The sequence below is a fragment of the Nodularia chucula CCY0103 genome, from assembly GCF_963923915.1.
Lineage (GTDB): Bacteria > Cyanobacteriota > Cyanobacteriia > Cyanobacteriales > Nostocaceae > Nodularia > Nodularia chucula.
This window is the reverse complement of the sequence record NZ_CAWUOL010000007.1, coordinates 57672-106810: the sequence shown is the minus strand read 5'-3', so window position 1 is coordinate 106810 and position 49139 is coordinate 57672. Positions and strand designations below refer to the sequence as shown.

The following is a 49139-nucleotide window of genomic DNA, read 5'->3' as shown; positions in this document are numbered from 1 at the left end:
AACTGGTTTGCTAATTGCTGCTACTGTACCTCATAACAGCCGGAAACGCTGTATCGCCTTGATTATTTTTCATCTGTTTTTCACAAACCGAGAGGATAACTTCTCCCTGATTAGTAAACTTAATGGCATTATTCAGTAGATTAATCAAAACTTGGCGTAAACGAGTCAAATCACCAATAATATATGCAGGAACTTCCGGCTGAATGATATAAGCTAATTCAATATTCTTTTCAGCAGCTGTTGGGATTAAAAAATCGATAACTTTTTCTATACAAACTTTTAAATCAAAAGTTTGCTGTTCTATTTGTAATTTTCCCGATTCAATTTTCGAGAAATCCAAAATATCATTAATTATAGTTAATAAAGCATCTCCACTACTGCGAATCGTCTCCACAAAATCTTGCTGTTGGGGAGTCAGATCAGTATTTAGCAATAGCCCTGTCATCCCAATTACACCATTCATCGGGGTACGAATTTCATGGCTCATCATCGCCAAAAACTCACTTTTTGCTCTGTTTGCAGCCTCTGCTTGCACTTTAGCCTGTTCCAAAGCACAATTTTTCACAATCAATTCTTGACGTTGGCGGGTTTCTTGTTCCAGCAAGTTAGCCTGGGTTAATGCAATCCCTAGTTGCGCCGCCACAGCCTCTAGTAATTCCACCTCGTCAGAAGTCCATTGGCGAAAATCGCTGCACTGATATAAACAGATGGCTCCATTTGGTTCTCCTTGATAAGAAGTCCGCACTATTAGCATAGATTTAATCTGCATTTGGCGGGAGATATGTTGAATTTTGACGAGTAAAGGATCAAGGTAGACATTCTCAGAGGCGATCGCCTGATCCTGACTGATCATTTTTTGTGCATGAGGATTACCAATAATCGGAATTTTAGTATCCAGCATCGACGGATAATCCACAACCACATACTCTGCAACTAACGGAATTTGCGGTATCGGATCTTGAGTATAGGAATGAATTAAACAACGATGCACACCAAAAGCCTTACCAATTTGGATAGCAGCCGTCTCAAATATGCTTTGGCTATGAATACTTTCACGAATTTTCTGGGTAATTTGTCCTAATAATAACGTGCGATTAAATTGGCGTTTTAAAGCTTCTTGTGCCTGCACACTGTCAGTAATATCTTTAGTCGAGCCAACCATGCGTACAGGATGACTTTGTGCATCCCATTGAGCCTGAGCGTGTACCAGCACCCATTTATAGTTACCATCATCGCAGCGCAGACGATAGGAAATCACATAATTGGGAATCTGTTGATTGAGATACTCTTGTTGAGTAGTTATCACCCGGTGATAATCATCAGGATGAATACGACTTTTCCACTCATCTTTAGAACTAATAACTTGTTCTTTATTTCTACCTAAAAGTTCCGCCCACCTAGCAGAAAAGAAAATTTCATTTGTGATTATATTCCAATCCCAAATCGCATCTTGGTTAGCTTCAATTACCAATTGCCAACGCTCTTCTTTTTCGCGGAGAGCAGCTTCTACCTTTTGGCGTTTAGTAATATCATTTTGAATCCCCACAAAGTGAGTTAATTCACCCAGATTATTATAAATAGGTGAAATACTCAACTCATTCCAAAAAATGGTGCCATCTTTTCGGTAGTTACGCAGCACAACTTTACAACTTCTACCAGATTGGATAGATTTTCTTACTTGTTCCATCCCAGTTTGTTCAGTATCTTCTCCCTGTAAAAATCTACAGTTCTGCCCCATTACTTCTGTATAACTGTAGCCCGTGATTTTCTCAAAAGCTGGATTAACATAAATTACCGGATTATTCGCCAGTCTAGCATCAGCAATAATAATTCCATTACTAGTAGCCGCTAGCGCTCGTTCTCTCAATCTCAAAGTTTCTTCAACCAGTTTCAGATCAGTAATATCAAACATGAACCCCCGCAACATCCGAGGCGACCCAGATTCTTGCATGACATTCACAATTTCTCGCAGCCAAACAATTCGTCCATCAGCTGCTATCATCCGATATTCAAATTCATAATTATCAAATTTTTTCACTGACTCAGTACAAAAAAGTACAGTTTTTTCTCGATCTTCTGGATGTATATGGTTGATCCAAAAATCTGGCTCATACCATTGGTAAATGGGATAATTTAGTAAAGCTTTCGCCTGTGGACCCACATAGGTAAATTGCCAAGTTTTCAAGTCCAGTTCCCACGGGATAACCTTGACAGTTTCTAATAGCTGGCGGAGATTATTTTCTCTCTCTGCGAGAGCAATTTCTGTTTGTCTCTGTTGATAAATTCTTAAAGCCAGTTCTTGATTTTTTGCGGCTATCTGACAAGTCTGCATTTTAGCACATTGAGCTAAATAAGTAGAAACTGCTAGCATTACAGCCAGTAATAAACCTGCAAAGAGTACGATAATTTGGATGTGTGAACACAATTCTTTTAATAACTTTGGAGTTGGGTAAACTTGCAATTGCCAATTGATACCGCCAGCATATAAATTTATATTTACTTCTTGCTGCCAAGGTGAATCTGTTAATAAGTCTGCATTATTATGGTAAATTAAATTATGATTTTCCCAGAGCTTGATCTTATATCCTTCTTGTATGTTCAAAACTGTATCCACTAGGGATTGAATGGAAAAAACCCCTACTATAAATCCATCAAATTTATTTTCGATAAATAGGGGTATAGATACTAAAAAACCTTTACCCCCCTCCACCAGACTTACTGTATCGCTGATGTCGATAGAAAGACAAAAACTATTCTGTGTTGTTTCTAGTGCAGTCAATCGCTGTAATTCTTGCCTAAGCTCAAAATTTTTTGCTATTTGATTTCCCGATTCCCCGACCATCCAACGTACCTGAAATGATGAATCAATCCATTGGATAGAATCATACCCGCCAAAGTCTCGGATATGGTTAGCCACATCTGCTTCCCATTCTGCACGAGGAATACCACCGCGTAATTCCCAGCGTTGTTTCATCCGTTTCAGCGTCATCAAGCGAGTGTTGAGTTCGCCAGTTAATTCAGTTTTTAATGCGATCGCTTGCTGTGCTAAAATTCCAGTAACCTGGTTATACTCTTGAATTACTAATTCTTGCCATAATAGACCCACTGTCATGGCTACCATAATTCCCGCTAATAAGGGTAAGCAAGCTCTTCGAGTGAAAGATTTCACAGATTTGAAATTTCTATCTACATCACACTTATCCACAACATTTTCCTCAGAGTTTTTGGCATTAATGCTCCCATATAGCAGTTCCCATGCTCGTGAGGTACAAAGTTTTTTAATTTTAGAGAACAGGGAACAGGGAATAAATTGGTGTGTACTTCATTAGACTGGGAAAGGCTATAAAAAAGAATTAGTTCCACTTTTAGGGACTATAGTAATCCCCTTTGATTCTTAAACTTATTTACCTGGTTGGGTAGTAGGAGTGGGAAATAGCCTTTTGAGTTGTCAGCGCAAAGGGCAGACTACACCAACAGAAATAAAATAGGATTACTATATATTTACCCCTTCTTTTTCGTGAAAAATATAGCTAGGCCACCTCAGCTACTGACATTGAATTGTTTTGAGTAAATCATTAAAAGGTTGCCAATTATCTTCTTGGGCGATAGGTTCCCAAACAGATTCAATCATTGGTCTTAATAACGTTGTTTGGGGATTATGCGTCAACAGAGTTTGAGCAATTATATCCATCTGTTCTACTTCAAAATAATTGAGAGTTTTATGATAAAGTTCACACCAATTCTCAAAAATATTGGCAGTTTCTGATGTGGGGATAATATGGGAACCCTTTAATACCAAACCTGGCTCTTCTCGCCATTTAATCGTAAAAGTTCGGGCTATTTCCCAGAAAAACTCATGATAACCCACTTGGCTATCTTGTAAAAATTGAATAGTTACATTTAATAACTCATTTCCTACTGGTAATTCTAATTGTGCAAAACCCAACTTTTTCCACATTAATAAGTGGTATTCAGCTTGATAATAGCTATTGAATTTTCTTAATGCTGACTCCATTTCGGCTTTGTCAATGATTGCCTTCAATGGTTCCTGAAGCAGTTCTAAATTTAACTGACAAATACTTGCTTGATGACTATAACAGTAGCGTTTATAGTAGTCGAAGTAGGCAGATGTAAAATATGGGTCATAAGTAGGAATGAAAGCATAAGGACCATAGTCAAAACTTTCCCCTGTAATTGACATATTATCAGTATTCAAGACTCCATGACAAAACCCAGCTGCCATCCACTGGGCTACCAGTTCTGCTACCCGTTTGACTAGTTCTGCATAAAATAAAACATATTGATTTTTTTCCGCAATTAAATGAGGATAGTAATACTCAATTACGTGGTCTAAGAGTTTTTGAGTTAAATCTGGACGTTGCAAATAATGTAGGCGTTCAAAAGTGCCAAAGCGTATATGGGAACTGTTGACTCTAACCATTACAGATGAGCGCGTTGGGGAAGGTTCATCACCCCGCCACAAAGATAAACCAGTTTCAATCATTGTTAAACAGCGAGAGGTACGCACACCTAATCGGTGTAATGCTTCTGCTGCTAAAACTTCTCGCATTCCCCCTTTAAGTGTCAGCATTCCATCACCACCCCGAGAATAGGGCGTTTTACCGGAACCTTTAGTACCAAAGTCATATAAGTTACCGTCTTTGGCGCGGACTTGTCCGTAAAGAAATCCTCTACCATCACCCAAGTCAGGATTATATGTGCCGAATTGATAGCCGTGATAACGTAATGCTAATAATGGTTTGCGTCCCTGGAATTGACCAAAGGCGGTGATAAAATCTTTATCTGTTACGGCTAGGGGATCTAGTCCTAAATTCGGTAATATAGCATCGTTGCGCCAGCGTAAAATATGTTGGGGAAAATTGGCGGCTATTACTGCGTCGTAGTAATCATCACCCAAAGATTCTAATGCAGGTTCATAATTGAGGGTGAGAAATGGATTGTGAGAATTTTCGGTGTTGGGAGTTTCAGCCAGATTCATTAGGAGAAATGCTAATTGATTCTACCTTTTATCCTACCGCAGTCAATGTGAACTGTATTACCATCAATATGGTTGTATTTTTAGCTGAAATTTATCTGAATAAGTAACTACGAATCAAAAATAAAAGTCAGAAAATAGGATTTCTATATATAGCCATCCTATTTGATGAGGACTTACGCAAGAACTCTCTAAAACCCTCTTTACTTCTCCTAAGCTAACGTGTTTTTTGTGGTGTGCGCTTCGCCTTAAGCAGAAGCTATGCCGAAGGCTGGTTTAAATTCGATCACTTGTGTGTACACGGCAGCTTGACCAACAGGAGGCAAAAAACAGTAGTATGAGTTGAATACACTTTTGCAATTTACAAAAGAATCTCTGCCAATGCATCCAACTAAATCTGTCACCATACCCACTCGCGTTATCGGTTTAATTAGCGGCACTTCTGTAGATGGTATAGATGCTGCTTTGGTAGAGATTTGTGGTGGAGACTTAGATTTGAAGATTTCTTTGCTAGCAGGGGAAACGTACCCCTATACACCCTCATTGAGAACGAAAATTTTAGGGGTTGGTGCAGGGGATGCTATGTCTATGGCAGAATTAGCAGAATTAGATGATGCGATCGCTGTGGCTTTTGCCCAAGCTACTGAAAATATCCAAATAGGTCATCAGCCAGCTAGTTTAATTGGTTCCCACGGTCAAACTGTCTACCATCGACCACCAGTAATTCAGGGAATAGGAAAAAAGATCCAGTTAGGTTACAGCTTGCAATTAGGTCGCGGTGCGATGATTGCTCATTTGACGGGGATTCCCACTGTGAGTAATTTCCGCTTGGCTGATATTAATGTCGGTGGTCATGGTGCGCCCCTTGTGCCGAGAGTTGATGCTTTTTTACTCAGTAATTCCACTGGGGGGCGTTGTATTCAAAATATCGGTGGGATTGGTAATGTGACTTACATTCCGCCTCGTGGTCATGACTGGTTAGCTAAAATTCGGGCTTGGGATACTGGCCCTGGTAATAGTTTATTAGATTTGGCAGTACAACATTTAACTGATGGTGCTAGGTCTTATGACGAAAAGGGTAATTGGGCTGCTAGTGGTGTTCCTTGCTATTCTTTAGTAGAACAATGGCTCCAGCAGGATTATTTTCATCTCCCTCCGCCTAAATCTACAGGAAGGGAGTTATTTGGTGTGGCTTATTTACATCAGTGTTTAAAAGATGCGGAACCTTACCAATTAAATCCGGCTGACTTACTGGCGACACTTACAGAGCTGACTGTTGCTTCTATTGCTCACAGTTATCAGACTTTTTTACCCCAAATGCCCCAGCAAGTATTATTGTGCGGTGGGGGTAGTCGTAATTTATATTTAAAGCAAAGGTTACAGTTATTGTTACCATCCCTACCAGTATTAACTACAGATGAAGTTGGCTTGAATGCGGATTTTAAAGAGGCGATCGCATTTGCGGTTTTAGCTTACTGGAGACAGATGGGGCTTCCGGGTAACTTACCTGCTGCTACTGGCGCACCTAGTGAAATACTGTTAGGGGAAATTCACCAGTAACGGATTCGGAGTAGGAATAATCGCTACAAAATTATTTTCCTAGTAGAACCCCGTATTTTTAGTTATTATGGTTCAGTTTAGCTTAGTTTTCGCTATGGCACTACGCGTATACGTTAAGACATAAACTGATCCTAAAAGTTAGACACCAAAAGGCTTTTACCCCACTCCCTACTCCCTACTCCCCAGCTATATATGCTAATTTTAACTGAAATATGCAGCGCCTAACTCATGACTGGCAGTTAAGAGTGTCTGGCTTGCAGAAATCAACAGGGGAGGCGACTTAGGAAGCCCAGGAGAAGCAGGATAAAATTATGTATGTCACAATTTAATTGTGGATCACCCCTGGATCTTCAGATCAAATCAGTATGGCAATGGTATTTAAATTTAGGTCGTGCTGTATTGGAGATATGCGAGCAAGATAAGGAACATACGAGGTGGATCACACTTTTTTATTGGAACCTGGGCGCTGGAGCATAGAAGGTCATTGGCTGGAGCGTTATGGTGTGCCAATGAGCGTTAAAGGTATGACCTTAGTGGCTTGGAGTCGAGATAACTGGTTTACTATGGCGACAAAGCTGATATTTCCCGGTAGCGATCGCTCGGAAATTTCTTTGCAATATAAAGGACGCTTGGATAATGGCGAGCGTCAATATAGTTTTTTATTGCAACACAATCTGCTAGGCAAAATTGAAGGTGAGGGTTGGATTGGTATCGATACAATTATGCAGCATTACTGGGTGATGGGCGATCGCCAACGTCGTAGCGGCTACGAAACTATACACCGTATATCCAAAGACACATATTATCTCAGTAGTGCCATGATGACAGGCCATGTCTTAACCGATACACTAGAAGCTAACTTAGAGCGGCAATCAACCTAGACTACACCCCAAATCCACAATACCAGAAGTCATAAGTAGTGTTTTTGCCATGACCTGTGTAGCATAGCTATCTAAAATTGGGCAAACTAAAAATATAGAAACGGACATATTGGTTAGGACATCATCATTATGATTTTAAGGGAACAGGGAACAGGGAATGTCCTAATTACCTTGGCGATTGCTATATCTTAATCTCAAATATTACAGATCATCAAAAATCAAATACCAGAGAACAGGTGTAGCTGGTTCGTTAGGATTGGTTTAAAACCCTTGTTCTGTCTAATTTTTATCATCCAGATGCAAGCCATAGCTGTTAATTTACTTTATTAAACATTGGAGTCCAGTTTTCTATGTCAGACCCCAACATTGGTCGCTTACTCAGCAAACGCTACCAAATTCAACAACTAATTGGTACTGGAGCGATGGGTAGGGTTTATCGTGCTAAAGATATCTTGTTGGGAGGCGTACCTGTCGCAGTCAAATTTCTCGCCTTATCCATACAAAATCAAAAGATGGGATTGCAAAACCGCTTTCAGCGAGAAGCTAAAACCTGTGCCTTACTAGGACAAAAAAGCATCCACATCGTCCGAGTTATGGACTACGGTATAGACTCAAATAATACGCCATTCTATGTAATGGAATACTTACCAGGAAAAAGCCTGAATCAGATTATCCGCCAACAACATCTTTCCATACCACGATTTTTGAGTATGTCGCGGCAAATTTCTTTGGGGTTACAGTGCGCTCATAATGGGATTCCTGTGGATGGTGCAGTCTATCCAATTATTCACCGTGATATCAAACCGAGTAATATGCTAGTGATTCCAGACCCTAGTTTTGGCGAATTGGTCAAGGTACTAGATTTTGGGGTGGCTAAATTATTACAGGGAAATACCGACCAGACAAAATATTATTTGGGAACTCTCTCTTATTCCTCCCCCGAACAAATGCAGGGTAAAGAATTAGATAATCGCGCTGATATTTATAGTTTAGGCGTAATGATGTTTGAGATGTTGACTGGGAAAATGCCCCTAGTCGCACCCACTAATTCCTTTAAAGCATGGTACAAAACGCATCAAAGTCAACCACCACGTACCTTTGCTGAAGTTGCTCCCGCCTTGGAAATTCCCCAGTTAGCGAAAAATTTAGTCATGAGTTGTCTGGCTAAAGCTCGAGGCGATCGCCCCCAAAGCATTACTGAAGTTCTCCAAGTGCTAGAATCCCTAGAAAAGAATAATTCTCCCCAGAAAGTTCCACCTGAAAATAATCGCCCCAGTCAAGCTCTAGTGATTAGGGATCAACGGAACCAGAAACTTAAACCTCATGTAGACCAATCTGCATCACAGTCTCAATCTGATTTGCTTGGCTCTGCTTCCTGGCCTAGTAATAAACCAATTGCAGATATTGTTTTTCCCCAATCCATCAATTTTCATGGGGAAATGCTACCAGCCCTTTGGGTCATGTTACCCCAGGCAGAAATTATCAACCGTGTCCTCTCAAAGATTTATAATCAATTTCTATTTATTAATACTCCTCACCCGATGTTGCTATGGATTACTGTAATTTACAATCAACAACATGGAGCCAAATTTCTCCCCTATTACCTGGATATGAAAACTAGTCTGGGTCAAGAAATCACCTACTTACTAGCGCAGAAAGTTTCCTATCGTTTATTGTTATTTGCACGGGAAGCCCCACAGCGCTGTTCTCATGTCTTAACATCCAATATCGATCCAGCCCAACCCCAACGACTCCAACAGTGGATAGCAATGAGTAAAACCTTTCCCTCATCGGCTGATCCCCAATTGAGTAAAAGTTTGCTGAAAAGTGAATATGAAAAAATGAAGCCGATGATTTTGGCTAAGATGGAGAACGTATTTTTTTAGCCAGGTCACAATGTAAAACTTTGTTAAGAAAAATCTACATCTAGTTGTAACCTGGATTGAGAAAAAATATAATCATTATTAGTGGACACTAGACCAGCATCGGTTTAATCACTACAAAGCTGATGGCAGCAAAAAGTCGGAGACAGTTGCAATCTCTCTGAACTCTTTAGCTTCTTGTCTATCATAGAGATATAAAAAATTGCTAGCGTGAATTATGCCCTTGGAATGTTTTTTCACTTTCAAGGATAATCTAGTGGTGAGAAATAAAATTGTCGAACAACCAAACGACCAAAATTTCCATTCAATTTGGTCAAGGGTAATTTTAGAATCAGATTGCTGAGAAGATGATAGATAGGAATTACCGCTATCAAGCCTTTTGATTTAAGTTGACGCCCCAGCATCCCCAGCTCTTTTCCTTCGTGGAACTAAGCAAGAGAAGGAGGTCGCCCACTGCGACACACAAATTACTTACCCTATGCCATAGTGGAACCGGAATCTAAGCCCCACTGGTGTTTCAGTAACTCTTGATAAGTCGCTTCCCGCACCATCATCTGTTCATAAAGCTTTACCAAAAAGTCCTTTGCTTGGTCGTTACTCATGTGCTGTACTTGGCTGGCAAAAGAGCGGATGCTAAATTGCTGTTCCAAAGATAGTTCAATGGGCTGGTTCATAATAAACTCCGAGAAAAACAACGCGTACAAATCATGCCGATTACAGAAGTCACATAGGTATAATAAGTGAGTCAGTATACGTCATAAGTTTGTACCTCTATATTAAGAAAGATAACAATTGTTTGACGAATTGCCCACATCCCTATGGTGAAGGTTTCTGTTTTTATCTCTTGCACTGTAACCAACTAATGTATAACTGAGGTGGAAGAAAGCCATTCTTGGGTAGAAGTGACTTTTTCTATACCATCAGTAAGTTGGTAAGACTACCTAAGTTACCTGAGAATCATTGCCACCGCTCCTGTCAGAATCGGCTGATAGAACCTTTGGCAAGCTCAAGGTATTAAACATGAATTATATTCGGCATATATCATTAAGTGCAATAAGTCAATGCACAGAATTGTGCAGTATTTGTCTCCAAGGGATTAATTTGGAGGTTAGAGATATTTGTATCAATTTGCCAACAGGAAAAATGCTCAGATTGAACAAATTTCTGAGCATTTTTGGTGAAATATCCACACTGATTCCTATTTCAGCTATAACAAAGGTTTATCGCCACCCCCAAGGAACCAAACCAAATATGGGATAAAGTTGGGTTTCATTTCTCCAAAAAAGTGCAAGGTTTTGGCTTATGGTATCTCAAAATAATTGCATTTTTTCTTGTTGGATATGGGAAATTGAGGATACCCAGATAGCTGAAACTGTTACCTGTTCCCTGTTCCCTCACAGATAATTTTTCCTATCACTATGCAGGGGGGTTTTCTTCCACAGAAACTATGGCGATGGTGATGTTATCATGTCCACCCTTTTCTTTAGCAGCTGCAACCAGAGAATGGCTAGTTGCTTCTATGGGGGAATTGCGGAGGTGATCAGCAATAGTCTGATTGTTCAGTTCTTCGGTCAGACCATCACTACATAGCAGTAGGCGATCGCCTATCCTAACATCGACTGGTTGCACATTAATTTGATTTAAATCTTCCCTGCCTAAACACCGGGATAATATATGGCGGTAGGGGTGATCTCGTGCTTCCTCTTCAGTAATATCACCTAGTTGAATCGCCCTAGCTACCCATGTATGATCTTCAGTGATTTGTTTTAATTGCGACTCCCGCAAGCGATATAACCGGGAATCACCAACGTGAGCGCACCAAGCTGAATCGAAGGGGCGAAAAACTACCGCCACCACAGTTGTACCCATGTCAGCGCGTTCAGGATGGTTTTGTTGGTCATTGATTATGGCTTTATTTGCTTCCCATAGGGCTTTTTCTAGCAATTTGTCAGTAGGTTCAGAACTATCCCAGTGGGAAACCAAAAAGGCTGTAATTTCCTGGGTAGCGATGCGACTTGCTTCTTCACCCCCTGCATGACCACCCATACCGTCAGCAACAATAAAAAATCGCCCATCCGGGTCGATATGGTAAGCATCTTGATTATTAGAACGAACAAGTCCCGGATCACTAACACCGGTGAATTTCAGTTTCATCATTTTTAACAACAATTAATACATCCGGTCATAACGATCGAGGCGTGATAACAAGCGAATCAGGATAACTGCTAGGGCGGCGGCTATTAAACCAGCTAGCACAGACAGCCACACAAAACTATTAACCAATAAAATGGTAGCTGAAAGAGTAAATCCAGTAATAATTAAAGCGTAGGTTGTCCCTAGTTGAATATTACTCTGCCTGCGTAGGAGTCTTTCTGTTTCTATTGAACGGACACGCACCCGCATATCTCCGCGTTCTAATTTTTCTAGTGTATCCTCTAATCTGCGGGGTAGACCGAAGGCAGTGGTACTAACTTGAACTGCTTGGCGACTTAATTCATTGATAAAGCTATTATTATCAGGACCATTCATATTTGTTATTAGTTGCATTGCATAAGGTTGGGCAACTTCCATAAAGTTAAATTCTGGATCTAAGCCTTTGCCTACGCCCTCTAGAGTAGAAAAAGCACGCATGACAAAAGTGAAGGTGGCGGGAAATCTAAATGGCTGATTATAAGCTAACTCATACAAATCATCACTGATAGCAGCCACAGACTGATTTTCAAAGGGCTGATCCATGAAATTGTCCAGCATATACTGAACAGAGCGCCGCACGGGTCCCATATCATCTGTAGGTGCGATCGCCCCTAAATCGATCAGAGACTGAACAACGCGATCGCCATCCTTTTGAGCAATCCCAAACAGCGTTTCCATCAATCCTTCACGCACATTCGACTTAATCTGCCCCATCATCCCAAAGTCGTAGAAAATTAAATCACCAGTGGGACTAACAGCAATATTACCTGGGTGAGGATCAGCATGGAAAAAGCCATTATTCAGTAGCTGTAACAAGTAGGCTTGAGCGCCTTGACGTGCTAACACCTTCCGATCTAAACCGGCGGCTTCTAAAGCCTCATATTGGCTAATTTTAATACCGGGGACATATTCTAAAGTTAATACTTTAGGTGAAGCATAACGCCAGTAAACTCTAGGAACTTTTACCCATTCATAGCCGCGAAAATTCCGGCGAAAAGTATCAGCATTACGGCCTTCATTGAGATAATCAATTTCTTCCCAGAGAATGCGACAACACTCGTCATAAATCCCTAGCCAATCGCGTCCCCGTCCCCATTTCGGATGGTTTTGAAAGTAGCGGGTGATACCTTTAAGAATCTGTAAATCGATTTCAAACAGCTTCTTGAGTCCTGGACGCTGTACTTTGACAACAACGGACTCTCCCGTGTGCAGTACAGCTTTATGCACTTGACCTAAACTAGCAGCAGCCAGAGGAATCGGTTCAAAACTATGAAATAATTCCGGAATTTTCTTACCTAATTCTTGCTCAATACTAGCTTCTACTTGCTCATAACTAAATGCCGGCACTTTATCCTGTAATTTAGCCAACTCTTCCACATATTCACCGGGAAAGATATCAGCACGGGTAGAAAACAACTGCCCGACTTTAATAAAAGTTGGCCCCAAGTCTAGCAAGGTATTACGAATCCACACTGCTTGAGATTTGCGTCTAGCAACTTGCTTGGACTCAGTAACACCGCCGGGATAACTCCAAGATTTGTTGTAGCGCCAGAGTTTAAACATTAAGGTCAAGACAAAACCCCAAATGTCTACAAAGCGCCGTCTACTTGAGTAATTGTCCCGATTCCAACGGTATGCCTGATCTGAATAACCTGTTTCCATATTGTTTGTGTACCGTTGGTTGTTAACCAAATTATCTGGATTAAAAGACACACCAAATCCTGAGATATTTATGAGCAAGTGTCATGTAATCATGACTAATGACTAAATTCTAGACAGAATTACTGCGATAGCGTTGTAATTCGTTTCGCAATAGGGCAATTTCGGCTCGCAGTTCATCAATTGTTGCTTGCAAGTCCACAGAATCAGAACTAAAATCAGAACTTTGACCAGAATTAGCAGCATCGGCAGCGCGATTTGCCCGTTCTAGGACTTCTGCTGTGAACTGGCGTAGTTGCTCTCTGGCTTCGGCATCAAATTTGCCCAAATCGCTCAAAGCGTCGGTTACAGCTACCTCTAGACGCTCATTAATTACTTCTGCCGCAGCTCTACCGACAAAAAAGGCTTGTAAAAGTGGGTTACTCATAAATTTTTGTTACGTTGCTCCGCAAGAGAATTATAACTTGCCTACCTGCTTTGCGGCTGATGCTGAAGAGCGATAAATTTCAAGTTTTAGACATTTGCTGGGGAATGGGGTGTGGGGAGTGTGGGGAGTGTGGGAGGTGTGGGGAGTGTGGGGGGAGTAGGAAAAATCAGTTACAGCATAGTGAGTTTTTTCAACAATCAAACAAAGATGAGTCCTACATAATAATTTGGGGTCATGGACGCACAGCCGCCTATGTACTCTGGAAAAAATGGGGCATTTTTATACATTGTGGCAGATTAAGAGTTCTTCATAGTATTTTTCGGGTGTATTGGGTAAATGGGTTGTCATTTCACACGTTTGGTTTTGCAATTTGAAACTCTGGGTAATGTGGATGCGGCTGAGAAAATCGATATCGTGGGAAATCACCCAAAGCGCACCCTGATATTCGTTGATTCCTGTGATCATTTGTGCCACGGTTTCGATATCTAGGTTATTGGTTGGCTCATCAAGAATTAGTAAGTCAATTTCTGAGATACTGATCATGGAAATTGCTAGTCTGGCTAATTCACCCCCACTGAGTACAGAGGCGCTTTTGTGAACGTCGTCGTCGTATTTAAACAGAAAATGCCCTAGCTGCTGACGTAGCTGCTGATAGCTGAGGCTAGGATTGGCAGCTTGCATATTTTCCAGAATCGTCTGCTGGCGATTGACTAATGCATAGGTTTGGTCGAGATATACCGCTTTCATTTCTGGTGCAAATATCACCTCACCGGATTCTAAAATTATGGTTTGGGTTTCCCTTCCCAGAATTGCTTTCGCTAAAGTTGATTTACCAGAACCATTTCCACCGACAATCGCTAGGCGTTCGCCTGATGAAATATGCAGCTGAATGTTTTGCAGTAGTAGGCGTTCTGATACCCACAGACTTGCACCTTGAATAGCAATTAAATTGCGGCGTTTTTGACTAGTTTCTGCTAACTGAATACTTGTTACTTTGGTTGTTTTCACCTTCGTATCAGCAAATTGTTGATTAGCTTTGGCTACAGCTGCATCATGTTTCTTTTTTGCAGTTCCGGTGGATGTCTCAGCTTTGCTTTTAATGACTCCGGCGGCGATTCTATCAACACTACCTTTGAGAAACTTAGCGCGACCGTTGCGGTTTGATTGGGCGGCGCGTTGCTGTTCTTGGATAGCTGTAGCTTGGACGCGTTTGAGTTCCTTTTTGGCGACTTCGTGCGATCGCACTGCGGCTGCTAACTCAATTTCCTTTTGTTGGCGATAGTCCGAAAAATTGCCTCCGTAAACTTTTACACCCCCATCTGTAAGTTCCCAAGTCACGTCTGTCACTTGGTCTAAGAAAAAAGGCTTGTGAGAAACAATTACATACGCACCGGAAAAGTTTACTAGAAACTGCCTTAAGCTTTCTAATCCTAGTAAATCTATATGATTTGTTGGCTCATCTAGCAATAATAAATCCGGTTTTTGCGCCAAACCAATCGCTAAAAATAGTTTGCTTAATTCCCCACCGCTTAAATTAACAATTGGTACAGATAAATCCAGATTTGTCTGAAATTGTGCCTGTAAAATTCCGGCAATTTCCCACCATTCATCAGAAATCGAAATCAAATAATTTAATACTGTATCTGCTGTGATTTGTTGTTTAATAGTGCTGATTTGGGGCAAATAGTAAACAACACCGTTACGGGATACAGAGCCAATACTAGGAATAATTTCACCTGCAAGTATTTTTAATAAACTTGATTTACCAATGCCATTGCGACCAACTAAAGCAATACGATTCCCCGCATCAATACTCAAGTTGACTTGTTGAAATAAAGTTCTATCTAAGCAGAGTTGATAGGCTAGATTCTCAGCTAATAATATTGATTTTTTGGACATTCTTTGCAAACCTCAATTGCCAAACTTCCACCCGTTAACAACTACGGATAGATAAAACGTACAAAATATTTAGCCGCAGTCATTTATCTAACGGCTTGATGTAGAGATGACAATATTTTTAGTACATGACTATTGTGAAGTAACCTGTCAAATATGTTTGGTGGATTTTGTTTTGACATTTGTTGCTTAGGTGCAACAGTTGTTTGGTACTACTTCATTGCAGGGATTTGGTTGAGGTTTGATTTTTAATATTTTAGCATTTTATAGCAACCGCCAAGGACGTTAGGGCATAAACTGATCATAAAAGTTAGATACCGAAAAGCTTTTACCCCATTCCCCTTCGACTACGCTCAGGGCAAACCTACTCCCCAATACAGTTCAGTTAAACATTTCTTCCTTCTCATTCTTCACTTGGTGTCCTTGGCGTTCTTGGCGGTTCGTTAAAAAAATGACCTAAACGAAGAGTTTGAATCTTAACTGAACCGTATTGCCCCACTCCCTACTCCCCACTCCCCAGCTATGTGTAGCGCTCACGTGACATTAGGTGATAGAGGCGATCGCTCTTGGCGTGGTTTTGCCGATAAGAACAATAAATAGGCACAGGGAATAAAGTAAAGGGCGAGAATGGTTGCACCAGCTACACCGCCGGCAATCACTACTGCTAGCGGAGGCCAAAATCCACCGCCGCCTAGAATCAAGGGCATAAAGCCTGCTATGGTGGTGAATGTGGTTGTCAGTACGTGGCGGGTAGTGTGGATGACGGTTTCGATCATGGCTGGGCGATTACCAGTCTGAGCTAAGGAATCACTTTTCAGCGCGGTGAGAACAGTAATGGCATCATTGACAGCTACCCCAATCAGTCCTACTGTACCGATGATAGGATTGAAGCCAAAGGGATAGCCAAATAGCCAAACCGATAATCCTCCCAAACCGATGGACAGAATGGCCACAATACCAATCAAACCCGCAAGGGCGAAGGAATCCATCGACAGTACCAGAGTTACCACCAGGGCAATCCCTAGTACAATGCCATAACCGAGTAGTCCACCAGTGGCACTGTTACGCTCTGCTTCTTCTCCACCAAATTCTAGGCTATAGCCTTGGGGTAGAGAGAAAGATTTTTGCAAACGTGGGCGAAAATCAGCTAGAGCGTCAGCAGGTAAGGTTCCGGCTGTGAGATAGCCTTGGACGGTGCTAACTCTACGACCGTTTTTACGGGTGATGGCAGCATTTTTGGGGACGAGATTGAGTTTGCCAATGGTTTCTAAGGGAATGTAGCCGTTGCGATCGCTGGGCAGAAGATTCACTGATTGTAATTGGCTTAAGTCAGCACGTTCGCTATTACTGAGACGGACTCGGATAGGTACTTCTTCGGTATCTTCTAAAATTGTGCCACCGTTTACCCCTTCGGTGATGATTTGCAATTGCCGTGCAATTTCCCTGCGGCTTAAACCCCGCGATCGCGCTTCTGGTTCGTTAATATCCAGGGATAGTTGGGGAAGCACATCGTTGATGCGGCTACGAATGTGGGTAATAGTGGGAACTTCTGCCAAAATTGCCCGGACTTCCTCACTTAATTCTTGGAGGCGTTCAACATCAGAGCCGTAAATTCGGATCTCAATGGGGGCTTCAAAAGGTGGCCCCTGCTCAAACACCCTTACTAAAGCACGAACATTGGGAAAGGCGCTGTTAAATTCCGTTTGCAGTTGACGAATGAAGCTATCCGCCGCAATACCATTCATCTGCACAATGGCTCCCGCAAAACTGCTTTCGTTCTCCCGATTAGTCAGTTGGTTGTAATAGACTTTCGGCGCACTCTTGCCCAAAAACCAATACACTTGTTGAACCTGAGAATGACTGCGTAAGGTGGCTTCTACCTCTTGTGTCAGCTGTTGAATTTGCGTGAGAGAACTGGTGGGAGGCAATTCCAACTCCACTATGAATTGTTCACGATCGGCAGGGGGAAAGAATTGTAAACTTAAGGTGGACATGAGGGTAAACCCCATTACTGGTAAAATCAGCGTTAAGGCGATCGCCCGTTTAGGATATCTGAAAGACCACTGCAAAGATCGGCGATACCAGGCTGTGAGTCCAGGATGAGAAAATCCTGATTCCCACCATTTTCTGTTACCAATTACACCTTTAGAAGAGCGGCGGTGATGCCACTGATAAATTTTGGCGGTAATCGCTGGCGTAATCGTTAATGCTACCAACAGCGAAGCCAACACGGCCAAAATTACATTTAAACCAATTGTCCCCACAAATTCACCGACTGCACCGGGAAGTAAGGCAATGGGTGCAAAGGAAAATACAGTGGTTAAAGTCCCCCCCAGCAAAGGAGCGCGAAGATACTGCACGGTTTCTGTAATGGCAGTTTCTAATGGCATTCCCCCTTTGAGGCGGATATTCATCTCATCTACAAGAATAATCGCATTATCCACCAGAATGCCCAAGGCTACAATTAGCCCCGTTACCGACATTTGGTGTAAGGGAATATTCAATAATCCCATGACAATCAGGGCGATCGCTACTGAAAGCGGTAGTGCCATTTGTACAGCTAATGCCTGTTGCCAACCCATCATGATCATGCAAATCACAAACAGCAGCAAAGCACCAGATAGCAAATTACTGATGAGATTATTTAACCGCTCAGTTACATAACGACTCTGATCAAAGACAATCTCTAATTGTATACCCTTGGGTAAATCAGCCCGAAAGGTATCGATTGCCTTCTGTGCATCTACAGCCCAGCGATCTAAACGATATTGGGGCTGGACATAAACAGCAACGGCGATCGCCGCTTTACCAGCAGTAAATGCCAATTCTGTGGGGGGTGTGGCGATTCCTTTCTCAATGGTGGCGATGTCTGCCAAAAGCCGAAATTCCCGGTTAGATTCACAGCCAGCACAACTTACAGGTATCTGCTGCAAACGGTTCAGGGTGTCTAATTCTCCTTGCACTTCATACAGCAGGGTATTGTCACCGCGAAACTGTCCGGCGGAAGTTTTCGCATCGCTGTTTTCAATTTGTCCTGCTAGTTCTGAGGCGGTAATTCCTAAACTGGCAAGGGTTTCTGTATTCACATTCACTGTGATTTCTTCTTGGGGTGCGCCAAAAATCTCCACTTCATCAGTCCCAGAGAGCGATCGCAAAGCATTTTTTAACACCTCTGCCCGTCGTTGTAAAATGGCGTAATTCGGTGCATCAGACTGTTCCCAAGTCAAGGCAGCTAGGAGGGAATAGGCACGGACTTCTCCCTCATCTAATTCTGGTTCACTGGCTGCGGCGGGTAATTCTCCTTGTACCTCGCGCAATTTATCCCGCACTCTTGACCACACCAAGGGGACACGGTTTTTACCCACACTATCCAGTAGATCTACGGCAATGGTAGAAACCCCAGCCCGTGATGTGGACTCATAGCTTTTTACTTCCGGAATTTCGGCAATTTTGACTTCAATGGGATCTGTAACCAGGGATTCGGTGCGTTCGGCGGTTCCTCCTGGCAAAAAAGTAGTAACTAGAGCAAAACGAGAAGTGAGTTCTGGATCTTCCAGTCGGGGTAGGGATTGAAAGGTGACGCTTCCCCAAGCCACAATCAGAAAAATCGCCAACAATAGTAAGCGGAAGTTGCGAAAAAATAACCGTGCCATATCTATTCCTTATTAACGATTTGCCCAGCAATTAAGCGGTGAGTGCCACTATTAACTACCTCTTCCCCGGCGATAATTGTGCCGCGCACTAAAACGCGATCGCCTTCGGTATACAAGACTTCCACATCCCGCCGTTCAATGCGATAGGTTTCGCCTTCTGGGGCAACGGCAAAGCAAGACCACAAGCCTCGCTCGCCCTTAATTAAGGCGGATACTGGCAACCAAAATCCCTGGGTAGAGACTGTTTGTTCCACTGATAAACGGGCGATTTCTCCTGACGCTGGCATGGTTTGCTCGTTCGTCGCTAATTGCAAAACTACTGTCCGAGTCCGGGTTTGGGGGTTGATTTCTGGTTTATGTGCCAGCACTTGAGCCGGATAAATGCTATCGCCCACCTGTACTTGTTGAGAACTCCCCACTTTCAGGTTCTGCACCACTTGGGGCGGTACGCCAATTTCTACTTCCGGGGTGAGATTTTCTACTAGGCGGAGGATGGCTTGTCCGGCTTGTACCACAGTCCCTTCATCCAATTTGCGTTCCCCAACTACACCATCAAAGGGAGCGCGGAGGGTACTTTTGGCAATATTAATTTCCACATCGCCCATACTGGCTGCAATTTGCGCCACTGTAGCGGATTGGGCAGCGATTTGTTCTGGCCGTGTCCCGTTTTGCAACGCTGCTAATTCACTCTCAGCAGCAGCCAGGCGGTCTGCCAGGGCATCTCGATTAAATGCGACTTCTTCCAACTGTTCACGGGAAATTGCGCCTTCTTTGTAGAGGTAGGTACGGCGATCGCGGCGACTATTTTCCAAACGCAACCGATTTTCTAAATCTGCTACTTGAGAACGAGCCGCATCAATGGTTTCTTTGCGTGGACCATTTTGCAATTCTCGTAATTCTGCCACTGCACGCGATCGCTGGGCTGCTAATTGTGCTAATTGTGCTTCAAGATTTTGCGTATCTAACCGAGCAATAACTGCGCCTTTTTCTACAGTTTGCCCCCGATTAAACAGGATTTCAATAACTTTACCCCCCCGCTCAAAGCCCAAATCGCTGCGGCGAGTGGCTACTATTTCCCCTGTATAAAAGCGCTTCACTTGGTAAGACTGTACTGACTGGAGTTTGATGACTTCCACTGTCAAGGGGGGAGAAACTGCCGCTTCCTGTCCAGTTGACAACCGTTCATACACTCCAAAGGCGATCGCCACCACCATTCCACTGGCAATTAAGATATTCCTCACGCCAGTCTTTTGGGGATGCTTCACAGCCTCTTCTCCCACCTGTACATCTATTTCCCTAACATCGGCTTCCATACTCATTTTTGTGCTACGTTGACAAGAAGCGTTGTGATACCCAACCAACTGTTATAAAATTAGTTGTATAAACAAAAGGTTATGTGCAACTAGTTGTTTATGTCAAGGAAAAGTTATGAGCCTAGCCCATGCGATCGCCAGCATCTTGCTTCAATCCCCTCAGACAGGCTACGATCTGAGCAAAGAATTTAATGAAAAAGTCAGTTGTTACTGGCAAGCCACATCCCAGCAGATTTATCGAGAACTGGCACGAATGCAGGAGAAAAACTGGGTAGAAGTGGAAATATTGCCCCAATCAGTTCGTCCCGACAAAAAAATCTATTCCCTTACTGATACAGGTAGACAAGAACTAATTTCTTGGATTGCTGAACCCTCTCAAGCAACCGCCATCCGTGAAGATTTATTAGTAAAAGTACGCAGTGGATTTATCGTTCCTGAAGATATCCTCATCCGGGAAATTGAACGACGTAAGCAATTTCATCAACAAAAACTGGATTTTTATCGCTCCCGCGAACTAGAATTTGGCGATTTGAAGCAACTGTCTCGCCCGCACAGATATATGTATCTCACCCTGCGGTGTGGGATTCGCTACGAAACCACGTGGATTGAATGGTGTGATGAGGCGATCGCCTTTTTGTTAATCCCAGAAGAAACTCCCGGTTAAATTTTTTACCTCTTTATTTGAGGTATCCGCTACGCAAAGTTAATATAATTAAGCATACTTTCAGGAAGTATACACAAGCTATCATAGGTTGCTTGTATTAAATTTAACAATTATTCATAAGTCCTCATCCAGTAGCATAAAAATGCTAAAATCGACTGATAACTACTTAATGCCATAATTATTCTATGACCATTGCTCAAGAATTAGCTCCTCAAGCAGGCATTGACCAAAATGTTATCTTTCCTCCTAGTGATTTATATAGTGACGAACCTCCCTTGGAAACCGAACTACATTTAGAGCAAATCATGCTCTTGCTAAAATGCTTAAAATGGCTGTGGCGAGATAAAAATGATTTTTATGCGGCGGGAAACCTCACCATTTACTACAGTCCCCACCAACGCAAATCACAAGACTTTAGAGGGCCTGATTTCTTCGTTGTTTTAGACACAGAACGTAAAACCCGTAAAAGTTGGGTAGTTTGGGAAGAAAATGGCAAATATCCCCATGTCATTGTAGAAATTCTTTCTGATTCCACAGCACAGACAGACAAAGAATTAAAGAAACAAATTTATCAAGATACTTTCCGCACTCTGGATTATTTTTGGTTTGACCCTTACACCTTAGAGTTTGCAGGGTTTCACTTAGTCGATGGAGAATATCAACCTCTACAACCCAATGAACAAGGACATTTGTGGAGTCATCAACTATGTTTATATCTGGGAGTTCATGAAGGACTAGTGAGATTTTTTACACAACTTGGGCAATTAGTGCCGACACCGGAAGAAACAGCAGAACAAGCAGAACAAAGAGTAGAACAAGCAGAACAAAGAGTAGAACAGGTAGAACAAAAAGCCGAACGTTTAGCAGCAAAACTGCGAGAGTTAAATATTGACCCTGATACTATTTAATTCGTAATGCCTCCTTCGGAGGAGCTTCGCTAACGTAATTCGTAATTTAAGAGCGTATAAACCCCAATATAATCTTTGAATTAAGTCCATCACGAATTATGTTGATTCTGGATGGTAAAAGCTAATCTTATTCTCATTCAAAACTTACCGCTTCATAAATATCATTGAGAGAAGTTTGATAATCAATAGTTTGTAGTGATAACATAGCATCTTGGGTTTCGTACTCTGTTAATACCCATTGACCATCATTATTTTTATGAAACTGCTCTACAAAATATTCGTATTGGTCAATCATAATATATTCTTGAAATGTGGGAAGAGAACGATAATATCTAAATTTACTGGTTTTATCGTAAGTTTCTGTAGATTTAGATAATACTTCGGCAATTATTAAAGGGTTAGTTACAGTCGTAGTCCCAGTTCCTTCATATATCGGTTCTCCTGGAATAATCATCACATCAGGATATGTGTAGATGTGGTAACGGGGTATCCACAATTTGACATCACCCATGTAAATTTTGTAATTTTTACCCCGCATTCTGAATTTGAAATTAGCATAAAAATTACCTGCTATTTCGTTGTGATTAGTTGTACCACCAGCCATCGGGACAATTTCTCCATCTAGGTATTCATTTTTATATTCTGCTGTCTCTTCTAGTTGTAAATATTCTTCTGGGGTGTACTGGCGTTTTTGTGTTTGGATTTGCATAAAAATTACCTCTGTGCTAGACAATTTATTGAGGATAATGTTGGGATAAAAACTCTTCAGCTTCTTCTCTATTTTCAATTACTTTATCTAAAGTAGCAGTGAGTAAATCATCTAATATTTGGCGATATTGTTTCCCTGGTTTGTAGCCTAATTGCTTTAAATCATTGCCATTAATTATTGGCTGCACATTTGCCAAAACTGTTAAATAATGCCATATCTGCCGTCTGATATTTCTGGGACTAGGCAAAGCAATTAAAATCAGCATGGGTAAATCATACTGTTGTAGCACCTGCACTATTTGACTGGGACTTTGCAAACTAGGTAATAATTCCTCTACCTGAGTTTGGGCTTTGTCCAAATTTTCCAAGCGTTTAATCCCATCCTCTGGTAAATGCAGATTTTTGGCGACTTTTCTCCGATATTGGGGTTCTAAATGGGCAATTAACGCTTCTAGGCGCATTTCCCAGTGAATCAGAGTTTCTGGGGGGTCAAATCTCCGTAAACAGCGTTCTAATAATTGCAATTGCTTCAACAGTGATTTATCTAGCTTCAGGGTAGGATGGATACACTGCAAAGCTCCTAATTTATTCAGTAGTTGTAAAGCTGATTGCCAATAGGGAGTTTGAAGAATGTATTTTAATTCAGCTTTGAGTCGAGTTTGTAAGGCTGGGGTTTTGGTATTTGTTTGGGCGGTGCGATCGTAAACGCCACTGTTAATGGCATACTGAATAAACTCTTGGGTTTGCGATTCCAACTCAAAACCAAAGCGCACAGCAAAGCGCACACCTCGATAAATGCGGGTAGGATCTTCAATAAAGCTATTGGGATGTAACACCCGAATTTGCTTGGTTTCTAAATCTAGTAACCCGCCGAAAAAGTCGAGTAATTCCCCAGGACGAGGAGAGGTAAGACGCAAGGCCAGGGCGTTTATACTAAAGTCTCGACGATACAAATCTTGACGAATGGAACTAGCTTCAACTTCCGGGTTAGCGGCTGGGTAAGGATAAAACTCTGTTCTCGCAGTCGCAATATCAATCCATAACGAATCTAATTCTGGGTCTTTGTGCCATAGTAAAGCCGCAGTTTGAAAAGCCCCATGAATTTCTAACCGCGCCCCTGGATAGATTTTTTGGAGTGCTTTTGCCAGTTCTACACCAGCGCCTACATCGGCTGCTTGGTGAAAGCCATCAACCACAAGGTCAATATCTGTAATCATTAATGTCTGTGCGGCTGATTTGGCTAACAGTAAATCCCGCACTGCACCCCCGACTAAGTAAAGATGCCAACCGCGTTTTTCGGCTGCTTGGGATGCTACTGTGAGTAATTGCCATAGTTGCGGTGTCAGGCGATTTTGTAACTCAGTATTAAAGTTAATTTTAAATTTTGGATTTTCAATTTTGAATTTATCTTCTGTATCGGCTTGATGTAATTCCCGCAAGACATCGGTACGGGTGACAATTCCGACTAATTGCCCGTTGGCTAATACTGGTAAGCGTCCAATATCATGAGTTACCATCAGGGATTCAATTTGCGGCAGGATGGTATCTGGTGTAATAGTTTTGACTTTAGTTGTCATGTATCCTTTAACTGGTGCATGACTAAATCCGTGGTGTAGGGCAATATCTATATCCCGCCGAGAAATAATTCCTACAAGTTTTCCCTGAGTATCGACTACAGATAAACCAGAGTGTCCATAGCGTAATAATATGCTTTGTGCTTGGGAAATTGTGGTGTCGGGGCGAATGGTGCGAACTGGGGAGGACATCAAATCTCTGGCTGTGGGGGGATGTGGAGTTGCCGCTTTGATACCGTCTAGGAGTTGTTGTAATGTTTGCTGTGTATTTACTTGGCGTAAACTCAATGATGCAGCTTGGGAATGTCCACCACCACCGAACATTTGAAATAAGAGGTTAAGATTTACACCGGGAATTTGGCTTCTGCCAATGATTGTTAAGCGCCAGTCATCTTCTTTGTGGGTGTATTCGTTTGCTAATAGTAAGGCATCTATTTCGGTTAATTCTACCAGTTGAGAAGCTAAACTTGATAATCCTGGGACAAATTCTTCTGTTCTCAATGTTACCCAAGCAATAGTATATCCATGTAGAGAAAAATATTGTAAATTTTCCAGGGATTGAGTTAGTAGCTGCTGTAATTGCGGCGACAAACCAGGATCAAGATAAGTGGAAATTACTGATGAACTGACTCCCTGTTGCATTAACCAAGCTAAAGCGAGGGCATCTCTGGGTGTGGCACTATCAAAGGTTAAGGAACCTGTATCGACATGAATACCTAAAGCCATGACTGTGGCTTGAGATAAGGTCAGGGGAATTTGCTGTTGTTGCAATTGTTCCACCATTAAAGTTGTACAGGCTCCCACGGGTTCAATATGGGATGCGGTGGCGGGAATATTTAGCTGTTGACTTAAGTGATGGTCATAAACTATTATTTCTTTTAATCTGGGTAAATCTAACCATTCAGCAGCTTTACCCAGGCGATCGCGCTGTTGCGTATCCACAACCCTAATAGAACGAATTTTTTCAGGATTAACTGCGCGTCTTTCAATCAGGGAATACTCATCCCGGTGCAGTGCTAAAAAATCTCTCACAGGTGGATGTGCGCCACCACTCAGGACAATTTTACTCCCTGGTAATAGGCAAGTCAAACCAACTGCGGCTCCTAATGCGTCAAAATCTGCGGTGGTGTGACAAAGAATTAAATCCATAGTCATAAGACCTCGCGGTATACGGGAAACTCAGTGTCTTGATACCTGAGAGTTTGACACTCTCAGGTCTTCTTAGCTAGAGCGATGTTGATTACCCCCTGGAGTCTCACCGCCAAACAAAGAATTAGTAGAAGTATCAGAAACAATAGAACGCATCCCCTCTAAAGTTGCAGGAATACTGCGGGGGTCCATAAACATCACCTTGCTGCTGTCGCTAGTACCAATCTTGATACCCATTTCCAAGTAATTCTGAGCCATTAAAAACTGCAATGCTTCTTGTGCGCCTGGTTCACTATTGAGAGTTTTAGTGATAATTTGCAGGGCTTCCGAGGTGGCTTGCGCCTTCAGAACTTGTTGTTGGCGTTCTGCTTGGGCTTGTAAAACAATAGATTTTTGCTGGGCTTCAGCTTGCAGAATAGTAGCTTTTTGGCGAGCTTCAGCATCTAAAATTTGCGCCTCAGCCTTACCCCTAGCGCTATTAACAGCAGATTCCCGTTCTCCCTCAGAAGTGAGAATTGCCGCCCGTCTGCGGCGTTCTGCGGCCATTTGCAACTCCATTGATTCCCGCACTGTTTGGGATGGGACAATATCGCGCAATTCCACCCGTGTAATTTTTACACCCCAAGGGTCAGTGGCAATATCTAACTCCCGCAACAACATTTCGTTGATTTGAGAACGGGCGGTAAAAGTTTTATCTAACTCTAGTTGTCCCATTTCGGAACGAATTTGAGTTAGCACCAAATTTGTCATGGCTGCATGGAGGTTTTCCACTTTATACCAAGCCTTTTCCATATCTACAATTCGCCAGTAAACCACGGCATCAACTTCAATACCTACGTTGTCGCGGGTAATACATTTTTGCGGAGGAATATCTAAAACTTTTTCGCGGATAGTTTGTTGGTAGACAATTTTATCTAAAAAAGGCAACATCAACCTCAGTCCTGGCTGTAGCTTGCGGTCATAGCTACCCAACCTCTCAACTAAAACTTCGTTTCCTTGATTGACAATTTTGACGGAGGCTACAGCAGCAGAACCACCCAGGGCTAAAAAGATTAGTAAAAAAAAGTTATCCATGTATTTATTCTCCTAATTTATCAATAGCATTGATAGCAACCGCTCAGAAAGTTAGGACAAAAACAGATGATGAAACCCTTGCAATAAAGGAGTTTCAAGCCCAACCTGCTCCCTGTTATATTTCAATCCGGTTCATTTAAGGCTAAAACTCTTGGTCAAAGTCAATTTTTTACACGCACCGCAGAGAACGCAAAGAACACAGAGAGAGGAAAGTAAAGAGAGGCTTAACTGCACTGTATACTGCACTGTATTGTGTTATGTTTCTCTTTTTCGTCCTTAATTTTCCTTGTTCTGATTTACCAACTCCGAATCAACGCAAGAGATAATCAGGCATGACAATCAAAGTCGTTCCTTGTCTTCTCACTACATAAACTCGTTGATGTGGTTCAATGCTGAGTAGTTCATCATCGCATTCGGCGCGCCAAGAATTGCCTTCATACAGCACCCGCCCAGTTTCCCCAGCCGGAATTGCTGTTAAGGTTTCGGCTATAACTGTATCTTTAAGTTTTGATTCTACCCGGCGCGGTTGCAAAAAGCGACGAGACAACAGAATCAGCACTGTAGATAGCAGTAGCCAAGCTGTGACTTGTAACCATAAATTGCCCAAACCTAACAGAGACAGTAGTGCCACAATCAAGGCACTAACTCCCATCATAAATTCCACAAAAGCCGATGGTAAGAAAAGTTCTATTAAACACAAAACTGATCCTGCCAGGAGCCAGATTAAGGTATAACTTGGCGTAGGCATAGCCGCATCCTAGACTTTACATTTACCTAAATGTATTGTTGAGATTAAATACACCTTGACTTTAACTGTTTACGGAAACCAAAACTTGATCTGTGATGAATTTCAGTAAAAAGCTGTGTTCATGGGTATAAGAATCCAGTTTATTGTAGCGTTCCAGTCCGGCAAAGATAAATTTAATTGAAATTCACAACTTGGGTTATTTTTTGACTTTATACTATGGTTATTTCTACACAACGGATAATTAACTGTATTAATCCACACTGTACTGACCCCATTAATCCTTTGGGAGAAAAGATTTGTGTCAGTTGCCAAACTCCTTTAGTTCACCGCTATCTGTGGGCTAGTGGTTCCTTAGCCGCTACCATGTCACCGGGAACAAAAGTGCTAAATAGATATGAGGTGATTACACCACAGGTGTGGTTAGATACTCAACCGGGGTTAGGGCCAAAAGTACCGGCAGAGTTGCCAGAAGTGGTTATGCCTTACTTAAGGTTGTATCGAGAACGGTTGCACTTACCGGAAGTGTATGGGTTTGCTGAATCTACAGATGCAGATACAGATGATATTTTGTTGCTGGAAAATGTGCCGATAGATGATAGAGGCAATCTTTACCCCACTATTGCGGAGGCTTGGGGACAAGCAACGGCGGTGAGACAAGTTTATTGGTTATGGCAAATTCTGCAACTGTGGCCACTTTTATTGGAGTTAGGAGTTGCCCAGAGTTTATTGATACCTGAGAATTTGCGATCGCAAGGTTGGTGTGTGCGACTATTGGAACTTGATCACCAACTGGAAAATCAACCACCCACCCTATTGGATTTAGCTCAATGTTGGCAGCCTTGGGTAGCATCTGTAAATACCCCCGTATCTTCAGAATTAGAAAACATCATTCAACAGATGAGTAGCCCAGAGGTGAAGCTAGAAACTATTACTACTCAACTCAATACTTTATTACTATCATCCGCAGCAGAATTACCATTAAGTCTCAAAGTAGCCGGAGAAACTGATATTGGCCCAGAATTGCGGCACAATGAAGACAATTGTTACCCCATGACTACTACTGACCTGGATGACCCGATCATCCCACATCTAGCCATTGTTTGCGATGGCATCGGTGGACACCAAGGCGGTGAGGTTGCCAGTCAATTAGCTGTACAATCTCTAAAACTGCAAATTAGAGCTTTGTTTGCGGAAGTAGCAGAACAAACCGAACCAGTTCCCCATACTTTATTACAGTCACAACTGGAAGCCAGCTTACGCGTAGTCAATAATGTTTTATCTGCCTCCAATGACGCACAGAAGCGCCAAGGTAGAGAACGTATGGCGACAACCTTAGTGATGGCGGTACAAGTACCACAAAAAATCACTACAATTTCTGGTCAGCAGTCAAATAATGCCCATGAAGTTTATTTAGCTAATATTGGCGATAGTCGTGCCTATTGGATAACTCCCAATTACTGTCAGCTACTCACAGTAGATGATGTTGTGGCGACACGAGAAGTTACGGCTGGCCGCAGTCTTTATCGTCAAGCAAGTGCAAGTATAGATGCCACTGCCCTCACCCAAGCTTTGGGAACTAAAGATGCCGAATCTCTGCACATTGTGGTGAGGCGTTTAATTTTAGAAGAAGACGGTGTATTACTTTTGTGTTCTGATGGTTTAAGTGATCATGACTGGGTAGAAAAATCTTGGCAGAATTATGTAATTCCGGTGCTATTAGGTGAACTTTCAGTAGCCAATGCTGTCACTGATTTGATTAGTTTAGCAAACAGCAAAAATGGTCATGATAATACTTCTGTGGTCATGACTCTTTGCCAAGTATCTAGAGAATATTTAATGCCAATTACTCCAGCCTCGCCCACAGCAGAACCAGAAGAATTGGAGGAACTGGAGGAACTGGAGGAACTAGAACCAGAATCTTCTCTAGAGGAGAGTTTCCCCACAGTGGTGGATGTAGATGTGACAGTTAATGATTTACCAGACTCTACTACTTCCGCCCCAGTCAAAAAAGCAATTTCCCCTCAGAGGAAGATGTTAATTTTAGGCTTAATGGCGGCACTAGTGGGGGGTACAAGTCTGGGATTATTTGCTTTGTGGCAACTAAATCCCCAAAAATTGCAACAAATATGCCGCCAACTTCCCCCCAGAATACAAGGAATATGTCCGGAGACCAATGACCAATGACTAGCAATTAGCAGTGAGAGCGTCAATTGTTGTAGAATTGGATTTGTCGTTAAAGCGCACAGCAAAACCAAAGCGGGTTTTTTATTATCCGAATGTCGCTGACTAACTACTATTAAAGCCTGCGTGGGCAGGCTTTGTTTGTGTATCAGTTACAGAGGAGTAAAACAGAGCTTTTATCCCAATGGGATTTGAAAATTAACTGTGGCAAACAGTTTTTTCAATTACAGCAGTAAGCATGAGGAGTGCTTGTGGAGATGCTTGTGGAACAGGAAAAGCTAGGTGTAAATGTTGTTATGAAAGTTGGCGATCGCGTCCGTGTTAAAGAGTCGGTAGTGGTTTATCATCATCCTGAGCATCGTGGTCAGGCTTGTGACATTAAAGATACAGAAGGCGAAGTCATAAGTATTGCTACTGAATGGCAAGGTAGACCCGTTAGCGCTAATTTGCCAATTGTAGTGAAATTTAGTAAAAAATTTAAAGCTCATTTACGTGAAAATGAGCTAGAACTCATCTAAATCGCTCACGAGCGGCGAAACCACTGGAAAATATTCAATTCGCCGCGCATTTTTTCCAAGTCTTGGCGATTTTGTTCGGCCGTTATTTCATACCACCGACAATAATTTTCAAACTCTGAGCGTGTATAAACCTCTCGGTAAAATTCCTGCGTTATTTGGTAATTAGCAAAGCCCTCCTCAACGTCTGATTGAGGTGCAGGCATAATATAAGGTAAATTTTTAGACATTATATTCAGGGGAGTGGGGAGTAGGGAGTGGGGGGAGTGTGGGGAGTGTGGGAATTATCAATGCGATCGCACTCCGGATTTAACCTCACTTTTCCCAAAACCGGAAATTGAAACTTCCAGAAGCCCGACGATAACGACGGGTAAGCCTTCTTCTTCTTTGTTGTTTAATAATTCTTTCCCTGGGAGTATCATTTTTATCCACCTCTACAGCTTCTAGGGGTAGCTGAGTTTGCATAGATTCTTTACATCCCCACCACGCAGTAATCCAACCGCCGCCAATAGCACCAATCACACCCAACATGATACTTACAGGCGGAGAATAACCCAAAAATACAAATCCCACCAGGAAAAATAACCAATATTTTAGACCTGCATCAACTCCCTCAGATGAGGCTATAGTGCTTTCCTGGTTGGGACTTTGACTGGAATTAGTCAACCAACCTAAAACGAAACCAGCAATAATCCCTAGAAAAATGCTCAGGGGTAATGAAAGCCCCGCCATCCTGAATATAGATACTAAAAATCCCCCAAACATCAGTTGAGTAAAAAATGCCGGTGAGATCGGGGGTAAACCTTGATTGTTTGATGCCATAACGTAATAAATACTTCGAGTTCGGTACTTGAGGACTTACGCGAAAATTGCTCGCACCTTAACATTTATAGCCAGCACAAAGGGTGTGAGGAAATGACAAAGTTCCCAAACCAAGTCACAGCGAGTATTTGACTTTTGCCTGATATTACTGGCTGCTCTCAAGATTAAGACTGTAATCACTTTAGCAGCCGAGAACACCAAGAATATTCAGAGTCTGCGTAAGTCCCACACTTATTTTACTTGTGTTTGTGGTGGTTGGGTGGTGTCCCAAATTTGCACATAGGGCTGTTCCTCGGCGGTAAATTCCTCAGCTTGCTGAAGTTGCGATGGTAATAAATCGATAGTAGCATCAGCAATATCGCCCACCCGTTTAGCCAGACGCTCTTGCACCACTTCTAAAGGTGCTGTGCAGTAAATAATTTGTAGCGGAAGTTGATATTTTTCCCCTTGAGCGATCGCATCTTGTCGCAGATGTCGTTGATCATACTTCGCATCTAGAATCACATTAAAACCTTGTCTCGCCAGCATCACTCCTAGATTCAACAAACGAGCATAGGTTTTCTCCGTCATTTCCGCAGTGTATAAATCATCCCCACCACGTTCCTCCAGAGAAATTCCCCCCAAATGTTTCCTCACTGCATCTGAGCGAATTTGAATAGCTTTTAATTCACGAGCTAAATATTTTGCCGTGGTTGACTTCCCTGAACCTGATATCCCAGACATCAAAATCAGTTTACCTGCCTTGGGTTGAGTATAATCACAAGCCTGTTTGTAATATTCAGCCGCCGTTTTTGCCGCTTCTTCCTTAGCTGTATCTGGTATATTCGGATCATCTAACAAAAATGAAGTTACCTTAGCCCTCACATAAGCCTGACGACTTAAATATAAAGGTAGAACTTGCAATCCTTCCCAATCACCAGTTTGCTCAACATAAGTATTCAAAAACGCATTCCCCAAGTCAGGCCGTTGTCGCGCTTCTAAATCCATCACCGTAAACGCCACATCATACATCACATCCACAAAGCGAAACGGCTCATTAAACTCAATGCAGTCAAAAAGAGTAATCTGATCATTCCACAGCGCAATATTTCTCAGGTGTAAATCACCGTGACACTCTCGAATATAGTTATGAGCAATTCTGGAGGTAAATAATTCTGGACGTTCTACAAAAAAACTATCTGTATATTTTTTTGTTTCCTGAAACTGTTTCTGTGTTTGCGGTCCACCAATATACTTATCAGTTTGTTGATAATTTTCATCAATTGCCGCCCGTACTTGTGGGACTTCTCCAAAACTGCGAATATAATCATTAGTTGCAGATTTAGCGTGGTATTTAGCTACAATTTTTCCTAACTCTTCTAGGTGAGTTTCAGTTAGCTTACCTTGCTCAAACAATGTACTAAATAGGAACTCTTGGGGAAATTGCCGCATTTTCAGGACATATTCTACAGCTTTTCCTGTTCCCCCTAGATCATATTTTTCATTGGCAACAGTTACAGGCAATACTTGCAAATATAGTTCAGCTGCTCCCCGTTGATTCAGACGCAATTCTTCCTGACAAAAATGTTTGCGTTTCTCTAAAGTAGAAAAATCTAAAAAGCCAAAATTGACTGCTTTTTTCACCTTATAGGCATAATCTCCGGTCAGGAGTACATAAGAAATATGAGTTTGAATCAGTTGAATTGGTTCTGTGACGGTATGGGGATAAAATCCCGGCTTTAACATCTGCTGAATTAAAGTTGGAAGATTTACTTCTGTCATAAAAATTATGGATGGGACACTAGGAGAAGTTGAATATAAATCCCGCAGGATTTATGCATTTTTCAGAGTCACACACCAACTCCTAAACCCATAATCTCACGCTTTTAACAAAAAACCAGGGGTTGAACCCTGGTATAGTCAGCAATTATTACAAATTTTGCAGTTTTCCGACAGATAAATTCCCAGATTGCATTCAAAACAAAATTTCTTGTAGAGCAAATCTGTTGCTTGCTAATTACCAAGAAATTTTTGTATTTTCTGGTGTTGTCCTTAACCTTGAGGACAAGCAAAAAAGCTGACGTGATAGATAAAACCTTTGGCTGGATGGGATTGAACTTCTTTAAGTACAGTTTTACCGTTCCACTCCAGTTCAGGGATATTCAATTCAATTTCTGTTTTGTTGACAGTAGCTTGTTTGAGCAGGCGCTCAATGGTTTTCGCTTGCACTACCAGAGAAATTGATTCTGCACCTTTGTGACCGTACAAATTAGCAGGGATAAGACCAGAACGGCGTAAAGCATTTGGCTTGCTACCTTCTGGTCGCTTTTGAGATTCGACTTGAATAGCCATATAGTTTGTCAGTTATCTGTTGTGAGTTGTAAGTTGTGAGTTATTAGCACTTGCTACCAGAGGTACTAAGCACTGAGTAAAGAGGCGGGTGTACCGTCAGGGTGCAATAAAGCTCGTTTTGGCCCGTGAATGGGGTCTTCCACGATAATAGTCTGATCACGACTAGCGCCTAAAGAGACGATCGCAATGGGAACTTCCATTAATTCCGCTAAGAATTTTAGGTAGTCTAGGGCTTGGGGTGGTAAGTCTTCCAGTTTACGACATTCGCTGGTTGATACTTGCCATCCTGGAAGGGTTTTGTAAATGGGGCGACATTGAGCAAATCGACGGGAACTAGTGGGGAAGTGTTCGCAGCATTCGCCATCTATTTCGTAGGCGACACAGACTTTAATTTCCTCTAGTTCATCTAAAACATCGAGTTTGGTAATGGCCATACAGTCCATACCATTGATTCGCACAGCATAGCGACCGATAACAGCATCAAACCAGCCACAGCGACGCTTCCGTCCTGTAGTTGTGCCAAATTCTGCACCGCGATCGCATAACAATTCTCCCACTTTTCCATGCAATTCCGTGGGGAAAGGCCCCTCTCCTACCCTGGTGGTGTAGGCTTTTGACACCCCAATTACCCGGTCAATCATTGTTGGTCCTAAACCCGTACCCACACAAGCCCCACCCGCTACCGGGTTAGAGGAAGTAACATAAGGGTAAGTACCATGATCTAAGTCCAAGAGCGTACCTTGTGCGCCTTCAAACAAAATATTGCGCCGCTTCAGGATGGAATCATATATTTTTAATGATGTATCCACCACGTAAGGCCGCAAGCGATCGGCGTAACCTAGATACTGCTCAATTACTTCTTCGGGATTGAGCGGCGGTAGATTGTAAAGTTTTTCTAAAATAGCGTTTTTATAATTAATCGTCCATTCCAACTTCTCACGTAGCGCTTCCGGGTCTATCAAGTCTAAAACTCTGATACCTGTACGCTCTGATTTATCAGCATAGGTAGGGCCAATCCCTCTACCTGTCGTGCCAATTTTATAACTTCCCCGTCGTTCCTCTGATGCCTGATCAATCAACCGATGATAAGGCATAGTGACATGGGCTGTCTCAGATATTAACAGCTTGGCGGTAGAAATATTTAATTCTTCTAGTTGATCGAGTTCTGCTATCAAGACCTGTGGATCTATGACTGTTCCACAGCCAATAATACATTCAGTTTTGGGATACAGAATACCAGAGGGAATTAGGTGCAGCTTAAAGGTTTGACCTTCAACTACGATGGTATGTCCAGCGTTCACTCCCCCTTGGTAACGTACCACCACATCTGCGGAGCGGCTGAGTAAGTCTGTTATTTTACCTTTTCCTTCATCGCCCCATTGGGCACCTATGACAATTACGTTAGCCAAGAGATTATATTAAAGGGTAAAGTTTCCACAAATTATAATTATTATCAGATTCTGAGGCTTATGTCAAGTAATTGGCTCATAATTGCTGTCACCAGCATAAATGATACTGCGAAACTACAGGAATGCGATCGCTATATCTATCACTGTTCACCAAGCGACGATAAATTAAGCCAATATTGAAATAGGGTTGAACCCTAAATAGATGATTTACAGGAGTCAGAAAAATTATGATAGCTGTGAAAAATCGGGCTGATAGAGTGGTACTTTACAACATTAGTTGGCAACAATTTGAAAATCTTTTGCAAGATTTGGGAGAGAGTCGTGCAGCTAGAATTGCTTATGATTGCGGAATTTTGGAAATTATGACACCTTTACCAGAACACGAATATTATAAAAAGACTCTCAGCATTGCTATTGAAGACATAGCTTTAGAATTAGATTTAAAATATGAAAGTTATGGTTCAACTACCTGGAAGCAGCAAAGCCGTATGGCTGGTTTAGAACCAGATGATTGTTTTTATTTCCAAAATGAAGCAGCAATTAGGGGTAAACTTGATTTAGATTTAAACCAAGATCCGCCCCCAGATTTAGCATTAGAAATTGATGTTACTAGTAAATCTTTAAATCGATTACCTATTTATGCGCGGTTGGGTGTTCCTGAAGTTTGGTGTTATGACTCAGGTGAATTGAAGATTTATCTTTTGCAAAATGGGGAATATATAGAGTCGGAAACAAGTTTGGTTTTTCCTAGTTTACCAATTCGTGAATTACCCCGATTGATTGAAGAATATCGCACTGAGGGAAGAAGGGCGATGAGAAAAGCTGTCAGAGATTGGGTAAAGGGTAGATAAGTTTTTCTTTAAGGTACTGGCAACCATACACCAGAGTGTACAAACCGAATATCATTGCCCGCCAGATTCACATTATAACTCTGGGTAGCACTTGCCCATGAAGGACTTCCACTAGGAACATTACCGCCAAGAGCGCTCACTTCCCATCCTGCTAAAATGGACTGACGACAATGTAATTTTTGGTTGTCAAGATCCAAACAACCATCAAAAAATTTGGGACTTGCCCTGTGCAGACCAATCATATTTTCTGAGACCTTGACGCGTTTAGCAACATCTTGTTTAACTGTCGTTACTAATGAACTAGCTAAACTCTGCATTCCATCAGGTAAGGGATAAAAATTTGGATTTGAAATTGCATTTTGGTGAACATAGTAAACATAGCGATTAGTACCGCTAATAACGTTCATTTGCCAACCTGCTTGGGTTATATTGAGACAATTCCCCATTTCTGGTGGTGTGGGGCGGTCTATACCTGTACCTTCACACCAATTCCAGGTTACAGCTTTAATACTTTCAACTCGGAGATTAGAGGTTACTTTATCATGGCGATTAACAACATCTGCTAATACTTTAACAGCAATATTAGGAGGCATTTCGGCAATAACTGGGGGGAGAAATAATCTTAAATTTCCATAATTTAAATCTTGACCATACATCCCTAATAAAAATGGTTTTTCTGTACCTTCTACAAGAATACGCCATCCTACAACTGGTTTAATTTCACAAGTACCATTGATAGCACAGGAGGAAAAACCTTTGGTTAATTGTGCGGCAACAATAGACATATTCTGAGGTTTTATGGCTAATTTTTCAGATAATGCTGCAAGAATAGTTTTATTTAAACTGGCGGTAGCATCAAGGGTAATAAATCCGTCATTAGTGACATAATAAACCCAATTTTCCAGTTGACTACTCATCGTTACACGCCAGCCAGAAAGGGATTTAGCTGGACAAGGTTGAGGTGGAATTATGCCTGATTTGTCGGGTAAACAGTCTTCCCAAGTAGTTTTTTGAGATTTAGTTAATGTGAGTAGTGTGCTGTCAATTCCTAGTTGCTGTGACATTTTCTGCCGTACTGCTGTTTCTAGGTGTTTCGGCAGGTTTTGGGATGGCGTAGTAATTATTAAGGCATTAATGCCATTTTGTTGTTGTGTGGTGGCGATAAAAATTAGACTGCTGATGAGAAGGAACCCTAATAGGCTAGTTAAAAGTATTTTGGCTCTCATAACTTTTAATTTAAATAAGTTTAATTGTTTTTTTGGTTGATTTATGATTGATTTGACTAAATTTGGGTAGTTTCTGTTTCTGGTAGTTAAAAATTAGTCCCAGTTATTGATTTTTTATTTGATGGTTTTGTTACAATTAGTAAAATTTTTAGATAAAAAATACCATTATGGCCTTATATGCTGAGTTACATAGACACCTGGGGGGTTCCGTTGTTCCCCGTGTGTTGTGGCGATACTTTGAGCGCCATGCTACGGATTTAATTGCTCGTTTTGCTGAATATTCCGAATTTGAAGACTTTTACACTCGTCCCCGGAATAGTTTAGATGAGTATCTGGAATTGCATACTTTAGTGGAAAGTGTGCAATCTGTAGAGACTTTACCTTATTTTATTTATCGCTTACTACGGGGTGCTTATATCTTTGAAAATTTAGCTTATTTAGAGTTACGTTATACACCATATTTACGGACTCCTGAGCATCTGAGTCAAAGTGCAAGAATTGACAAGATGGCGGAAATTGTGGATGTTGTGGGAAAAGCTAGTCATTTACCGGAATATCCCATTATTACGAGTCAAATTCTCTGTATGCATTCCCGTTTACCTTATGAGGTGAATCAGGCGATTATTGATTTGGCTGTAGAGAATAAACAGTACGTTTGTGGTATTGATGTGGCTGGGGGCGATCGCTATTATGAAGAACGTCTAGATGAATGGATTAGTTTATATGATTATGCGCGATCGCACGGCATTAACACAACTGGACACCTTTACGAAACTACCGATGGCTGTTATCCCAAACTATTACCCTACCTGATGCGAATTGGTCATGGTATCCAAATTCCCCTATTATCACCGGAATTATTAACAGATATCGCCCAAAGAGGACAATGTTTAGAAGTTTGTCCCACAACTTATCTAAAAACAGGTACTTTACAGGATATTCGTCAATTAAAGTTAGTTTTTGACCGGTGTTTTGATGCGGGGGTAGATATAGCTATTTGTACGGATAATGCGGGACTGCATAATATGCGTCTACCCTTTGAGTATGAAAATTTACTCACTTACGACATTATTAATTTTGAGCAGTTACAAGCCTGTCAAAATGCAGCTTTCCGCCATGCTTTTGCTTGGCCGCATCATCAACCACCTGCTTCTTTATTAAATAAGTTACTTAAACCTGAACTTCCGAAAGTTTTGGCGATGACGGATTAATTGAAAAAAATTAAATGATTTATGTTGTGGGGTGGAAATGTCTATCCCACTTTTCAACTTTAGTTAATTTCTGTAAACTTAAAATTCTCTTGATAACTAGGTAATAGACAATACTAATCACGTAAGAGTACGCTAGATGACAGCCAAATGAAAATCGGAAGCTCTACGTAATATGAAAGTTATTCAAGAAAGTTCTAGCCAAATGACTTTGCGCCTACGTCCTTGGTTTCTGTGGCTCTTTGGCGCTATCTTCAGCAGTGCTGGTTTGTCAGCACCAATTTTAGGATCACAAGTCAATACTTTCTCTTGTCATCGTGACAACATTGCACCAGCAACTTGTCAAAGTTCTAGCAAAAGTTTATTTTGGTCAAAGCACCAAGTTTTAACCCTAGAGAATATTCAAGGAACAAAAATTCACACTTTCACAGATAGCAAAGGCAATTATAGATATCGTTTATTCTTATTAACAAATGAAGGTGAAGCCTCACCTATCCTCAAAGATGTTCGTCGTCAGACGACAGTGACCAACTGGGTGCAAGAGATTGAATTATTCCTCAAAGAGACTGAGAGACAGAATCTATTAATTGAAGATGATAATCGTTTGTTTATGGGCTTATTTGGTGGCTTATTTGTATTTGTGGGTTTAGCTGTAGCAGTTGTGATGGGTAAAGTAGTTGTTTGCGATATAGACAAGACATTAGGACAATTGACATTAGCCCAATATGGGATAATAGGCAATTCTCAAACAGAATATAGAACTTGTGATATTCGTGCTGTAACTTTACAAAAAGCAGTGAGCAGCAAAGGTGATAGTACCTATAGATTAGCTCTGGTTATGCACTCTGGGGAATATATACCATTTACTTCTTATTATTCTTCGGGCTTTCGGCAACAACAAAAAACATCTGATATTATTAGCCAGTTTCTGAATTTACAATCCCTTCCAGAAAATGATCATGTGATGTTATTAAAAGAGGGTTTTTCCAAATTTAAAAATGTGGCTAATCTGGGGTTAATGAATCAACAACAACGTGAAGACCAAATTGCACATTTGCAGCAAGCAGTGATTAATAATCGTCATGATGCTGAAGCAAATTATCAGTATGGTTTTGCTTTGTATGTTCTCCAGCGACACCAAGAAGCTCAACCTTTTTTAGCAGAAGGAAAACGACTTTTTGGTTTAGCAGGAGAACAGGAGAAAGTTCAATATATTGATTCTCTTTTACAATCTCTAAATTAAAAATTATGAGCTAGTCAGGGAGGAGGTACGCAGAGGTTTTTCAATTTAGAGTTATTAATGCAGTTGTGGAAGTTTTAAGCAGCTACGCCTTCAGTAGCACCACCGACTGTTTTCCAGGCTGTTAAACCGCCTCTGAGTACAGAAGCATTATTAAAGCCAGCTGCTCTGAGTAATTGCACAGCATAACCTGCTTGTGTGTCGCTGTCGCCATAAATGTAAATTTGGCGTTGTTTTTGTAGTGCAAATGGGGCGCGTTGTACCAGTTCATCTAAGGGTATTTGAATAGCCCCAGTGATGCGACTGTAATTGTAAGTGTGGCGATCGCGCACATCTATAATTGTAAACCCTGGTTGTCCCCATTGCAGATTCAATTTGATATCATGAACCTCAGCAACTAAATCACTGCTCATAAGTTTTTCTCGCGGATAACCTCACAAGCAATCTATCAAGAATAACTCTGAAATCTGAGTTTCTTTACAATTAATCAAAAATTCTATGAAATTGTAAATAAAAATGCTTATTGTATTTAGTGATTGGCTCATAGCCTACACTTAAACTTATGGCATCTACTATTCAAGCTCTACCCACAGAAGTTGTATATCTAATTACGGCTGGCGAGGTTATCGACTCTTTAGCTGCTGTTGTCCGGGAATTGGTGGAAAATTCTCTAGACGCAGGCGCAACCAGAATTGTAGTTTCTCTTTGGCCGCAGCAGTGGCGCATTCGCGTGGCGGATAATGGTTGCGGAATGGATGAAGCTGATTTACAGCAAGCAGCTTTGGCGCACAGTACCAGTAAAATTCGCTCTAGTGATGATTTATGGAAGATTCACAGTTTGGGGTTTCGTGGGGAGGCGTTGCACAGTTTAACCACTTTGGCTGATTTGGAAATTTTCAGCCGTCCAGAGACAAGTAACGTGGGCTGGCGGGTGGTGTATGGTGCAGGGGGGAAACCGAGAACATTTGCCGCAACTGCGATCGCACCTGGTACAGTGGTTACAGTGTCTGATCTGTTCGGTAATTGTGCAGCCCGTCGCCAGGGTTTACCCACAACCGCCCAGCAAATGCGCGGCGTACAATTAGCAATTCAACAAATCGCCCTGTGTCACCCCCACGTAACTTGGCAAGTTTGGCAAAATGACCGCCAATGGTTTAGTATTTCTCCCGCCCCTACCACCGGACAACTGTTACCGCAAATTCTCCCCCAAGTGCGCCCCAGTGACTTACAGGAAGTACAACTACAACTACCCCAACCGCAAAACTCAACCCTGAATTTAGTAGTGGGTTTACCTGATAGATGTCATCGTCGCCGTGCAGATTGGGTCAGGGTAGCAATTAATGGCAGGATGGTAAAATGTCCGGAATTAGAGCAAACAATATTAGCAGCATTTTACAAAACATTACCACGCGATCGCTATCCAGTTTGTATCTTAAAACTTGCCATTTCTCCAGAACAAATTAACTGGAATCGTAACCCTGCCAAAAGCGAAATTTACCTACATAAAATTGATTATTGGCAAGAACAAATTACCCAAGCAATTGACCAAGCCCTCCGCATCAGTCCTGCTAATCTGAAAGAATCTTTCCACACCACCAGAGTTAGTAAATTACTCAAAGTCGCAGAAGCCAAAGGTGGTTATAACCTCAGTCCGCAAAGTAACCAAGCAGAAAATAGCACTCAGCCCTCATTAAAAGCGATCGCCCAACTCAGCAACACCTATATAGTAGTAGAACATCCCAACGGTATGTGGTTAGTCGAACAACATATAGCCCATGAACGGGTATTATATGAGCAAATTTGTGACAACTGGCAACTTGTACCCATAGAACCAGCCTTAATTTTGTACCAACTGTCATCAGTCCAAGTATCACAACTGCAAAGAATCGGTATAGATATAGAACCATTTGGCGAACAACTGTGGGCTATTCGCACCGTACCCGCCCTCTTACAACAAAGAGAAGACTGTGCAGAAGCAATATTAGAACTCAGTTGGGGAGGTGACTTAGAAATAGCCCAAGTAGCCGTAGCTTGTCGCAGCGCCATTCGCAACGGTACACCCATGAACCGAGAAGAAATGCAGACATTATTAGAACAATGGCAAAAAACACGCAACCCCCGCACCTGTCCCCACGGTCGCCCCATATACCTCTCCCTAGAAGAACCAGCCCTAGCGAGATTTTTCCGCCGTAACTGGGTAATTGGGAAAAGTCACGGCATTTAACCCGGATTTCTAACTCATGTAGGACTTACGCAAGAACTCTCTGAAACCCTCTTTACTATGCCTTCGGCACGCTACGCGAACGTGTCCTTTGTGTCCTTTGTGGTTAGTTTTCTCCTAATTTTTCGTAAGTCCTGTCATGGAAAAAACCTATCAACTAAATTATTCATTCATTACTCACTCAAACAAACCAGTTATTTTATTTTTGCATGGTTTCATGGGTAACTTAGCAGAATTTCAGCCAGTTATAGAATTACTAAATCAAGAATATTCCCTACTCACCGTTGACTTACCTGGACATGGCAAAACCCAAGTATTAGGTGGGGATGAATACTATACAATGGAAAATACAGCTAATGCCATAATTAACTTATTAGCCGAATTAAAAATTAACCAATGTTTGCTAGTTGGTTATTCAATGGGTGGAAGATTAGCCTTATATTTAACTCTACATTTCCCAGAGCATTTTACTAAAGTTATTCTCGAATCAGCATCCCCAGGATTAGCCACAGAAAGAGAACAGTTAGCCAGAATTAAAAGTGATGCTCAAATAGCCCGAAAATTAGCCAGAACTACTAGCAAAATAGACTTTGAGACTTTTTTAAACAATTGGTATAATCAACCCATATTTAGCGACATCAAACATCATCCCCAATTTGCCACCATGTTAGCTAGTCGGCTGCAAAATCAGCCAGAAGAATTAGCCAAGTCATTGCAATTTATGGGAACCGGGAAGCAGCTTTCCTTATGGAATAAACTAGCAGAGAACACCACACCCTTATTACTATTAGTTGGTGAACATGATCAAAAATTCCGAGAAATCAACACAGAAATACTTAAAAAAGCACAACTTGCCCAATTACAAATAATCAATCATGCTGGGCATAACATCCACTTAGAAAACACGCAAAAATTCGTGCAAAATATGCAAAACTTTCTCACAAATCCCACCCCCAAATAATACTCCCCATCTTCCGCCTAACTCCGTGTCCTCTGCGCCTCTGTGGTTCGTAATTCCCAACACCTATTTACGGGAGCATCCCAATTTGGTAAAAATATGGAAACTGATGCAAAAACCCTATAAAACCCTCTTCCCTTGGCGTTCTTTGCGTCTTGGCGGTATGCGCTACGCGCACGCTACGCGAACGTTTATTCTGATGCTCCCCTTATTTACCAACAGCCTGTAACTCCTCTGCCAACATTTTCTGATATATCTTCGGCAAAGAACTACTAATAGAATTAGTTTCTATACCGTATCCCAAACTAGTCCAAGTCGGAGAAAGTCGCCGCAAAACATCATTAACATTCCCCTTTTGCAGAAGTTGAGAAATATCAGTTCCCCAAACCTTCGTATCCTTCAACCAACGGTAAACCACCACATCTTGATACTCAGCCTCAAAACTATAACCAGACCAAAACATCATTTGGTTAGGAGGTTGGGGATGATAGCGAGGGGCGATTTCAAACCAAGTATTATTGATAATTTGATATCTACCAGCAGCAGTAGAACAATTACCTTTATTCGGACCATTGACAATGGTGACACAGATTTCCGGGTGACGACTGAGATTATTAACCTGCTGACCACCATATAACAGAGAATAGGGACGATTCCCATTAGCTTCACTGGCGGAGATAGTTCGCATTAAAGCCCGGATATAAGGATCACCTCCTTGCATCACTAAAGGCGGTTGTTGCACTGTAAACACAGGATCGTTAGGCGATCGCAATGTACCATAGATATACCACTGCAACAAACAGATAAAAGCCAGCAGTGAGGCGATGGGGCCAATGAGATTCTCAACGCCTTTGAGTTTAAACTCTTTCAGTGTCAGACTCCTTCAAATTCGCTTTTGACTAACAACAACAACCGACGCAGTGATTCCGGTAAAGTTCAAACTTATTAATTAAGCAACATGAGCAAATAACTCTGCAAAGCTTTTAACAGCAGCATCTGGTTTAGCTACAACCTCCACAATCTTATTCCTTGCGCCTGGCTCAAACAAAGACTCTACAGCAACTTGAGCAACTTTTTTGCGGGGAATACTACCATCAAATAATGTATCAGCACTCTGCATCACAATTCTATCTGAATTATCTTCATTCTTCAAACCACCAGGGCGGACAATAGTATAAGTCAAACCACTTTTTTGAATATACTCCTCAGCTTGTTTTTTCCACACCAAAATCAGCCAAAACAAATTTAAAGGGTGGAAGAACTGAGAAACACACAAAGAAGAGACTAAGACAAAATGCTCAATTCCTTGGGACTTAGCAGCAGCGACTAAATTTTGAGTACCTGCAAAATCCACCTGATAGGGGCCAGTGGGATCAAAACTCGGTTTTGCTCCAGTGGCGCACAGTAAAACGGTACTATCTCCTAAAGCAGTATTCAGGCTTTCAGGTTGTAATACATCCCCCAAAACTAACTCCGTTTCAGGTGGTAAAATAGCTCTGGCTTTGTCTATATCTCTTACCAAAGCGCGAACGGGAATATTTCTATCTATGAGTTCTTGAACAATGCGGCGACCTGTTTCACCTGTGGCTCCAGCGACAAATGCTTTCATGAGTGATCTTGAGGTTGAATATTTAACTTTAATGCTAACTCCTGTCGCATTTCTTGGAAAGGTTTATTCCACACAGGAACAGTATCCCAATTCCATATTTCCACAGGAATTAGTTTTTCTTGAGCTAAGGAATGGAATAACAACTTCTCATCTTCTGGTTCACGGGAAAAATCAAAAGGATTACGATATCCTGTTTTACCAAGTTTATAGGATGTCACCTGACCATAATTAAGATGTTTAATCAGTTTTTCCCCTTTGATCAGTAAGTCATCTAAAAATACTAAATTAAAAGGGTCTGATTGGTAACGAGTTTCTGGTTCTTTTTGTACCCATTTTGCCCAATCAAAGCCATACATGAAATCATGAACATAACGGAAGCGAATTTCTTGTTTAATCCCAAATAAATTGATTAGTAAAATCATTTTTTCACCAAATGATTTAAAAAAAGAAATAGCGCCTGCATCTGCTATCAGAGCCTGTTTAACCATACTTTTGACCAGAAAATCAAAATCCCAGAAGATGTTTTCTGGAAAGTTCTGCACTTGGGCGTAAACTATTTGCTCTAAAGTATCCCCCAAGGCAAAAATAAATTTTTTGTCTGTGGTAATGGTAGTAATTATGGTTTCCAGTTCTGCAAAACTAGTGATCAATTTCTTGTGAGGATTAAGACTTAATGGATTAATAGAATTTTCCGTTAAGATTTCATCCAGGAATTGAAAAATTTGGCTGGGCTTTAAGTCATCTTTCATATTAGGTAATTCATGGTATTTGTAGTCAGGATTAAACTTCTAAATTAAGGGCTAAGTTACAATATTTTTACATTAATTAACATAGTTGTCTTTATTCTCACCAACTTACTTATACCAATTATTTGTGAGGCTGTATATAATTTCTACCGTACCCGCCAGGGAGGAGGGAAACTGGACTTCTGGTTAATTGTATTTATCCATCTTGATATTAAATTGATATTGGCGATTAAAAAGTTACTATCTTTCCCACTGACTTCCTAATCAGAAATATGAACAACTAATTCTCTAGTATGACTACGCTGACGATGTTCCCAAATATAAATACCTTGCCAAGTTCCCAGGACTAAATGACCACTATTTATGGGAATATGTTCAGAGGTATGAGTCAATGCTGTGCGGATATGTGCCGGCATATCGTCTGCACCTTCAGCATCATGGATGTATTTATCTGATTCTGGTACGAGTTTGGCCATGAAGTTGGCTAAATCTATTAATACGTCTGGGTCGGCGTTTTCTTGAATAACCAAACTGGCCGAGGTGTGACGTAAAAATAAGGTGCAAAGTCCCGTTTCTACCCCAGACTCTGCAACTATAGCGGCAATTTTGGCGGTGATGTTCTGGAAGTTCTTACCAGTGGTAGAAATCCTGAGTAGTTTTTGGTAGTGAGCCATTTTGATGGTAATTGATATCTAACTCTATTTTAGGCTGAGTTGGATCACAGATATCCAGTCAGCAAAAAATATGAAAATATTATTGATGACATCAAGTATTTAATACTTCTGGCTGATTTAAGTGATACGCTCTATTGAATAGAGTCTTATGTAGTGTTCCTTAAAGTAGGAGAATATACTCATGAATTTATTGATGCAAACAGCAGCCAAAGCCGTCTCCCAAGGAAACAATTTTCCCTTAGCTTTTACTTTGGTGTATGTAGTTGGCTTTATTGCTGCTGTCACTATTGGTTCTATCGCTTGGTACAATTCTAAACGTCCTGCTGGTTGGGAAAGCAAAGAGCGTCCTGATTTTGTCCCTAAAATTGAATCAGAAGAAACCCCAGGTGTGGGTGAACCAAAGTCTTAATTTTTGGTTACTAGACGCGATTTATCGCGTCTGCTCAACTGAATATTCTCTGTTAGTTTTGAACTTCAACCCAGCGACGATAAAGCTGTTGAATTTGTTTCAGCAAGGCTGTGTGTACTGGCGGAGTGGATTGATTAAGTTTGGTTAATTCCTGGATTTTTGTCAGTAGTCGTGCTTCTTCAACAGCAACTTCCCCATCACTGTAAATTAAACCACTGATGGCCTCAATGAGATTTTCGCAATCTTCTTGACTGGGGCGATCGCCTAAGTATTCTTCTATCCATTCGTAACATATTTTTGGTTGTACAGGAACTAATTCGTATAACCAAGGCTTAATTTCTGGGTCAGTTGCCAAACCTTTGGCTTGGGCTATTTCCCGCAGATATTGCCGCTCTTCCGGCTGGATTTTACCATCAATCCAAGCTGCACCAATCAAAATTTTAACTAAAGTTTTCACATGGGAATCAGTAACCATTGCTGCCTCTTGCGGTAGATTCGTGGCTTTGACAAAATAGTACAATCCCAAACAGTATTCATTCGGAATCGTTGGTTTTTCTTAAGCGCACCATAAAAAAGCCATCCATGTTGTGTCGATGAGGCCAAACTTTTACCCAGCCTTGGGGGGTAGCATAAGTGTAATCACGGGAGTTAATGCTGGGGGGCTGAATTTGCCAATGGGGATGATTAGCTAAAAATGTAGAGATCACGGCTTCATTTTCGGCAGGATGTAGGGTACAGGTCGCATAAACCAAGACACCACCGGGTTTGACAAATTCAGATGTATGTGCTAATAGTTCTGCCTGTAAGCTGGAGAGTTCTGCCACAGAGTCTGGTGTTTGTCGCCAACGTGCATCGGCGTGACGGTGTAAGGTTCCTAAGCCAGAGCAGGGAGCATCGAGTAAAAGGCGATCGCCTTTATCATAAAATTGCGGTAAATTGCGACTGTCACCTGTGCAAATTTGAATAGATTGTAAATGCAGACGTTGAGCATTTTCTTTGAGTTTACGCAAGCGGGAAGCCGTGCGATCGCAAGCCCAAATTTCCCCCTCATCCCCCATTAACTCAGCAATATGGGTAGTTTTGCCCCCTGGCGCAGCACAAGCATCAATCACCACCTCACCGGCTTGAGGATCAAGTAAATAACCTACAAGTTGAGCGCTAGCATCTTGTACAGACCACCAACCTTCACTAAAACCCGGTAAATTATTTATCGCCCCCGAACTACCAATTAATCGTAAAGCCTGGGGTAAATTAGGAATCCGCTTCACCAAAACATCAGCTGTCTGCAAAGCCGCCTCAACGTCCGCAATTGTTGTCCGCAGGGGATTAATTCGTAAATCAATCGTCGGTGTTTGGTTCATCCAATCACACAGTAGTTCTGTCTGTTCTAAACCCAACTCGTCTAACCACACCTGAATAATCCAATCAGGGAAACTGTATAAAATTCCCAACCTTGACACCGGGTTTTCCGGTAACTGTAGAGGTTCTGGTAATTTCTCCCCTAGCCGGATGTATTGCCGCAACAGACCATTAACAAAACCCGTCAGACCAGAAAAGCCATTTTCCTTAGCTAACTGCACAGTGGTATTCACAGCCGCCGAAGGCGGGATACGCTCTTGATAGCGCAGTTGGTATAAACCCAAGTGTAAAATGCTGCGGAGGTCTTTGGGTTGTTGGTGAGATTTTTTACTACCTAGTTGGTCAATCAGTGCATCTAGAGTCCGTTGTCTTCTGACACTGCCATAGACTAATTCTGTCAATAAACGGCGATCGTGATTCGGCAGGTTGACTTTTTGTAACACTCTATTTAAGGCTACATCAGCATAAGCACCTTTGTGAACATCTCGCAGGGCATGAAAAGCTATTTGACGGGGGTTGGTCATGAAATATGGTAGATCCGAGAGAACGCAGAGGTAACACACGTGTTTATATCTTAACCAATGCGATCGCCTACTGATAATTATCTACAACCAACACCAACCATCAGAAATTTTATTCGCTGGTTAAGTAAGTCGATGCGATAAAACCAAACTATGTGAAGAAAAGTAAATAAGGCTCAAACTCTTTCTCCCCCTGCCCCCTGCCTTATTCCAACAATAATTATTTACGCCGACCTACTTATTCTTTTGATTGACATGATCTGCTCAATATCACAACCAATTGAGTGTATGGATCATAACTGAGTACGAACAATTCGTAATATACTATAATTTAGGCATCGACAGGAAAAAAGAAATACAAAGTCTAAATTTTAGGTATTTAACCTAGATTTTCCGTGTTTTTAGTCAATCACTATCTATCAAGTTATGATTTATGAAAGCCTGAGACGATGTATTTTCCCTGATGCACCAGATAAAAAATTTTTCCTGCGCGTAACCTCTGTATACGGGCATTTTCAGTTTCTCGAACTCACGTTTTACTAGGTTGTCAATGTTGTTATGAAAAAACAGCAACCCTTTTCCCTCCAGAAAATTGGTTCGGAGGATTGGGCGAATACCCCAGAGAATGTGAAGTTTCTAATAAAGTCACTTAGAGAAAGTGCCGCTTTATCAGAAAATCAAAGCTATTTAATTCAATTATTAGATGCTACCCCCATTGCGATCGCTGTCCATGAGTCAACAGGGAAACTTATTTATATCAATGACCTCGGACAGGCATTACTGGGTGAAACAAGCCCATTAGAACTGATTCCTGAACAACTTTCAGAAGTCTTCCAAATACAGCGTCAGGGCGATGATCATGCTCTTTATCCCTCAAAAGCCTTACCTAGTAGTCGGTGTCTGGCTGGAGAAAAGGCTTGGGTAGATGATGTAGAAATTCATCGTGATGATCTGGTGATTTCTCTGGAGATTTGGGCAACCCCAATTTTTGATGATCAGGGAGAGGTGAGGTATGGGATTGTGGCATTTCAAGATATAACCGATCGCAAACACCGGGAATTGGAACAGCAAATCATCAAAAATTCTCTGCTCAAAAGTGAACGCCGTTACCGCCAAGTGATCCAAGTACAAACAGACTTGATTATGCGATCGCTCCCCGATACCAGCATCACCTTTGCTAACGATGCTCTTTGCCTAGCCCTCAACCAATCCTTAGAAAATGTCATCGGACAGCAATGGAGCAACTTTGTACCACCAGAAGACGTAGAGAATTTATATCGCAAAATTGCCGCCCTGACTCCAGAAAACCCCATCTTTGAAAACATTAATCAAGACTACCGCGCCCACAACCAAATTGGCTGGACACATTGGATTAACTTAGGAATTTTTGATGAACATGGGCAGTTAAGCGAAATTCAATCCGTTGGGCGAGACATCACCGCCTTACAGGAGCGCATTCAACGGGAAAAAGCCCTGAATCGAGTTTTCCATTCCATTCGCAACTCCCTAGATTTAGACACAATTTTTGCCACTGCTACAACCGAAACTGCACAACTCTTGAAAATCCTAGACT

At 41.6% G+C, this 49139-nt stretch carries 40 protein-coding genes (1 of these 40 only partly in view); 14 read left to right on the top strand and 26 right to left on the bottom strand.

Annotated elements, in window-relative coordinates; translation table 11 throughout:
- Positions 1-10 precede the first annotated feature (10 nt).
- Together ACM0OP_RS04310 and ACM0OP_RS04305 are read right to left on the bottom strand one after the other, a co-directional pair.
- Positions 11-3169 (bottom strand): PAS domain S-box protein, encoded by a 3159-nt coding sequence (locus tag ACM0OP_RS04310; protein WP_414527153.1) that lies wholly within the window; start codon positions 3167-3169, stop codon positions 11-13.
- A 375-nt stretch (positions 3170-3544) separates the two neighbouring features.
- The gene (locus ACM0OP_RS04305; protein WP_414527152.1) at positions 3545-4999 is read right to left on the bottom strand and encodes a protein adenylyltransferase SelO; all 1455 of its coding nucleotides are present in this window, start codon (positions 4997-4999) and stop codon (positions 3545-3547) included.
- Between the two features lie 378 nt (positions 5000-5377).
- Here ACM0OP_RS04305 and ACM0OP_RS04300 point away from each other — a divergent pair, with 378 nt between their 5' ends.
- The 3 genes from ACM0OP_RS04300 to ACM0OP_RS04290 all read left to right on the top strand — a co-directional run bounded on the left by ACM0OP_RS04300 (position 5378) and on the right by ACM0OP_RS04290 (position 9323).
- Entirely contained in the window at positions 5378-6556 is a 1179-nt protein-coding gene (locus ACM0OP_RS04300) for an anhydro-N-acetylmuramic acid kinase (RefSeq protein ID WP_414527151.1), read from the top strand.
- Positions 6557-6990: 434 nt separating this feature from the next.
- On the top strand, positions 6991-7437 hold the full coding sequence (locus tag ACM0OP_RS04295; protein WP_414527150.1) for a hypothetical protein: 447 nt from the start codon (positions 6991-6993) through the stop codon (positions 7435-7437).
- 350 nt (positions 7438-7787) lie between these two features.
- Complete coding sequence (locus tag ACM0OP_RS04290) at positions 7788-9323, top strand: serine/threonine-protein kinase (protein WP_414527149.1); 1536 nt, start codon at positions 7788-7790, stop codon at positions 9321-9323.
- 473 nt (positions 9324-9796) lie between these two features.
- Here ACM0OP_RS04290 and ACM0OP_RS04285 read toward each other — a convergent pair whose 3' ends face one another.
- From ACM0OP_RS04285 to ACM0OP_RS04255, 7 genes are all read right to left on the bottom strand, one after another.
- Complete coding sequence (locus tag ACM0OP_RS04285; protein ID WP_414527148.1) at positions 9797-9994, bottom strand: NblA/ycf18 family protein; 198 nt, start codon at positions 9992-9994, stop codon at positions 9797-9799.
- Positions 9995-10736: 742 nt separating this feature from the next.
- Positions 10737-11474, bottom strand: coding sequence for a Stp1/IreP family PP2C-type Ser/Thr phosphatase (locus ACM0OP_RS04280; protein WP_414527158.1), 738 nt, complete (start codon positions 11472-11474; stop codon positions 10737-10739).
- A 15-nt stretch (positions 11475-11489) separates the two neighbouring features.
- Complete coding sequence (locus ACM0OP_RS04275; RefSeq protein ID WP_414527157.1) at positions 11490-13175, bottom strand: ABC1 kinase family protein; 1686 nt, start codon at positions 13173-13175, stop codon at positions 11490-11492.
- A 109-nt stretch (positions 13176-13284) separates the two neighbouring features.
- Complete coding sequence (locus ACM0OP_RS04270) at positions 13285-13599, bottom strand: DUF6825 family protein (protein WP_414527147.1); 315 nt, start codon at positions 13597-13599, stop codon at positions 13285-13287.
- A 279-nt stretch (positions 13600-13878) separates the two neighbouring features.
- On the bottom strand, positions 13879-15498 hold the full coding sequence (gene abc-f / locus ACM0OP_RS04265; protein ID WP_414527146.1) for a ribosomal protection-like ABC-F family protein: 1620 nt from the start codon (positions 15496-15498) through the stop codon (positions 13879-13881).
- Between the two features lie 530 nt (positions 15499-16028).
- Positions 16029-19148, bottom strand: coding sequence for an efflux RND transporter permease subunit (locus ACM0OP_RS04260; RefSeq protein WP_414527145.1), 3120 nt, complete (start codon positions 19146-19148; stop codon positions 16029-16031).
- Positions 19149-19150: 2 nt separating this feature from the next.
- The gene (locus tag ACM0OP_RS04255; protein ID WP_414527144.1) at positions 19151-20461 is read right to left on the bottom strand and encodes an efflux RND transporter periplasmic adaptor subunit; all 1311 of its coding nucleotides are present in this window, start codon (positions 20459-20461) and stop codon (positions 19151-19153) included.
- Between the two features lie 115 nt (positions 20462-20576).
- On the opposite strand from ACM0OP_RS04255, the gene ACM0OP_RS04250 reads away from it, so the two are divergent.
- On the top strand, positions 20577-21125 hold the full coding sequence (locus ACM0OP_RS04250) for a PadR family transcriptional regulator (protein WP_414527143.1): 549 nt from the start codon (positions 20577-20579) through the stop codon (positions 21123-21125).
- 185 nt (positions 21126-21310) lie between these two features.
- Positions 21311-22033: a Uma2 family endonuclease gene (locus ACM0OP_RS04245; protein ID WP_414527142.1), complete on the top strand. Its 723-nt coding sequence runs from the start codon at positions 21311-21313 to the stop codon at positions 22031-22033.
- Positions 22034-22166: 133 nt separating this feature from the next.
- Here ACM0OP_RS04245 and ACM0OP_RS04240 read toward each other — a convergent pair whose 3' ends face one another.
- The 4 genes from ACM0OP_RS04240 to ACM0OP_RS04225 form a co-directional block, all read right to left on the bottom strand.
- Complete coding sequence (locus tag ACM0OP_RS04240; protein ID WP_414527141.1) at positions 22167-22742, bottom strand: Uma2 family endonuclease; 576 nt, start codon at positions 22740-22742, stop codon at positions 22167-22169.
- A gap of 25 nt (positions 22743-22767) precedes the next feature.
- Entirely contained in the window at positions 22768-25464 is a 2697-nt protein-coding gene (locus ACM0OP_RS04235; RefSeq protein ID WP_414527156.1) for a CBS domain-containing protein, read from the bottom strand.
- Positions 25465-25536: 72 nt separating this feature from the next.
- Positions 25537-26538 (bottom strand): SPFH domain-containing protein, encoded by a 1002-nt coding sequence (locus ACM0OP_RS04230; protein WP_414527140.1) that lies wholly within the window; start codon positions 26536-26538, stop codon positions 25537-25539.
- Positions 26539-26848: 310 nt separating this feature from the next.
- Positions 26849-27286, bottom strand: coding sequence for an NfeD family protein (locus tag ACM0OP_RS04225; protein ID WP_414527139.1), 438 nt, complete (start codon positions 27284-27286; stop codon positions 26849-26851).
- A gap of 216 nt (positions 27287-27502) precedes the next feature.
- On the opposite strand from ACM0OP_RS04225, the gene ACM0OP_RS04220 reads away from it, so the two are divergent.
- Complete coding sequence (locus tag ACM0OP_RS04220; RefSeq protein ID WP_414527138.1) at positions 27503-29470, top strand: PP2C family protein-serine/threonine phosphatase; 1968 nt, start codon at positions 27503-27505, stop codon at positions 29468-29470.
- 242 nt (positions 29471-29712) lie between these two features.
- Entirely contained in the window at positions 29713-29985 is a 273-nt protein-coding gene (locus ACM0OP_RS04215) for a ferredoxin-thioredoxin reductase variable chain (RefSeq protein WP_414527137.1), read from the top strand.
- Positions 29986-29990: 5 nt separating this feature from the next.
- Here ACM0OP_RS04215 and ACM0OP_RS04210 read toward each other — a convergent pair whose 3' ends face one another.
- The 5 genes from ACM0OP_RS04210 to ACM0OP_RS04190 form a co-directional block, all read right to left on the bottom strand.
- Entirely contained in the window at positions 29991-30212 is a 222-nt protein-coding gene (locus ACM0OP_RS04210; protein ID WP_414527136.1) for a hypothetical protein, read from the bottom strand.
- An 85-nt stretch (positions 30213-30297) separates the two neighbouring features.
- Complete coding sequence (locus ACM0OP_RS04205; RefSeq protein ID WP_414527135.1) at positions 30298-30804, bottom strand: hypothetical protein; 507 nt, start codon at positions 30802-30804, stop codon at positions 30298-30300.
- Between the two features lie 231 nt (positions 30805-31035).
- Positions 31036-32565, bottom strand: coding sequence for a bifunctional aminoglycoside phosphotransferase/ATP-binding protein (locus ACM0OP_RS04200; protein WP_414527134.1), 1530 nt, complete (start codon positions 32563-32565; stop codon positions 31036-31038).
- A 270-nt stretch (positions 32566-32835) separates the two neighbouring features.
- Positions 32836-33135 (bottom strand): 50S ribosomal protein L25, encoded by a 300-nt coding sequence (gene rplY, locus ACM0OP_RS04195; RefSeq protein WP_414527133.1) that lies wholly within the window; start codon positions 33133-33135, stop codon positions 32836-32838.
- Between the two features lie 65 nt (positions 33136-33200).
- Positions 33201-34544, bottom strand: coding sequence for an adenylosuccinate synthase (locus ACM0OP_RS04190; protein ID WP_414527132.1), 1344 nt, complete (start codon positions 34542-34544; stop codon positions 33201-33203).
- Between the two features lie 227 nt (positions 34545-34771).
- Here ACM0OP_RS04190 and ACM0OP_RS04185 point away from each other — a divergent pair, with 227 nt between their 5' ends.
- Positions 34772-35395 carry a Uma2 family endonuclease gene (locus ACM0OP_RS04185; protein ID WP_414527131.1) on the top strand — a complete coding sequence of 208 codons (624 nt, stop codon included), beginning with the start codon at positions 34772-34774 and terminating at the stop codon, positions 35393-35395.
- Positions 35396-35403: 8 nt separating this feature from the next.
- On the opposite strand, the gene ACM0OP_RS04180 is transcribed toward ACM0OP_RS04185, so the two are convergent.
- Positions 35404-36621 (bottom strand): hypothetical protein, encoded by a 1218-nt coding sequence (locus ACM0OP_RS04180; protein WP_414527130.1) that lies wholly within the window; start codon positions 36619-36621, stop codon positions 35404-35406.
- Between the two features lie 167 nt (positions 36622-36788).
- On the opposite strand from ACM0OP_RS04180, the gene ACM0OP_RS04175 reads away from it, so the two are divergent.
- Both ACM0OP_RS04175 and ACM0OP_RS04170 read left to right on the top strand, forming a co-directional pair.
- Positions 36789-37832, top strand: a complete 1044-nt coding sequence (locus ACM0OP_RS04175) for an adenosine deaminase (RefSeq protein WP_414527129.1) — start codon at positions 36789-36791, stop codon at positions 37830-37832.
- Between the two features lie 172 nt (positions 37833-38004).
- A complete protein-coding gene (locus tag ACM0OP_RS04170) occupies positions 38005-39072 on the top strand; it encodes a tetratricopeptide repeat protein (RefSeq protein WP_414527128.1) in 1068 nt (355 codons plus the stop codon).
- A gap of 74 nt (positions 39073-39146) precedes the next feature.
- On the opposite strand, the gene ACM0OP_RS04165 is transcribed toward ACM0OP_RS04170, so the two are convergent.
- Entirely contained in the window at positions 39147-39482 is a 336-nt protein-coding gene (locus ACM0OP_RS04165) for a rhodanese-like domain-containing protein (protein WP_414527127.1), read from the bottom strand.
- Between the two features lie 149 nt (positions 39483-39631).
- On the opposite strand from ACM0OP_RS04165, the gene mutL reads away from it, so the two are divergent.
- Both mutL and menH read left to right on the top strand, forming a co-directional pair.
- Positions 39632-41293, top strand: coding sequence for a DNA mismatch repair endonuclease MutL (mutL, locus tag ACM0OP_RS04160; protein ID WP_414527126.1), 1662 nt, complete (start codon positions 39632-39634; stop codon positions 41291-41293).
- Positions 41294-41429: 136 nt separating this feature from the next.
- Complete coding sequence (gene menH / locus ACM0OP_RS04155) at positions 41430-42251, top strand: 2-succinyl-6-hydroxy-2,4-cyclohexadiene-1-carboxylate synthase (RefSeq protein WP_414527125.1); 822 nt, start codon at positions 41430-41432, stop codon at positions 42249-42251.
- 205 nt (positions 42252-42456) lie between these two features.
- On the opposite strand, the gene ACM0OP_RS04150 is transcribed toward menH, so the two are convergent.
- The 4 genes from ACM0OP_RS04150 to ACM0OP_RS04135 form a co-directional block, all read right to left on the bottom strand.
- Positions 42457-43083: a glycoside hydrolase family 24 protein gene (locus tag ACM0OP_RS04150; protein WP_414527155.1), complete on the bottom strand. Its 627-nt coding sequence runs from the start codon at positions 43081-43083 to the stop codon at positions 42457-42459.
- 114 nt (positions 43084-43197) lie between these two features.
- Positions 43198-43857: an NAD(P)H-binding protein gene (locus ACM0OP_RS04145; protein WP_414527124.1), complete on the bottom strand. Its 660-nt coding sequence runs from the start codon at positions 43855-43857 to the stop codon at positions 43198-43200.
- Positions 43854-44606: a hypothetical protein gene (locus tag ACM0OP_RS04140; protein ID WP_414527123.1), complete on the bottom strand. Its 753-nt coding sequence runs from the start codon at positions 44604-44606 to the stop codon at positions 43854-43856. Before ACM0OP_RS04140 ends, ACM0OP_RS04145 begins: the two co-directional genes overlap by 4 nt.
- Before the next feature lie 257 nt (positions 44607-44863).
- Positions 44864-45277: a secondary thiamine-phosphate synthase enzyme YjbQ gene (locus tag ACM0OP_RS04135; RefSeq protein ID WP_414527122.1), complete on the bottom strand. Its 414-nt coding sequence runs from the start codon at positions 45275-45277 to the stop codon at positions 44864-44866.
- Between the two features lie 181 nt (positions 45278-45458).
- Between ACM0OP_RS04135 and psb35 the strand changes: the two genes are divergently transcribed.
- Entirely contained in the window at positions 45459-45686 is a 228-nt protein-coding gene (psb35, locus tag ACM0OP_RS04130; RefSeq protein WP_414527121.1) for a photosystem II assembly protein Psb35, read from the top strand.
- Positions 45687-45738: 52 nt separating this feature from the next.
- Here the strand turns inward: psb35 and ACM0OP_RS04125 are convergent, their stop codons facing one another.
- Positions 45739-46161: a tellurite resistance TerB family protein gene (locus ACM0OP_RS04125; protein WP_414527120.1), complete on the bottom strand. Its 423-nt coding sequence runs from the start codon at positions 46159-46161 to the stop codon at positions 45739-45741.
- Positions 46162-46219: 58 nt separating this feature from the next.
- Positions 46220-47569 (bottom strand): 16S rRNA (cytosine(967)-C(5))-methyltransferase, encoded by a 1350-nt coding sequence (locus ACM0OP_RS04120; protein ID WP_414527119.1) that lies wholly within the window; start codon positions 47567-47569, stop codon positions 46220-46222.
- 555 nt (positions 47570-48124) lie between these two features.
- Here ACM0OP_RS04120 and ACM0OP_RS04115 point away from each other — a divergent pair.
- Positions 48125-49139, top strand: partial view of a bifunctional diguanylate cyclase/phosphodiesterase gene (locus ACM0OP_RS04115; protein WP_414527118.1) — the start only. 2528 nt of this gene lie beyond the right edge of the window; only the first 1015 of its 3543 coding nucleotides appear in the window; it begins with the start codon at positions 48125-48127; its stop codon lies beyond the right edge, outside the window.

Bases quoted from the DNA above. Each gene is read 5' to 3' on its own strand.
- menH (WP_414527125.1), top strand. From the start codon at position 41,430: ATGGAAAAAACCTATCAACTAAATTATTCATTCATTACTCACTCAAAC.
- ACM0OP_RS04235 (WP_414527156.1), bottom strand. From the start codon at position 25,464: ATGGATTTAATTCTTTGTCACACCACCGCAGATTTTGACGCATTAGGA.
- ACM0OP_RS04290 (WP_414527149.1), top strand. From the start codon at position 7,788: ATGTCAGACCCCAACATTGGTCGCTTACTCAGCAAACGCTACCAAATT.
- ACM0OP_RS04255 (WP_414527144.1), bottom strand. From the start codon at position 20,461: ATGGAAGCCGATGTTAGGGAAATAGATGTACAGGTGGGAGAAGAGGCT.
- ACM0OP_RS04135 (WP_414527122.1), bottom strand. From the start codon at position 45,277: ATGGCTCACTACCAAAAACTACTCAGGATTTCTACCACTGGTAAGAAC.
- ACM0OP_RS04305 (WP_414527152.1), bottom strand. From the start codon at position 4,999: ATGAATCTGGCTGAAACTCCCAACACCGAAAATTCTCACAATCCATTT.
- ACM0OP_RS04250 (WP_414527143.1), top strand. From the start codon at position 20,577: ATGAGCCTAGCCCATGCGATCGCCAGCATCTTGCTTCAATCCCCTCAG.
- ACM0OP_RS04185 (WP_414527131.1), top strand. From the start codon at position 34,772: ATGATAGCTGTGAAAAATCGGGCTGATAGAGTGGTACTTTACAACATT.
- mutL (WP_414527126.1), top strand. From the start codon at position 39,632: ATGGCATCTACTATTCAAGCTCTACCCACAGAAGTTGTATATCTAATT.
- ACM0OP_RS04170 (WP_414527128.1), top strand. From the start codon at position 38,005: ATGAAAGTTATTCAAGAAAGTTCTAGCCAAATGACTTTGCGCCTACGT.
- ACM0OP_RS04220 (WP_414527138.1), top strand. From the start codon at position 27,503: ATGGTTATTTCTACACAACGGATAATTAACTGTATTAATCCACACTGT.
- ACM0OP_RS04200 (WP_414527134.1), bottom strand. From the start codon at position 32,565: ATGACAGAAGTAAATCTTCCAACTTTAATTCAGCAGATGTTAAAGCCG.
- ACM0OP_RS04280 (WP_414527158.1), bottom strand. From the start codon at position 11,474: ATGAAACTGAAATTCACCGGTGTTAGTGATCCGGGACTTGTTCGTTCT.
- ACM0OP_RS04140 (WP_414527123.1), bottom strand. From the start codon at position 44,606: ATGAAAGATGACTTAAAGCCCAGCCAAATTTTTCAATTCCTGGATGAA.
- ACM0OP_RS04260 (WP_414527145.1), bottom strand. From the start codon at position 19,148: ATGGCACGGTTATTTTTTCGCAACTTCCGCTTACTATTGTTGGCGATT.
- ACM0OP_RS04165 (WP_414527127.1), bottom strand. From the start codon at position 39,482: ATGAGCAGTGATTTAGTTGCTGAGGTTCATGATATCAAATTGAATCTG.
- ACM0OP_RS04205 (WP_414527135.1), bottom strand. From the start codon at position 30,804: ATGGCATCAAACAATCAAGGTTTACCCCCGATCTCACCGGCATTTTTT.
- ACM0OP_RS04240 (WP_414527141.1), bottom strand. From the start codon at position 22,742: ATGCAAATCCAAACACAAAAACGCCAGTACACCCCAGAAGAATATTTA.
- ACM0OP_RS04145 (WP_414527124.1), bottom strand. From the start codon at position 43,857: ATGAAAGCATTTGTCGCTGGAGCCACAGGTGAAACAGGTCGCCGCATT.
- ACM0OP_RS04125 (WP_414527120.1), bottom strand. From the start codon at position 46,161: ATGGTTACTGATTCCCATGTGAAAACTTTAGTTAAAATTTTGATTGGT.
- psb35 (WP_414527121.1), top strand. From the start codon at position 45,459: ATGAATTTATTGATGCAAACAGCAGCCAAAGCCGTCTCCCAAGGAAAC.
- ACM0OP_RS04175 (WP_414527129.1), top strand. From the start codon at position 36,789: ATGGCCTTATATGCTGAGTTACATAGACACCTGGGGGGTTCCGTTGTT.
- ACM0OP_RS04230 (WP_414527140.1), bottom strand. From the start codon at position 26,538: ATGGATAACTTTTTTTTACTAATCTTTTTAGCCCTGGGTGGTTCTGCT.
- ACM0OP_RS04180 (WP_414527130.1), bottom strand. From the start codon at position 36,621: ATGAGAGCCAAAATACTTTTAACTAGCCTATTAGGGTTCCTTCTCATC.
- ACM0OP_RS04225 (WP_414527139.1), bottom strand. From the start codon at position 27,286: ATGCCTACGCCAAGTTATACCTTAATCTGGCTCCTGGCAGGATCAGTT.
- ACM0OP_RS04300 (WP_414527151.1), top strand. From the start codon at position 5,378: ATGCATCCAACTAAATCTGTCACCATACCCACTCGCGTTATCGGTTTA.
- ACM0OP_RS04285 (WP_414527148.1), bottom strand. From the start codon at position 9,994: ATGAACCAGCCCATTGAACTATCTTTGGAACAGCAATTTAGCATCCGC.
- ACM0OP_RS04245 (WP_414527142.1), top strand. From the start codon at position 21,311: ATGACCATTGCTCAAGAATTAGCTCCTCAAGCAGGCATTGACCAAAAT.
- ACM0OP_RS04270 (WP_414527147.1), bottom strand. From the start codon at position 13,599: ATGAGTAACCCACTTTTACAAGCCTTTTTTGTCGGTAGAGCTGCGGCA.
- ACM0OP_RS04275 (WP_414527157.1), bottom strand. From the start codon at position 13,175: ATGGAAACAGGTTATTCAGATCAGGCATACCGTTGGAATCGGGACAAT.
- rplY (WP_414527133.1), bottom strand. From the start codon at position 33,135: ATGGCTATTCAAGTCGAATCTCAAAAGCGACCAGAAGGTAGCAAGCCA.
- abc-f (WP_414527146.1), bottom strand. From the start codon at position 15,498: ATGTCCAAAAAATCAATATTATTAGCTGAGAATCTAGCCTATCAACTC.
- ACM0OP_RS04120 (WP_414527119.1), bottom strand. From the start codon at position 47,569: ATGACCAACCCCCGTCAAATAGCTTTTCATGCCCTGCGAGATGTTCAC.
- ACM0OP_RS04210 (WP_414527136.1), bottom strand. From the start codon at position 30,212: ATGTCTAAAAATTTACCTTATATTATGCCTGCACCTCAATCAGACGTT.